The organism is Arthrobacter sp. ISL-72 (genome assembly GCF_018613755.1).
Taxonomy (GTDB): Bacteria; Actinomycetota; Actinomycetes; order Actinomycetales; family Micrococcaceae; genus Arthrobacter.
Window position 1 is genome coordinate 111,196 of record NZ_JAGGPP010000004.1, and the last position, 57,671, is coordinate 168,866.

General features: G+C 66.6%; 45 protein-coding genes (2 of these 45 only partly in view). 12 read left to right on the forward strand and 33 right to left on the reverse strand.

What is annotated here, in order from left to right; translation table 11 throughout:
• Together J7I92_RS03495 and J7I92_RS03500 are read left to right on the forward strand one after the other, a co-directional pair.
• A protein-coding gene (locus J7I92_RS03495) for a family 78 glycoside hydrolase catalytic domain (protein WP_214837394.1) crosses the window boundary here: on the forward strand, nt 1–5,244 show its 3' portion. Its footprint begins 525 nt before the window's first position; the window shows 5,244 of its 5,769 coding nt (coding positions 526–5,769); the start codon falls outside the window, past its left edge; the stop codon is at nt 5,242–5,244.
• Nucleotides 5,241–6,722, forward strand: a complete 1,482-nt coding sequence (locus J7I92_RS03500; RefSeq protein ID WP_214837397.1) for a CAP domain-containing protein — start codon at nt 5,241–5,243, stop codon at nt 6,720–6,722. Before J7I92_RS03495 ends, J7I92_RS03500 begins: the two co-directional genes overlap by 4 nt.
• Nucleotides 6,723–6,732: 10 nt before the next feature.
• Here the strand turns inward: J7I92_RS03500 and J7I92_RS03505 are convergent, their stop codons facing one another.
• The 4 genes from J7I92_RS03505 to galU form a co-directional block, all read right to left on the reverse strand.
• Nucleotides 6,733–7,527 (reverse strand): SDR family oxidoreductase, encoded by a 795-nt coding sequence (locus tag J7I92_RS03505; RefSeq protein WP_214837399.1) that lies wholly within the window; start codon nt 7,525–7,527, stop codon nt 6,733–6,735.
• A 52-nt stretch (nt 7,528–7,579) separates the two neighbouring features.
• Entirely contained in the window at nt 7,580–8,341 is a 762-nt protein-coding gene (locus tag J7I92_RS03510; protein ID WP_311380075.1) for a hypothetical protein, read from the reverse strand.
• Between the two features lie 365 nt (nt 8,342–8,706).
• Nucleotides 8,707–9,324, reverse strand: coding sequence for a GNAT family N-acetyltransferase (locus tag J7I92_RS03515; RefSeq protein WP_214837401.1), 618 nt, complete (start codon nt 9,322–9,324; stop codon nt 8,707–8,709).
• Between the two features lie 6 nt (nt 9,325–9,330).
• Nucleotides 9,331–10,236 carry a UTP--glucose-1-phosphate uridylyltransferase GalU gene (gene galU / locus J7I92_RS03520; RefSeq protein ID WP_214837404.1) on the reverse strand — a complete coding sequence of 302 codons (906 nt, stop codon included), beginning with the start codon at nt 10,234–10,236 and terminating at the stop codon, nt 9,331–9,333.
• 98 nt (nt 10,237–10,334) lie between these two features.
• Between galU and J7I92_RS03525 the strand changes: the two genes are divergently transcribed.
• The 3 genes from J7I92_RS03525 (at nt 10,335) to J7I92_RS03535 (ending at nt 12,154) form a co-directional block, all read left to right on the forward strand.
• Entirely contained in the window at nt 10,335–10,931 is a 597-nt protein-coding gene (locus J7I92_RS03525) for a 5-formyltetrahydrofolate cyclo-ligase (RefSeq protein ID WP_214837407.1), read from the forward strand.
• A gap of 149 nt (nt 10,932–11,080) precedes the next feature.
• Nucleotides 11,081–11,341 (forward strand): FmdB family zinc ribbon protein, encoded by a 261-nt coding sequence (locus tag J7I92_RS03530; RefSeq protein ID WP_214837410.1) that lies wholly within the window; start codon nt 11,081–11,083, stop codon nt 11,339–11,341.
• Between the two features lie 84 nt (nt 11,342–11,425).
• Nucleotides 11,426–12,154, forward strand: coding sequence for an RcpC/CpaB family pilus assembly protein (locus J7I92_RS03535; protein WP_214837413.1), 729 nt, complete (start codon nt 11,426–11,428; stop codon nt 12,152–12,154).
• A 34-nt stretch (nt 12,155–12,188) separates the two neighbouring features.
• Here J7I92_RS03535 and J7I92_RS03540 read toward each other — a convergent pair whose 3' ends face one another.
• The 17 genes from J7I92_RS03540 to J7I92_RS03620 all read right to left on the reverse strand — a co-directional run bounded on the left by J7I92_RS03540 (nt 12,189) and on the right by J7I92_RS03620 (nt 37,399).
• Complete coding sequence (locus tag J7I92_RS03540; RefSeq protein ID WP_214837416.1) at nt 12,189–16,421, reverse strand: AAA family ATPase; 4,233 nt, start codon at nt 16,419–16,421, stop codon at nt 12,189–12,191.
• 130 nt (nt 16,422–16,551) lie between these two features.
• On the reverse strand, nt 16,552–18,141 hold the full coding sequence (gene guaA / locus J7I92_RS03545) for a glutamine-hydrolyzing GMP synthase (protein ID WP_214837419.1): 1,590 nt from the start codon (nt 18,139–18,141) through the stop codon (nt 16,552–16,554).
• A gap of 107 nt (nt 18,142–18,248) precedes the next feature.
• Nucleotides 18,249–18,761 (reverse strand): DUF3817 domain-containing protein, encoded by a 513-nt coding sequence (locus tag J7I92_RS03550; protein WP_214837421.1) that lies wholly within the window; start codon nt 18,759–18,761, stop codon nt 18,249–18,251.
• Complete coding sequence (locus J7I92_RS03555; protein ID WP_214837423.1) at nt 18,758–19,675, reverse strand: SURF1 family protein; 918 nt, start codon at nt 19,673–19,675, stop codon at nt 18,758–18,760. Before J7I92_RS03555 ends, J7I92_RS03550 begins: the two co-directional genes overlap by 4 nt.
• A 48-nt stretch (nt 19,676–19,723) precedes the next feature.
• On the reverse strand, nt 19,724–20,212 hold the full coding sequence (locus tag J7I92_RS03560) for a PTS sugar transporter subunit IIA (RefSeq protein WP_214837425.1): 489 nt from the start codon (nt 20,210–20,212) through the stop codon (nt 19,724–19,726).
• Nucleotides 20,213–20,259: 47 nt separating this feature from the next.
• Complete coding sequence (locus tag J7I92_RS03565) at nt 20,260–22,011, reverse strand: glycerol-3-phosphate dehydrogenase/oxidase (RefSeq protein WP_214837427.1); 1,752 nt, start codon at nt 22,009–22,011, stop codon at nt 20,260–20,262.
• 140 nt (nt 22,012–22,151) lie between these two features.
• Nucleotides 22,152–23,288 carry a GuaB3 family IMP dehydrogenase-related protein gene (locus J7I92_RS03570; RefSeq protein WP_214837429.1) on the reverse strand — a complete coding sequence of 379 codons (1,137 nt, stop codon included), beginning with the start codon at nt 23,286–23,288 and terminating at the stop codon, nt 22,152–22,154.
• Nucleotides 23,289–23,292: 4 nt separating this feature from the next.
• The gene (locus J7I92_RS03575; protein WP_214837431.1) at nt 23,293–25,269 is read right to left on the reverse strand and encodes an ABC transporter ATP-binding protein; all 1,977 of its coding nucleotides are present in this window, start codon (nt 25,267–25,269) and stop codon (nt 23,293–23,295) included.
• 97 nt (nt 25,270–25,366) lie between these two features.
• Entirely contained in the window at nt 25,367–26,878 is a 1,512-nt protein-coding gene (gene guaB / locus J7I92_RS03580; protein WP_214837433.1) for an IMP dehydrogenase, read from the reverse strand.
• 224 nt (nt 26,879–27,102) lie between these two features.
• Nucleotides 27,103–29,160, reverse strand: a complete 2,058-nt coding sequence (locus J7I92_RS03585) for an acyltransferase family protein (RefSeq protein ID WP_214837436.1) — start codon at nt 29,158–29,160, stop codon at nt 27,103–27,105.
• Nucleotides 29,157–31,208: an acyltransferase family protein gene (locus J7I92_RS03590; RefSeq protein WP_214837439.1), complete on the reverse strand. Its 2,052-nt coding sequence runs from the start codon at nt 31,206–31,208 to the stop codon at nt 29,157–29,159. The genes J7I92_RS03585 and J7I92_RS03590 overlap by 4 nt, the downstream gene beginning before the upstream one ends.
• 133 nt (nt 31,209–31,341) lie before the next feature.
• A complete protein-coding gene (locus J7I92_RS03595) occupies nt 31,342–32,430 on the reverse strand; it encodes an NAD(P)/FAD-dependent oxidoreductase (RefSeq protein ID WP_214837442.1) in 1,089 nt (362 codons plus the stop codon).
• Nucleotides 32,427–32,807, reverse strand: a complete 381-nt coding sequence (locus J7I92_RS03600; protein WP_251039409.1) for a hypothetical protein — start codon at nt 32,805–32,807, stop codon at nt 32,427–32,429. Before J7I92_RS03600 ends, J7I92_RS03595 begins: the two co-directional genes overlap by 4 nt.
• 94 nt (nt 32,808–32,901) lie before the next feature.
• Entirely contained in the window at nt 32,902–34,539 is a 1,638-nt protein-coding gene (locus J7I92_RS03605) for a helix-turn-helix transcriptional regulator (protein WP_214837445.1), read from the reverse strand.
• A 277-nt stretch (nt 34,540–34,816) separates the two neighbouring features.
• Nucleotides 34,817–36,427: a chaperonin GroEL gene (gene groL, locus J7I92_RS03610; protein ID WP_214837448.1), complete on the reverse strand. Its 1,611-nt coding sequence runs from the start codon at nt 36,425–36,427 to the stop codon at nt 34,817–34,819.
• A 75-nt stretch (nt 36,428–36,502) separates the two neighbouring features.
• Nucleotides 36,503–36,796, reverse strand: coding sequence for a co-chaperone GroES (gene groES / locus J7I92_RS03615; protein ID WP_214837451.1), 294 nt, complete (start codon nt 36,794–36,796; stop codon nt 36,503–36,505).
• 204 nt (nt 36,797–37,000) lie between these two features.
• Nucleotides 37,001–37,399, reverse strand: a complete 399-nt coding sequence (locus J7I92_RS03620) for a hypothetical protein (protein ID WP_214837454.1) — start codon at nt 37,397–37,399, stop codon at nt 37,001–37,003.
• Between the two features lie 55 nt (nt 37,400–37,454).
• Between J7I92_RS03620 and J7I92_RS03625 the strand changes: the two genes are divergently transcribed.
• Nucleotides 37,455–38,687: a class I SAM-dependent methyltransferase gene (locus J7I92_RS03625; protein WP_214837456.1), complete on the forward strand. Its 1,233-nt coding sequence runs from the start codon at nt 37,455–37,457 to the stop codon at nt 38,685–38,687.
• A gap of 51 nt (nt 38,688–38,738) precedes the next feature.
• Here the strand turns inward: J7I92_RS03625 and J7I92_RS03630 are convergent, their stop codons facing one another.
• Nucleotides 38,739–39,569 carry a shikimate 5-dehydrogenase gene (locus tag J7I92_RS03630; protein ID WP_311380077.1) on the reverse strand — a complete coding sequence of 277 codons (831 nt, stop codon included), beginning with the start codon at nt 39,567–39,569 and terminating at the stop codon, nt 38,739–38,741.
• A gap of 12 nt (nt 39,570–39,581) precedes the next feature.
• Complete coding sequence (locus J7I92_RS03635) at nt 39,582–41,324, reverse strand: glycoside hydrolase family 3 N-terminal domain-containing protein (protein ID WP_311380079.1); 1,743 nt, start codon at nt 41,322–41,324, stop codon at nt 39,582–39,584.
• A gap of 94 nt (nt 41,325–41,418) precedes the next feature.
• Between J7I92_RS03635 and J7I92_RS03640 the strand changes: the two genes are divergently transcribed.
• A complete protein-coding gene (locus J7I92_RS03640) occupies nt 41,419–42,570 on the forward strand; it encodes a glutamate--cysteine ligase (protein WP_214837459.1) in 1,152 nt (383 codons plus the stop codon).
• 82 nt (nt 42,571–42,652) lie between these two features.
• On the opposite strand, the gene tsaD is transcribed toward J7I92_RS03640, so the two are convergent.
• The 6 genes from tsaD to J7I92_RS03670 all read right to left on the reverse strand — a co-directional run bounded on the left by tsaD (nt 42,653) and on the right by J7I92_RS03670 (nt 48,007).
• Nucleotides 42,653–43,759 carry a tRNA (adenosine(37)-N6)-threonylcarbamoyltransferase complex transferase subunit TsaD gene (tsaD, locus tag J7I92_RS03645; protein ID WP_214837461.1) on the reverse strand — a complete coding sequence of 369 codons (1,107 nt, stop codon included), beginning with the start codon at nt 43,757–43,759 and terminating at the stop codon, nt 42,653–42,655.
• Nucleotides 43,756–44,247 (reverse strand): ribosomal protein S18-alanine N-acetyltransferase, encoded by a 492-nt coding sequence (gene rimI, locus J7I92_RS03650; protein ID WP_214838166.1) that lies wholly within the window; start codon nt 44,245–44,247, stop codon nt 43,756–43,758. Before rimI ends, tsaD begins: the two co-directional genes overlap by 4 nt.
• 101 nt (nt 44,248–44,348) lie before the next feature.
• Nucleotides 44,349–45,020, reverse strand: a complete 672-nt coding sequence (gene tsaB, locus J7I92_RS03655) for a tRNA (adenosine(37)-N6)-threonylcarbamoyltransferase complex dimerization subunit type 1 TsaB (protein WP_214837464.1) — start codon at nt 45,018–45,020, stop codon at nt 44,349–44,351.
• Nucleotides 45,020–45,607, reverse strand: coding sequence for a tRNA (adenosine(37)-N6)-threonylcarbamoyltransferase complex ATPase subunit type 1 TsaE (gene tsaE / locus J7I92_RS03660; protein WP_214837467.1), 588 nt, complete (start codon nt 45,605–45,607; stop codon nt 45,020–45,022). The genes tsaB and tsaE overlap by 1 nt, the downstream gene beginning before the upstream one ends.
• Nucleotides 45,604–46,860 (reverse strand): alanine racemase, encoded by a 1,257-nt coding sequence (gene alr / locus J7I92_RS03665; protein ID WP_214837471.1) that lies wholly within the window; start codon nt 46,858–46,860, stop codon nt 45,604–45,606. The genes tsaE and alr overlap by 4 nt, the downstream gene beginning before the upstream one ends.
• A gap of 55 nt (nt 46,861–46,915) precedes the next feature.
• Complete coding sequence (locus J7I92_RS03670) at nt 46,916–48,007, reverse strand: PfkB family carbohydrate kinase (RefSeq protein ID WP_214837474.1); 1,092 nt, start codon at nt 48,005–48,007, stop codon at nt 46,916–46,918.
• Nucleotides 48,008–48,133: 126 nt separating this feature from the next.
• Here J7I92_RS03670 and J7I92_RS03675 point away from each other — a divergent pair, with 126 nt between their 5' ends.
• The 4 genes from J7I92_RS03675 to J7I92_RS03690 all read left to right on the forward strand — a co-directional run bounded on the left by J7I92_RS03675 (nt 48,134) and on the right by J7I92_RS03690 (nt 53,736).
• The gene (locus J7I92_RS03675) at nt 48,134–49,519 is read left to right on the forward strand and encodes a 6-phospho-beta-glucosidase (RefSeq protein ID WP_214837477.1); all 1,386 of its coding nucleotides are present in this window, start codon (nt 48,134–48,136) and stop codon (nt 49,517–49,519) included.
• A 106-nt stretch (nt 49,520–49,625) separates the two neighbouring features.
• On the forward strand, nt 49,626–50,891 hold the full coding sequence (gene mshA / locus J7I92_RS03680; protein ID WP_214837480.1) for a D-inositol-3-phosphate glycosyltransferase: 1,266 nt from the start codon (nt 49,626–49,628) through the stop codon (nt 50,889–50,891).
• A 27-nt stretch (nt 50,892–50,918) separates the two neighbouring features.
• Nucleotides 50,919–52,628: a formate--tetrahydrofolate ligase gene (locus J7I92_RS03685; RefSeq protein WP_214837483.1), complete on the forward strand. Its 1,710-nt coding sequence runs from the start codon at nt 50,919–50,921 to the stop codon at nt 52,626–52,628.
• 148 nt (nt 52,629–52,776) lie between these two features.
• Complete coding sequence (locus J7I92_RS03690) at nt 52,777–53,736, forward strand: DUF559 domain-containing protein (RefSeq protein WP_214837486.1); 960 nt, start codon at nt 52,777–52,779, stop codon at nt 53,734–53,736.
• Nucleotides 53,737–53,791: 55 nt separating this feature from the next.
• Here the strand turns inward: J7I92_RS03690 and J7I92_RS03695 are convergent, their stop codons facing one another.
• Nucleotides 53,792–54,343 carry a DUF2306 domain-containing protein gene (locus J7I92_RS03695; RefSeq protein ID WP_214837488.1) on the reverse strand — a complete coding sequence of 184 codons (552 nt, stop codon included), beginning with the start codon at nt 54,341–54,343 and terminating at the stop codon, nt 53,792–53,794.
• Between the two features lie 100 nt (nt 54,344–54,443).
• Here J7I92_RS03695 and J7I92_RS03700 point away from each other — a divergent pair, with 100 nt between their 5' ends.
• Nucleotides 54,444–55,067 carry a MerR family transcriptional regulator gene (locus J7I92_RS03700; protein ID WP_214837491.1) on the forward strand — a complete coding sequence of 208 codons (624 nt, stop codon included), beginning with the start codon at nt 54,444–54,446 and terminating at the stop codon, nt 55,065–55,067.
• A gap of 68 nt (nt 55,068–55,135) precedes the next feature.
• Here J7I92_RS03700 and J7I92_RS03705 read toward each other — a convergent pair whose 3' ends face one another.
• From J7I92_RS03705 to treZ, 3 genes are all read right to left on the reverse strand, one after another.
• Nucleotides 55,136–56,221, reverse strand: coding sequence for an inositol-3-phosphate synthase (locus tag J7I92_RS03705; RefSeq protein ID WP_214837495.1), 1,086 nt, complete (start codon nt 56,219–56,221; stop codon nt 55,136–55,138).
• 169 nt (nt 56,222–56,390) lie between these two features.
• On the reverse strand, nt 56,391–57,428 hold the full coding sequence (gene mgrA, locus J7I92_RS03710; protein ID WP_214837498.1) for an L-glyceraldehyde 3-phosphate reductase: 1,038 nt from the start codon (nt 57,426–57,428) through the stop codon (nt 56,391–56,393).
• A 135-nt stretch (nt 57,429–57,563) separates the two neighbouring features.
• A protein-coding gene (treZ, locus tag J7I92_RS03715) for a malto-oligosyltrehalose trehalohydrolase (RefSeq protein WP_214837502.1) crosses the window boundary here: on the reverse strand, nt 57,564–57,671 show its 3' portion. Its footprint extends 1,647 nt past the window's final position; the window shows 108 of its 1,755 coding nt (coding positions 1,648–1,755); the start codon falls outside the window, past its right edge — the gene reads right to left on this strand; it ends in the stop codon at nt 57,564–57,566.

A 57,671-nucleotide genomic window follows, 5' to 3' on the forward strand; every position in this document is an offset into this window, starting at 1 on the left:
GGCGACTGGCAAGCCAACTGGATCAGCCCGGCGTCCAGCGCCGCCGGCGGCTCGTACCTGCGAAAATCATTCACCCTGCCCGACAAACCGCTTCGCGCCACGGCCTTCGTTGCCGGCCGCGGAACCTTCGAGCGGCCGGTGGACAACCAAGGGTACTGCTGCCTGCAGACGGCAACCCTTGCCCGCGGCATCTACGAACTGAGCGCCAACGGGAAGAAGGTCGGAGACGCCCAGCTGGAGTCACAGCCGACGGATAGCCGCGTCAGGTCCCTGTACCGGACCTGGGACGTAACGTCCCTCCTCCAGTCCGGGGACAACGCCGTCGGATTCCTCATCGGCGAGGACTCTGACGTCATCCTGCAAATCAATCTTGAATGGGCGTCGGGGCCTCCGACTGTCATCTCCACAGACGGTTCCTGGACCTCCCGGCCCGGCCCGGTCACCCGCGCGCACAGGTTCCATGGCGAGACCTTCGATGCCCGCAAACAGATTGCCGGCTGGGACACAGCCGCAGCCGGCAGCCTGGGGTGGAGCGCGGTGCGGACCAACACCACGCGGGGAACGCTGAGCGCCTCCCCCAATGAGCCCATGCGGGTGGTCAACCGGCTCAACCCGGTCAAGGTGACGCAGCCTGCCCCGGGAGTGTTCGTCGCCGATTTCGGGACGAACATCTCCGGGACGGTTTCGTTGTCGCAGGTGGTCCCGGCAGGAAGAACGGTGACCATCAAGCACGGCGAGCGGCTGCACAACGGACGCGTCAACAACTCCGTCATCCTCGCCGCGCAGACCAGTACGTTCATTGGCGATGGCAAGACCTCCCTGTTCAGCTCCCGGTTCGCCTACGCAGGATTCCGGTGGGCGGAAATCTCCGGCCTCGACGCCGCCCCGGCCAGCGGAGCGATGGTGGCGCAGGAGATCCGCAACGACGTGCGTCCCTCGGGCACCTTCAAGGCCTCGACGCCGCTCTTGAACTCCCTGCACGAAGCCAACAGGCAGACCCAGGTCAACGGCATGCATGGCATCCCGGAGGACACGCCGACCCGTGAGAAGCGTGGCTGGACGGCGGATGCGCACCTCGCAGCCCAGGCAACCATCAACAACTACGACATGGCCGCGTTCTACACCAAGTTCATCCGTGACATGGAAGACGCGCAGGCCCCCTCCGGCTTCGTCCCTGACATCGTGCCCATCGAGCACCACCCCTTCTGGAGCGAGCAGTCCGACCCAGTCTGGTCCGCTGCGACCGTGCTCATCCCGTACTACGTGTGGAAGGCTTACGGCGACGACCGGCTTCTGAGCAGCCACTACAGCTCGATGGACCGCTGGATGAGCTACCTGGGAACGGTCAGCGACGGTTACCTGATCACCCGGCCCAGTGGAACCTGGGGGCAGGACTGGGTCGCCTCCGAAGACACGGACAGCAAGCTCTTCCAGTCCGGTTTCTACTACCTCACGGCCAAACTTATGGCAGAGATGTCGGATGAACTCGGCAAGACCGGCTCCGCCGAAAAGTACCGGGCCCTGGCGCACAAGATCTCCGAAGCCTTCAACTCGCGGTACTTCGACGCCGGCAAGGCAAGCTACGGCAACAGCCAGTTCTCGAACGCGCTGCCGCTGACGCTGGGCATCGTCCCGGAAGGCAGGGCCGGCGACGTCACGCAGACGCTCGTCAACCAGGTCATGGTCACCGGCGGCGGACACGTCCGGGGCGGCCTGCCGGGAGCAAAGTACACCGTCGACGCACTTGAGCTGATGGGCCGTTCGGACATCGTCAACATTGTGGTGTCGCGGACCGACAGCCCCGGCTGGGCGTACATGCTCACCCACGGCCCGGGCTCCATCTGGGAAGAGTGGCAAGGGACCCCGTCCCTGAACCACCCCATGTTCACCTTCATCGACAACTGGCTGTACACGTCGGTGGCCGGTATCTCACCGTCGGGAGACGGCGGCTACCGCGAAATCTCCTTCGATCCGCGCATCACGCCAAGCCTCCCCTCCGCCGCCGGAAGCGTGCACACGCCCTTCGGCGAGGCAAAAATCGACTGGAAGCGGGTCGATGGCAGGGTTGACTACAACGTCACGGTCCCTGTTGGAGCGACCGGGAAGCTGAGGCTCCGCAACGCCAGGCCCGAAGGTGTGGCTGAGTCCGGCCACCGGGCCGCTGTTGGAAACGGCATTATGTCAATCGAGGGTTCCGGCACCGACACAGCGGCCACCCTCGGTTCCGGGACTTTCCAGTTCACCTCCGACCCCGCGTTGGCCCAGCTTGTGGCAGCGGAGACGACGACCGCTGCCATGAAACGGGAAGTGTCCGCGCTGGCACCGTCCACCCCAGGGATCGCCGCGCTGAAGCAGTCATCCGCCGGAACGGAATCCCAAGTCAGCGGCGCCCTCGACGCCTATATGCGGTTTGACGGCCAGGCCACGGACGAGCTGCGCACCGCCATTTCCGCGGCACGGACCTTCACCGACGCAGTGACCCTGGCCCGCAGCGACGGCCTCGACCGATCCACCGCCGACTCGTTGATGCTGCGCACCGCGGCAACGGTCCACCAGCTCTCTGCGGCCGTCGATGCCTCCGACGTGATCGTGACGGCAGCCGCGACAGAACCAAACATCACCGCCGGCGGGAGCACGGACGTCACTGTCACCGTCGAGAACACCGGTGCCGCCGCCCTCGATGGCCTCACCCCCGGTATGGACCTTCCCGAGGGTTGGACTGCACGGCTTACGTCCCGCCTCCCGGAGACCATCCCGGCGGGAGGAGAAGCGCGCGCCGCCTATAGTGTTACCGCGCCGGAGGGCAGCGCTGCGGCCCAGTATCCCGGCAGCGCCTCCGTCACCTTCGTGCGCGGCCAGGACTCCGCAACCAGGAACTCCGGATTCAGCCTCGCAGTCGGCGCCGGCCTTGCCGCTGCCGATGCCAGGGTAACGCCGGGGATCACGGAGCCGGGCGGCAGCGGCTTCGCCGCCGTCACGCTCCGAAACCTGCAAACGTCCACAGACCGCCAGGTCAATGTCAGCGCGGCCTCACTGCCCTCCGGTTGGGAGGGGTCAGCCCACGTCCGGGCTGTCGTTCCTGCCGGCGGCCAGGTCTCCGTAATGGTTCCCGTCACGGCATCACAGGGTGCGCTGAGCGGAACCGTGCAGTTGTCCGTCGCGGACGACACCGGCCGCGTCCTGGCAACCACCCAAGCGACGGCGCACGTGAGGGGAAGTTCCAACTGCTCCTCCGACACCACCGGCGAGGCATGCCTGCCGCCCAGCAGCCTGGTTCTGGCCAACTTCGAAAGCGGCGGCGATTCCGGATGGCATACCGGAACTCAGTCCACCCTCACCGTCGGGGGAATGCCTGCCGGCACCGAATCGGCGCTCGGGACCGGGCGCCTTGAGGTCCAGCCCGCGCAGCCGGTCGCTCCCTCCGCCTGGCGCGAGACCACCCTTTCGCTGCCGAAACCGGTGCCCACAGCCGAGGCCACGGCGCTGCTTGCTTCCCTCCGGCTGCCGGACACCGCGGAGCCATCAGACTACGAGGCAAGGTTCCAGGCGACGGACAGCCGCGGGAACACTACGGAAATCATCCGGCAGCTTGCCCCGGGGTCATGGAACCAGCTGGTGCTCCCCACCGTTGACGACGGTTTGCAGGATGTGGCATCCCTGCGTGTTGGCGTGCGTTCGAAGTCCGCGGCGGATACGGCCGGGTTCTTCCTGGACGCGGTGCAGCTCGACTATGGCCATGGCGGCCGAAACCTGGCAGCAACGGCCAAAGCATCCGCAGCCACCTCGGTTGAAGCCGGGGGCTGGGGTGCCGGGCAGCTGGTGGACTCCGTGGCGTTCAGCACTGCTTCGCATCGCGGCTACCGCAGCGAAGCGGCCGCCAGCCAATGGATCCAGTTGGATCTGGGCGAAACCCGGAGCATCGGAACCGTATACCTTCATCCCGCGACCACACCTGCCGGGGAAGAGCCACTCGCCGGGAAGACCGGGCTGCCTGAAGCTCCGGAGGTGCTGGTCTCCGCCGACGGAACGAAATGGACCGCCGCGGCGGTCAGCGCACGCCGGGCCGGCACTGCCGACGCACCTCTGCGGCTTACCTTCAGCCCCGTTGATGCCAAATTCCTCAGGGTGACGTCCGGAGCGGATTCCAGCCCCGACGAATTCCTGTCCCTGTCGGAAGTTGAGGTTTTCGGGCCTGGAAACACTGTGCCCGGGACGCCGGAGGACCGGACGGTAGACGAGGGTGAACCTGCCCAGTTCGGGTCGGTGGCTCCCGGCCAGCCCGGCCTCCGGCTGCAGTGGCAGCGCAGCGATGATGCGGGAGCCACCTTCCGGGACATTCCCGGCGCCATCGGCACCACACTGACGGTGCCCTCACCGCAGGCCGCGGACGACGGCGACCGGTTCCGGGCCGTCACCATGTCCGGTAGTTCGGAGGTACTGAAGGTTTCTGGCTCTGCCGCACTGTCCGTCAGGACGGAGCCCCTGGCAGTGAACGGCCACCCGGACGATTTGTTCCTGGCAATGCCGGATCACTCGGAAGGCCGGCTCACAGCATCGGTATCCGGTGCCGGGAAGCGGCTCCAATGGCAAAGCAGCACCGACGGAGGCCTGAGCTGGCGGAACGTTGCCGGTGCAGCGGAGAGCGAACTGACAGTTTCCTTCCGCGAAGGATCCGCGCTCCCTTCCGAGCAGTTCCGGCTGACCGCCACGAACCTCCTCGGGGCACGGACTGTCAGCCGCGCCGCAACAGTCAACCTCGGCGTCGCCCCGGAGATTACCGCCGCGGCAATCCATGCCGCTGCCGTCCCCGGTCAAGCGATCGAGCTCAACGTCCAAGCGACCGGCTCGCCCTCCCCTGCCATCACCTGGTTCAGCCAGGCGGCTCCGGGCTCGCCGTGGATCGAGGTCCCCGGAGAATCGGATGCGACCTTGGTCATCAGTCCCGGCGCGGTGGTCAACGGCAGCCGTTACCACGCGGCCGCCGGGAACACGTTTGGCACAGCCACCAGCCAGGACATCACGGTCTCGGTCCTGACGCCGGCGCCGGTTCCACCGGAGCCCCTCGGCCCCGTCGGAGATCTGGGTGCAATCCAGGCTGACCAGCCCATGGCAGACACCGGAGCCAACATCTCACCCCTGCTGCCGGCCGTCATGCTGCTCCTCCTTGGCGGCATCATCATGGCTGTCCAGCGGTTCACGCGCCCGCACGGCGTCCCCGCCGTTTCCCCGAAGGAACACCCTTGAATAATCCGATTGCGCGGAAGATCACCGCGGGATTGCTGGCCACGGCTGCAGCCATGCTGACCCTTTCCGGGGCGGCGTTGGCCACGGTTCCGGAGCCGACCGTCGGGCCTGCCGCATCAGCGGAGCCGGCGCCCGCCGTACCGGCCCCGCCGACCACGGCTCCGCCGTCATCAACCACGGAGCCGACGCCCGTTCCCTCCCCCTCCGTCACGCCAGAGGCGCCAAGCCCGCTCCCTGCGCCGGCGCTTGAAGCCCTGGAACCGGTCTCCAGTGCGGAAAGAGACGCGTTCGTCACCCTCCTGAACGACTACCGCCGGTTGCACGGCGTTCCCGCCGTCGTGCTGGACCCGGCCGTCAGCGCAGCCGCGCAGCAATGGGCGCTGGACCAGCCGGACTTTCCCTCGGCCGTCCCTGTCCCCGAGGATGCGCTGCCGGCAGGAGCTGTCTACGGCCGGCTCGCCGAAACGATCTACTCCGCCTCCGAACCCACGGTTCAGCAGCTCCACAATAAGCTCATCAGCGACTACGGTTCCGCCAACGCTACAGCCATGCGTGACCCGAAATACGGTCGGGTTGGTGTCGCCGCCGTCCGGACGGGGCTGAACCTGTACGTCTACGAAGTCCTGGTTGAAAAGGCCGCCGCGGTTTACCCCACGGACTACGTGAGCTATTCGTGGTCACCGGCCATCTACTCGGTCTCCTACGCTCCGACAGGCATGATCTGGAAGAAGCTCAGCTATGCCGATTGGGCCGCAGCGGGCTTCCCGCGGCCGCGGATTGCCGGCTGGATAGCTGGCACGCGGGTCTTCACCTTTGCTCCGGCGCCGGAAATCTACGCCACCTCCCCGGACGGCGTGACCCATCTGCTGACCTACCGCGAGTGGCAGGACATGGGCTACAGGCAGCCGGAACGCAGTGCAGGAAGCTTCGTCCGGTATCCCTGGTCCGGTTCGATCTATTCGGTCGAGTTCACCAGCCCGGCATGGCAATGGAAAAGACTCAGTTACGCCGACTGGCTCCAGCTGGGACAGCCGGCTCCACGGATCGCCGGCTTCATCCAGGGGACCACCTACTACCAGTACCAATACTCCAACGAAGTCTTCGCCCGCGGCGAAGACGGTGTGCTGCACAAATTGAGCTTTGACGAATGGTTTGCTGCCGGCAGCCCTTCGCCCAGGCGGCTTCTCAGCGGGTACTTCAAGACGTCGTGGATGGGAGTCATCTACTACAACGCCAATGTAAAAGTTGAAGGCAGCCGGCCAATCGGCTTCCCGGAGTGGGCAGGGGCGCAGTTCCCCACACCCGTCGTCGATCAATACGTGCCGTTTTCCTTCTACTGGACGCCGGTGAACTCCGGAAATATCTACTACCGGGCTCCTGACGGTTCGGACATTCACATGAGCTATTCGCAGTGGAAGCAGGCCGGTAGCCCTTGGCCCCGGCCGTACAACTCGACTCCGGCGGCGGGTGAACGCTGAACCGTTCCGTTCATCCGGGCCAGGGCTCGTTTGCCAGCCAGCTCGCGAACGTCTGCCTTCCATACCGCTGTTCCGGAATCAGGTTCCTGCCCTCGCGGAGGTATGTGCCCATGGCACCAGGCAGGGGCAGGCTCACGAGGCGCCCCCGCGACCCGGTTTGGCGTTTCCAGGTTTCTGCCAGTTCCGCCATCCCGTTGATTTCCGGTCCGCCCACCGTCCGCAGCCTGTGAACGTCCTGCGAGGGCCCTTCCAGGGCCGCCTCAAGCAGTGCAGAGGCCACGTCGGCCGGGGCGATGGTCTGGAAGCGGACACCCTTGAATACCGGGAGCAGGCCGATTTTGGAGCCGGCAGCGAATAGCTGAACCAGGAGGCTGTGGAACTGGGTGGTCCGGACCGTCAGGGTCTCGAGCGGGGAACGGGCGTAGACCTGTTCCTTCTCCGCCTTGGACCGGTAGTAGCGAAGCGGCCCCTGGTCGCAGTTGATGATCGAGAGCTGGACGGCCCTGCCCGTCCCGGCCTCGAATGCCGCCTCGAGAAGGCGTGAGCCGCCGTCGGCAAAGGTCCTAAGGGATTTCCCCGCCCTGCCTTCGAGGCAATCGACGACGACGCCGGCACCGGCCAATGCGTCAGCCAGCCCCTCACCCGCGGTGACGTCGCCCTGGAAGTAGCGCGCGCCGTCGTGCCTTTTCGGGTGTGCTGGCGGCCTGCGGCTGATAACGGTGACGTCATGGCCCGCCTGCAGGGCCTGCCGCACCACTTCCGAGCCGACCTGGCCGGTGCCGCCGGCTACGCAAATCCGCGTCATGCTCAGAGGCTACAGGCAGCGGCCAGTGGCGGCCCGGGTTCGGAGCTGAGGGTCACGCGCGGCGGCGCTGCAGGACGTCGTCCAGGTTGCTCAGCGCACTCTGCGCCTTGGTCAGTGGCTTGGCAGCCGGAACACTGCCCGCAGGTGCCGCAGCCGGACCCTGCTTGAGCGACGGCTTGCCCGCTGCCTTCGGAGCCTCGGGCAGGTCGAGCGGCTCAGGCACTGCACGGTCAGCCTTGGCGGCCTCCACATACGTGGGCTTCGGAACTTCGACCGGCTCCCAGCTGGTGTCGCTCGCGACGCCCGAACCTGGCACGGCCGCGGCCTGCAGGGCCAGATCACCTGACGCCTTGGCCTCGGCAAGGGCGGCCTCACGGAGTTCCTGCGCGGTGAGGGGCTTCACCTGGGGCCGGTCGGCCTCGGCGTCAAAAAGAGGACTATCCCGGACCTCCACGGACGGTTCCCGGCTGGGGCGCGGGACAGCCGCACGCATCTGGCGATCGGGTACGGTCATGGCAGCGCGGAAAGCCGCATTCATCCTGACGCGCCGGTCCCGTACCGCCAGCCGCCGGAGCAGTGCCACGGCCGCAAGAGCCGTCAGCAGAGACCCAACGGGAAGCCAGAACGAGCCGACCCCGATTACGAGCAGAACCAAACTCACGATGCCGGTCAGCAGTCCGGCCAACGCCGCAAGCGCGATCGCACACCGTCCATAACGGATCCTGAGTGCACCCGGACGTGCCCTGACGGACCCCGGGCCGGCGGCTGGAGTCCGGGATCCCTGGGCGGATCCGGTGGCCTGCTTGGTTTCCATTGATTTCTCCTGCTGGGCGGCCATTTTCATGACGTTTCCGGCTTGGGGTTCTACTGGTTCTGCGTCACTGACATCGAGCCGGAGCTCGACGGCCGGTTGCAGCTGATGCCGGCCGTTCCGGAGTACATACGGGGCCACCCACACAATCCAGAGCGCGACAGCGACAACAAGGATCACTGAGCTGCTAAGAGGGAAGTCCACATTCAAAACCGTATGAGCAATTTGCCGGCTGCTCTCGCATTAGCTCCGGTGTGTCGCCGGGCAGCTGGCAAATCAATGGATTTATGACAAAAGACACAGGTTGCAGCGGCAGGCGGCGAAGTCAAAGCATCCGCGAAGACGGGCGGCGGAGCGAGCCGAACGGCTCAGGCGGGGCGGCTTCGCAGCCATCTGTTCAGCAGCCCTTCCGGGACCTCCTCCGACGTCAGGGCGAAGGACCGGTGGTCCGCCCATTCCCCGTTGATGTGGAGGAACCGAGGCCGGTAGCCTTCATCCCGGAAACCGAGCTTCTCCACCACCCTGAGGCTGGCCGCGTTCTCAGGCCGGATGTTGATCTCCATCCGGTGCAGCCCGAGGACGCTGAAACAGTGATCGGTGGCCATGGCCACGGCCGTGGGCGCAATCCCACGGCCCGCGCAGGCCTTGTCCACCCAGTAACCCAGCGTGGCCATCATCGCCGAACCCCAGATGATGGATGAGACCGTCAGCTGCCCGACGATCACGGGATCCCGTTGCCCGGGGGCCCGCTCGGTGATCACAAATGGCAGTGCGGTGGCCTGGGCGGCCTGTGCCTTGAGCGAGCGGACCATCTGCCGGTAGTCCGGCAGCGCCCCGCCTGGAGCTGGATTGGAGGCCTCCCAGGGCGCGAGCCATTCCGAGTTGCGGGAACGGACCGCCATCCATTCCTTACGGTCCCTGTACCGGATGGGACGCAGCACAAGATCGCCGCACTCCAGCGTCACCGGCCAGATGCTGCCCCCCATGGGCCGTTACTTGACCAGTGAGGAAGTGAATTCCGGCAGCCATTCGCGCAGCCCGGGGCCGAGGTCGTCGCTGTCGCAGGCGAGCTGGACGCAGGCCTTCAGGTAACTGAGCTTGTCACCGGTGTCATAGCGGCGGCCGCGGAATACGACACCATAGACGCCGTAGCCCTCACCGGTTCCTGCAGACAGTTCCTGCAGGGCATCCGTAAGCTGGATCTCCCCGCCCCTGCCCGGCTCGGTGCGCTCGAGGACGTCGAACACTGCCGGGTGGAGGACGTAACGGCCGATCACGGCCAGATTCGACGGCGCTTCATCGACGTCGGGCTTCTCCACGAGCTTCCGGATCCGAACGAAACCGTCCAAATCGGTTTCCTCGATGTCAGCGCAGCCATAGGCGCTGATCTGGGAAGGCTCGACCTCAATGAGTGCCACGACGGAGCCGCCGGTCTGGGCCTGGACCTTGATCATGGTGCTGAGGAGCTCGTCGCGGGCGTCGATGAGGTCGTCGCCCAGGAGCACGGCGAACGGTTCGTTGCCGACATGCTGCTTCGCCCGCAGCACGGCGTGTCCGAGGCCCATGGGGTCGCCCTGGCGGACGTAGTGGATGTCGCCGAGGTTACTGGCTGCCTGGATGGACTCAAGTTTGGTGGTGTCGCCCTTGGCTTCGAGGGCCGCCTCCAGCGAGGGAACGCGGTCGAAGTGGTCTTCGAGGGCGCGCTTGTTCCGGCCGGTGATCATCAGGATGTCGGAGAGGCCAACACTGACGGCCTCTTCGACGACATACTGGATCGCGGGTTTGTCCACGACCGGCAGCATTTCCTTGGGCATGGCCTTCGTGGCCGGGAGGAACCTCGTGCCGAGACCCGCAGCCGGGATGACAGCCTTGCGGACGGAAGTATTGGTGGTAGTCACTGGACTAATCTAACGTCAGGGACCAAACATTGGGTAATTGCACTAAGCGTCCGTTTTGCCCCGTGCCGGGGCCGCCGGGCAGGGAAGGACAGGCACTGTTGCCATCTAAGGAAGAGATCCGCTCAGCCCATAGAACCGAGCGCGCCGCCGCCTCTCCTGCCGGATTGGAAAGCGCCGGTGAAGGCATCGCACGCCACGGACTCCAGTGGGCCGCCACGGTTTCCGCAGGCAGGAGCAGCACGTTTGCCGCTTACCTGGGAGTGGGTTTTGAACCCCCCACCATGCCGCTCATCAGGGCACTTCACGCGTCCGGCCACCAGGTGCTGCTGCCTGTCTGCCGTCCGACGCTCACCTTGAACTGGGTTTATTGGACGCCGGCCACCGAATTCGTCCGCAGCAGCTACGCCCCGATCGAAGAACCGGTGGGCGATCAGCACGGTGCCGAGGTCATGCGCGAGGTGGCAGGAATCTTCGTCCCCGCCACCGCGGTGGACCTGACGGGCAACAGGATCGGCCAGGGCGGCGGCTACTACGACAAGTTCCTGGCCGGGCTGGACGCGGAGGGACTGCCCGTGCCCTCGGTTGCGGTGGTCTATGACCGTGAAGTCCTGGCGGCCGGGAGCATCCCGGCGGAGTCCTTCGACCGTAAGATACCGGCTGCAGTGACTCCCTCGCGCCTGACGCAGCTGATGTGAAGCCCGGCCGCCGCGGATGATAGAATTGGCACTCAGGCCCTGCGACTGCTAAGGGACGGAACCTGTCGATGCATCAGCAATGCATCATCGGCAGGGTTTCCCGACCGGCAGCACGGGACCTGCTCGTTTGTCCAAGAGGAGGATTTCCAGTGCCCACGTATGCATACGCCTGCAAGGACTGCAGCCACGCCTTCGAGATCGTGCAGTCGTTCACCGACAGCTCCCTCACCTCCTGCCCCGAGTGCGAGGGGACCCTTCGCAAGAAGTTCAACAGCGTCGGTGTCGTCTTCAAGGGTTCCGGCTTCTACCGGACCGACTCCCGCGACTCCAAGGGCAGCAGCGTCTCCCCCGCTCCGGCCGCCGCACCCGCCGCGGCTCCGGCACCGGCCGCCGCCGCAGCTGCCAGCTAAGCGCAAACGCGTGGAAGCCTGACGGTTTTCCACATAGGAAGCTTCCGGCTGTCCGCAGCACCGGGCCCTCCGTAGCCTGACGGTATGCCATCCACCCTGCGCACCAACGGATACCCGTCACGCCGGCAAGGCTTTCGATCCGGCCGCCCTGGCCGTCCCGGCCCCTCGGCCGCACGGCGCCTCTCTTCGTGGCTCAACCGCAACCGGAGGCTCGCCGTCGCGCTCCTGCTGTGCGCAGCTGCCGGCATCGCCGTCCAGCAATTGACACCGGCACCCGCCCACACCGTGACCGCCCTCGCCGCAGCCCGGGACCTTCCCGCCGGCGCGGCGCTGTCGAGCAATGAGGTGATGGCTGTCAGGGTCCCGCCCGGGATGATCCCGGCCGGCGCCTTCACCGACGCCGCCGCCGTTGACGGCAAAAACCTTGCCGCCCCGCTGCGGAAGGGCCAGCTGATCTCCGATACCCAGCTGCTGGGACCGGGCCTCCTGGCGGGGACTGCCCCGGGCTCCGCCGCAGTGCCGCTGAGGATGGCGGATCCTTCATCCATCCAGCTCGTGGCGCCAGGCCAGCTGGTCAACATCGTGATGACCAACGGCACCGACTACGGTCAGTCAGCGGAGTCGACAGTGCTGGCGGACGCTGTGCCGGTCCTGTGGACCTCCGGGCATGGCGGACAAGCCGGGCAATGGCTCGGAACCGGAGAAACCGAGGGGCTCATCGTGGTCGCCGCTGATCCGGACCAGGCCCGCCGACTCGCAGGGTCTTCCACGCAGGGCAAACTCTTTTTCGTGCTCGTGGGTGGACAGGGCTAGCTGCCAGTCAACCGGCCGGGACCCAATGCCCGAGTCAGCCCCAGTGCGGAGGTTTCTGCTCCTGCAGCCAGGCGTCGTGGTCATAGTCCGAGCCGTGATCCCCCCAGCGCTTAGGGTCATCTTCGGATGCCTTGTTCGGCAGGACACCCGAAGGAGCGCCAACACCGGCTGCCTGCCGGGTCCTGGTGCCCGCTGCCTCGTCCGCGTCTTCGTCCGGGGCGCTGGTGCCGCCCGCTGAGCTGGTGTTCGTGTCCATGCCGTTTTCCTTGGTTTCTTCCACCGGTTCGGTTCCGGCGCTGACCGGTTCATCGGGGCCCGCACCGTCCTCTTCCAAGGATACCGGGAGGGCATCAGGCAAAGGCCGGCTCCCGGAGTCGCCGCTTTCGGCTTCCTCCTCTTCGGAGGCCTCGCCTTGGGAGGCACCGCCGCCGCTGTCCGCGGTGTCCAGCGTCAGGTCGTCCACGTCGTCGTCCAAGAACCCGTGCGACGTGGAGGCAAAGCCGCTGACGACGGGCTTTTCCAGGCCCAGGTATCCGCCGATCCGGTCTGCGCACGCGGACGGGTCGGTGAACACCTCGATGGTCCACAGCGGCATGTAGCGCCAGCCCAGGCGTTCCAGCAGTTGGGGGCGGAGCCGGCTGCGTTCGCGGACGCTCATCCGCCGGTATTGCTCCGTGCCGTCAGATTCAATGGCTACCGGCCTGGGGATCTCGGCCTCGTCATGTCCAATGGAATTCACCGGGTCCGCGGCCGCGGCGACGTCAATTACGCCGTCGTACTGGTGCCAGACCCTTGCGCCGCGGGCGCGCAGCCTGTCGCCCAGGTCGGCCACGAGCGGATCAGCTCCCAGGGCCTGTTCGCTTGCTGCTGCCCGGGAAGCCGGCGTCCCAAGATCGGTGTTGCCCGCGATCTCGCGGTCCAGCAGCTCGTAGAAGTCCAGGGCTCCGTGGCTGAGCCTGCTGACGTCCAGGTCTTCCGGCTTGAAGCAGGTGAGGACGTGCAGGGAACGCCGTGCACGGGTCATGGCCAGCGCAAATTTAGCCCTCCCGCCCTCGGCGGACAGGGGCCCGAAATTGTGGAGCGCGCGGCCGTGCGGGGTGCGGCCATAACCCGGGGAGAAGATCACATGGTCGCGGACCAGGCCCTGCGCGCGCTCCAGGTCAACCACACGGAAGGACTCGGGCCCGGCCGTGAAGAAGCTTGCCAGCAGCGGGTAGTTTGGCAGCTGCAGCCGGATGGCTTCACCAATCCGGGCCGCATGGCGGAGGCTTGCCGTGACCACGGCCAGGGAGGTCCGCGGCCGCAGGCGGGCATGTTCGAAGACAAGCGCCACCACGCGGTTGACCTCGGCCACGGCGGATTCCACGCCTTCCTGGTCGGCGCTTGGAAGGCCGGTGCCGTCGGGAAGGTATTCCACCAGCAGGGCCCGGTCCAGTCCCGTCGCAGTCTGTCCCTCGGGCAGCCTGCGGAGGCTGCCGTTGTAGAAGCTCTTGCTCAGCTGCAGGACGAGGTCTTCGTCGACCGCCCGGTAGACAGACGTCAGCCGCCGTGTGGGCAGCACGGCGGACAAGGCCGTGTAGGCGCTCTCGACACTTTGGTGGGCCGGCTCCCCCGCGGCGAGCCGTTCGACGCCCACTGTGAAGGTCCGGGGGCTGGCGATTTTGTCATCCCCGAAAGCGATGACCTGCTTTGCCCGGGCGATGGCGGGAAGCACCGCCTGGAGCGACGTCGCTTCAGCGTCAAGGATGACCACGGCGTCGAACTTCTGCTCGGCCGGGAGCAATCCGGTCATCAGGTAGGGGCTCACGGACCAGACCGGCACCAGCATCGGTACCAGCGCCGGGGCCTGCGCGGTGAGGGCCGCCAAGGTGACCCGGCCATCCTTAAGGAGGCTCCGGAGCAGGTCCGCCTGCCGCGGGTTTTCGGCGATGCCGGCGCGCCACCGTTCCGACAGGGTCCAACGCAGCCGGGCTGCACCGCTGGCGATGTGTGCGTTGTCCGCCAAGCGATACTCTGCTTCCAGCTGCCGGAGGGCGTCGCCGTCGGACATGGCCAGATAATCGTCGCCGCTGATCATTGCTTCGAGCGCCGACTGCCACCAGGCCAGTTCCAGCTCTGAACCGACGGACTCTGCAGGCACTTCGCGGTCTGCCAGGTCTGCGAGCAGTTCCCCGAGCCCGTGTTCGCGCATGTTCTCGATGAGCAGCGTTCGCTCCGGAAGCGTCTTGAGCGTCCGGGTGTCGGCCACCAGCCGTTCCAGGCGTTCCATCAGTTCTTCATACGGAGTGTTCTGCAGGTCCCCGCCGGCCGCGGTGTGCTTCACGGCCGCGCCCAGCTGGCCGAGTTCGCGCTCAAGGCTGCGGTACATCACGTTTACTTCGCCCAGGCCTGACGGCACGGCGGGGTGCCGCTGGGTGGTGGCGTAGTTTGCCCAGCGTGCGCGCTGCTCCTGGACCAGCACCAGCGAACTGTGCAGGTCGGCAATGTGCACGCCCGGCCGGACGTATTCCTTGGCAACGCGGCGCAGCCGGGAGCGCTGCATGGAAGGCATCTCGATGTTCCGTTCACGCCGCCAGGGGGAAGACGCGGTCGCGGAGATCAGGTCGTGCACGGGCCTGTCGAAGATGTCCGGGGTGAATTTGTCCAGGCTCTCCCTGACCGCCATCAGCAGCTCGAGCTGTTCGCCCCACTCGGCAAACGTGGAACCGAGTCGGATCTGGGCGTGCTCGGCAACATCCTTCATGCGGTTGCGAAGCACGGGAAGGTTCTTCTCAACCGCGCGCGCAACATCCTGCGCTTCCTCGGTTTCCTTGCGGGTCAGGAGCCGCGCACCGTGCCAGGGGCTGGCCGTGGAGGCCCGGCTGAAGCTCCCCAGTTCGGCAGCGCGGTGAAGGCGGCCGGCAAGTTCGTCGCGGTCCCGGATGTTGTCCAGGACACTCCGCTTCAGCCGCACCGTGGTGGACGGCGCCGGCTGGATGGAGGTCAGCTCGGCCAGCGACTGCATGGCCTGGTACGGCGAGCAGCCCCAGCGCTGGCGGACGTTGTGCAGCGAGGCTACGTGGTCCATGAGCGCGTGCCGGTGCTCCGCAAGCGTGGTGTGCAGGTTCTCGAGCTGGGGCTGGAGGGACTTCTCATTGCGGACAATGGCCCGCACCAGCTGCCCCTTGAGCTGCAGCGGCGTTGCCGTTCCGGACAGCGCAAACAGGATGGACTCCAGGCCCAGCGTTTCAAGCTGGCCCGCGATCCCGCTGAGGCTGGCCCGGCGGTCACCGACCACCAGGACGGTCTTGCCTTCGTCCACCAGCGCGCCGATGGTGTTGATCGCCGTCTGGGTCTGGCCTGTTCCCGGCGGGCTGCTGACAAGGAGGGAATCCCCCGCGCGAACGGCGTCCACCACATACTGCTGGTCAGCGTCGGCGTCGAGGAGCAGCAGCTCGTCGGCCGGATCCCGCTGGTCAATGTCCTGGAAGCGGTCTTCGGCCAGCTGGGGCACGTCCACGGCCTCGCCGGCTGCGGCCCGGGCTAGGGCGGCAACCAGGGCGTTGTTCTGGTTGATCCACGGGTCGTCGAGGTTCCCGGAAAGGTCGGCGAACGTGGAAACGAGCAGGTTGTGCTCCACTTCGGCGCCGTGGATTGGCTTGATGAGGGTGCCCAGGCGGTCCAGGACAGGCTGGGGATCGAACCGGGCGGTGCTGTAGGCCATTCGGGTCACGGCGTTGACGTCGAAGACGATGCCGTGGATGCTCTTCAGGTGCCGGATGAGCGCCGGGTTGATGTGGGCCTGCTCCGTCAGCTGGAGCTCATAGTCGTCCTCGCCCGGACGGATCGTGAGGGAAATGGCGGTGAGCATGACCGGGGCCGAGACCCGCTGGGGCTTGCCGCCCACAGCCGACGTCCAGGTCACTGTGCCGGCCGAAAAGTACCCTGCATCAATGCCGCGGTCGTTGCCCAGCTCGAAAATCTTGGAGCGAAGGTTGCGCGAAGCCCTCGCCGCGACGACGTACTGATCATGGTCGCGGATCAGGGTGGAAAGGCGGGTGCGCCTGCCGGCCATGAGCTGCGCCAGCCCGGACGGGTGCGCGTGCGTGAGGTCGATGGAGCCTTCCGGCGTTTTGGTGAAGCGCAGCATCGTGTCTGCTCCGGTGACCGGCTTAAGCCCCGACAGCCACTTCCTGAGCTCCTCGGAGCCCTCAGGGAGGCCTTGAACAACTGACACTACTGCCTTCTTTTCTGCGCTTGCACGTGACGCCCTGGACCATACCGGCATACTTTCGAGCGTAGCTCGAATCGGAGCCCAGTGAGAGACCGCAACACTGGGACGGGCATAAATTGCGCCGGATTTAGGGAGAATAAAGCAAAGTGGCCGGCCTCATCGCTGAGACCGGCCACTCATGGTGCTATTCCCACTCGATGGTTCCCGGCGGCTTGCTGGTGACGTCCAGCACCACCCGGTTGACGCCTTCCACCTCGTTGGTGATGCGGTTGGAGATCTTCGCCAGCAGGTCGTACGGAAGCCGTGACCAGTCGGCCGTCATGGCGTCCTCGGACGAAACAGGACGAAGAACAATCGGGTGTCCGTAGGTGCGGCCGTCACCCTGGACGCCGACGCTGCGGACGTCTGCCAGGAGCACAACAGGCATCTGCCATACGTCGTTGTCCAGGCCGGCTGCGGTCAGTTCGGCTCGGGCAATCGCGTCGGCCTTCCGCAGCAGGTCCAGGCGCTCCTTGGTGACTTCGCCGACGATGCGGATCCCGAGGCCGGGGCCGGGGAACGGCTGGCGGCCGACGATTTCCTGCGGCAGTCCCAGCTGGGCGCCGACAGCGCGGACCTCGTCCTTGAACAGAGCGCGAAGCGGCTCGACAAGCTCGAACTGCAGGTCCTCGGGCAGACCGCCCACGTTGTGGTGGCTCTTGATGTTGGCCGCACCTTCGCCGCCGCCGGATTCGACGACGTCCGGGTACAGGGTTCCCTGGACCAGGAACTTGATCTTTTCGCCGTGCGCGGCGGCCTCGGCGATGATCGCCAGTTCGGCTTCTTCGAACGCACGGATGAACTCGCGGCCGATGATCTTGCGCTTGGTCTCGGGGTCGCTGACACCGGCAAGGGCGGCCTGAAAGCGCTCCTGCTCGTTGGCGACGTACAGCTTGACGCCGGTGGCAGCAACGAAGTCGCGTTCGACCTGTTCTGCTTCACCTTCGCGCAGCAGGCCGTGGTCCACGAACACGCAGGTCAGCTGGTCGCCCACTGCGCGCTGGACCAGGGCGGCGGCAACGGCCGAGTCCACGCCGCCGGAGAGGCCGCAGATGACCCTGGCGTCGCCGATCTGCTTGCGGATGCGTTCGACCTGTTCCTCAAGGATGTTGCCCGTGGTCCAGTTCGGCTCGAGCTTGGCGCCCTTGAACAGGAAGTTCTCCAGGACCTGCTGGCCGTGGGCCGAGTGTTTCACCTCGGGGTGCCACTGCACGCCGTAGAGGGACTTCTCTTCGTTGGCGAAAGCCGCGACGGGAGCGCCGGCCGTGGTGGCCAGGACATCAAAGCCCTCCGGGGCCTCGTGAACGGAATCGCCGTGGCTCATCCAGGTGTTCTGGTGGTGCGGCACGCCCTCGAGGATGGACCGGGCCTCCCCTACGGTGGTGGCTTCCGTGGCGCCGTACTCGCGCAGGCCGGTCTGGGCCACGGTGCCGCCCAACGCGTTGGCCATGGCCTGGAAGCCGTAGCAGATGCCGAACACAGGGACCCCGGCTTCAAACAGGTCGGCGCCCACGCTCGGTGCGCCTTCCGCGTACACGCTGGAAGGTCCACCCGAAAGGATGATGGCGGCGGGGTTCTTGGCCAGCAGCTGCTCGGTGCTGTAGGTATGCGGAACCACTTCCGAATACACATTCGCTTCCCGGACGCGGCGGGCAATCAGCTGCGCGTACTGGGCACCGTAGTCAACAACCAGCACCGGCTTCTGGGAAGTCTGGGATGCAGAGGGAGTAGTCACCGTCCTAGACTACTTGGGCGTTTGCCGCGTCGCACCTTGAGACGGCCGCCCCGGGCCCGAATCGGCCCCGGGCGTTAGGGATCTCACACCGCGGGCGGCTGCTTCAGTCAGTAGCGCTTGGACGCCTGCGGATTCGCGGCGAGTTCCGCCTCCACCTCCGCGTGGAACTTCTTCTCCACGATGAAGGACAGGAACGGCACCACACCGCCCAGGGCCAGCAGGATCAGTTTCGCGAACGGCCACCGCATCAGCGACCAGAGGCGGAAGTTGGACATCAGGTACACGACGTACATCCAGCCGTGCACAATCAGCACGGCGACGGACAGGTTCACTCCGCCCAGGACACCCTGCGGCTCGGCGTCGGCGAATCCGAAGCCAAACGGCTGGCCGGTGACCGCGTTGGTTCCGCCTGCGAACAGGTACTGGCCGAAGCCGTACCGCACCACCAGCTCGGCGCAGAGCAGCAGCAGCATTGCGCCTGTCAGGTATGCCATGACTTTGTAGAACTTGAGGGCAGACCGGATCTGGGCTTCCGTCCCGCCGAACCGGCGCTTCTTTACGGTGCCTGACCCGCTGGTCTTGGACGGCTGGGGCTGGATGGCCGGCTTGGGATCGATCATGGCTGTACCTTTTGTTCGGACGGGCTGGATTGCTGTGGCGGGACGGCGGTGTGCTGTTCGGCCTGCGGAGGATCTTCCGTGCTTTCGAGGTTCTCGAGGGGCTCGTCGTGGTCATGGTGGTCGTGGTGCTCGTCGTCGAACTCGTCCTCGAGGTCGCGGCGGTAGTCGTCCTTGACCATCCGCCACCAGATGAACAACGCAAAACCGGCAAACACGATCCACTCCGCGGAGTAGAAGAGGTTGAGCCAGTTCACCTGCTGGGGCGGAGGCTGCGGACCGATGTTCAGGGGCTTGAGTTCGCCGTTGACCGCCGAGGCGCTCACGTCGGTGCCGCCGGCAAGCTCGGATGTTGCCGCCACAAATCCCGGGTAGCTGCTGACTTCCCAGACATTGATCAGTTCCGCCACGGATACAGCGGTAGCACGCCCTGGTTCGGGGGCGGTGTTCGGCACCGGGGCTTCGGACGGCAGGAGCCGTCCCGTCAGTTCAATAGTGCCCGACGGCGGTGCGTCTGCTTCCGCCGGGTCAGCCACCCACCCGCGGGCCACCGGTATCCACGTCCGGGGCGATGCCGCAGCGCCGCTCAGGGCAGGGGCATCCTGCACGGAGAAGGCCGAGACCACCCAGTACCCCGTGGCGCCGCCGTTGAGGCGGCCCGGGACGAGCACCTGCTTGCCGGGGTCATAGGATCCGGTGGCGGTGACCATCTGGTCCGCCACGGAACCGTGAAAGAACTCACCCGGCTGGAGCACCTTGATGAGGGGCTTGACGTCCTCGGTGCCGGTGGAAACCGGCGCTTCAGGCCGGGTCGACCGGCCGAATTGCCACTGGCTCAGCAGCACAAAAACCCCGGAAATGACGATCGCAAACACCAGGCCTGCGATCCAGCGGGGTTTAAGGGCAGTTTTCAACACACATTAACCGTACTTCGTCCTCCTGTAGAACAACGAAACGGGCCAATATTAGTGGTCGAAGAACACCAGGCTGGAGTTGATGAGCTCAGCGATCACCTCGGCGTCGTAGGCCCGGCGCAGGGATTCCCGGAACGATTCCTTTGACAGTGAGCGGGCCAGGGTGGCCAGGACCTCAAGGTGGTCGGAGAAGGAACTTGCCGGCGTCGCAATCAGCAGGATGACCGTTGCCGGCCCGTCTGCCGCCCCGAAATCCAGCGCCTTTCCGTATTTGGTGATCCCCACTGCTATCGAGGTCCGGGACACGAACTCGCTCCGGGCGTGGGGCAGCCCGACTCCCCCGGGCAGGCCGGTGGCGAGCTGGTGTTCACGGGCATTGACGTGCTTGAGGAAGCCATCCAGGTCGGACACCCGTCCCGCTGCGAAGAGCCGTTCCGCAAGCTGCGTTGCCGCGTCCGCTTTGTCCGCGGCATCAAGCTCGAGAATCACCATTTCCGGGGTGGTGAGTTCGGCATCGTACCGATCCAGTGGTTCCGCCAAGAGGTGTCCCTTCAGTGAGGCAGGAGGCGGCGCGCATCAAGCATCCGTCACCGCAGCGGCACAATGTCCTCGACGCCCAGGCGAGCGGCGTCGGCAGATTCATCGTCAGGCTGCTGCTGGCTGAGCCGTTCGGCTTCCACCCGGGCGAGGTAATGCTTGATTTCGCTTTCGCGCTGCGCGTCGCTCCAGCCAAGAATTTCTCCCATCAGCTTAGCGACTACCGGGACGGCGGACACACCGCGGTCCCAGGACTCGATGGAAATGCGGGTCCTGCGCGTCAATACGTCGTGAACATGACGGGCCCCTTCGTGTGTGGCCGCGTACACTGCCTCGGCCTGGAGGTAGTCGTCCGCGCCGGGCAGCGGTTCGGCCAGTGCCGGATTCTCCTTGATCAGCGCCAGGACTTCCGTGGCCATGGATCCGTACCGGTTGAGCAGGTGTTCAATCCGGGCGACGTGGACGCCGGTCTCCTCCGCCGTCCTGTTGCGTCGGTTCCAGGCCGCCTTGAACCCGTTGGCCCCGAGCAGCGGGATGGAATCGGTGCAGCTGGGCGGGACGCGTTCGTCCATGCTCCGGGTCGCCTCATCCACCGCGTCCTTGGCCATGACGCGGTAGGTGGTCCATTTTCCGCCGGCCACCACCACGAGGCCGGGCACCGGGTGGGCCACCACATGTTCGCGGGAAAGCTTGGCCGTGGAGTCATTCTCCCCCGCCAGGAGCGGACGCAGGCCGGCGTAGACGCCTTCCACGTCCTCCCTGGTCAGCGGCCGCTTGAGCACCTTGTTGACGTGTTCGAGGATGTAGTCAATGTCCTTGCTGGACGCCGCCGGGTGGGCCTTGTCCAGGTGCCAGTCAGTGTCGGTGGTTCCGATGATCCAGTGCCGGCCCCACGGAATAACGAACAGCACGGATTTCTCGGTCCGCAGGATCAGGCCGACGGTCGACTGGAACCGGTCGCGCGGCACCACAAGGTGGATGCCCTTGGATGCACGGACTTTCAGCTGTCCGCGCTCCGTCACCATGGCCTGGGTTTCGTCGGTCCACACGCCGGTGGCGTTGATGACCTGCTTGGCCCTGATGCTGAAGGTGGAGCCGTCCTCACGGTTGACCACCTTGGCGCCCACCACCCGCTCGCCCTCGCGCAGGAAGTCGACCACCGCCGTCTGGTTCACGGCGTGGGCCCCGTAATAGGCGGCCGTCCGGACCAGGTTCGCCACGTACTTCGCGTCGTCAACCTGGCCGTCGTAGTACCGGATGGATCCGACGAACGCGTCATCCTTCAGGCTGGGCGCGGCGCGCAAGGTGCCGCGGCGGGTCAGGTGCTTGTGGAAGGGAACCCCCCGCTTGTGGCCGCCGGAGATCGACATGGCGTCGTAGAGCGCAATTCCCGCACCGACATAGGGCCGTTCCAGGAAGGGCCGGGTCAGGGGGTAGAGGAAGGGTACGGGCCGGGCGAGGTGCGGGGCGATCTCCGAGAGGAGCAGGCCGCGTTCATGGAGCGCTTCCTTGACCAGGCCGAAGTCCAGCATTTCAAGGTAGCGCAGCCCGCCGTGAATCAGTTTGGAGGAGCGCGACGACGTCCCTGCAGCCCAGTCGCTGGCCTCAACGATTCCCACACTCAGCCCCCGTGTCACGGCGTCGAGTGCGGCACCGGTGCCCACGATGCCGCCGCCGACGATGAGGATGTCGAGTTCCTTGCCCGGCTCCATCGTTGCCTTGAGCGCTGCAAGCGATGCTTCCCTGGCGGCCGGGCCGAGGGCCCCCTGGGGAAAGGACGGGTTACCGGAAGAACTGTTCATTGTCATGCCTCCATCCGCTTCAAACCTCGTAGTTCACCAGACTACTTGCTGGGCATGCGGATGGGCAGGGCCCGCCTGCGCTCAGCGGCGCCGGTCCCGGCGGGTGCGCCGGGGCGTCAATCTCCGGGACCGGCCCAGCCTCAGATTCCGGAGTACGGGGATACGACGACGTCGACCCGCTGGAATTCCTTCAGGTCCGAATAGCCCGTGGTAGCCATGGAGCGGCGCAGGGCGCCGATCAGGTTGGACGTGCCGTTGGTGTGGTGGCCGGGTCCGAAGAGGACCTCCTCAAGCGGGCCGACGGTGCCGACGTTGACCCTGTCGCCGCGCGGCAGTTCCAGGTGGTGGGCTTCCTGCCCCCAGTGCCAGCCCTTGCCGGGCGCTTCTTCAGCCCTGGCCAGCGCGCTGCCGAGCATGACGGCGTCGGCGCCCATGGCGATGGCCTTGACGATGTCACCTGAAGAGCCCATGCCGCCGTCGGCGATGACGTGGACGTACCGTCCGCCCGACTCGTCCATGTAGTCGCGCCGGGCCGCGGCGACGTCGGAAATCGCCGATGCCATGGGCGAGTGGATGCCGAGGGCGCGGCGGGTGGTGGTTGTTGCGCCGCCACCGAAGCCCACCAGCACGCCGGCGGCGCCGGTGCGCATAAGGTGCAGGGCCGGGGTGTAGCCGGCGGCGCCTCCGACGATCACAGGGACGTCGAGCTCATAGATGAACTGCTTGAGGTTCAGCGGTTCATGGTCCTTGGAGACGTGCTCGGCGGAGACGGTGGTTCCCCGGATGACGAAGATGTCGACGCCGGCCGCCACGACGGTCTTGTAGTGCTCCTGCGTGCGCTGCGGGGTGAGCGAGCCGGCAACGGTCACGCCTGCGGCGCGCATCTCGGCCAGGCGGGACGTGATAAGTTCCGGCTGGATCGGGGCCTGGTACAGCTCCTGCATCCGGCGGGTGACGGTCGGGCTATTGGTCTCGTCCTCCAGCGCCCCGATCTGGTCAAGCACGGACTGCGGGTCCTCATACCGGGTCCAGAGCCCTTCGAGGTCCAGCACGCCGAGCCCGCCGAGGCGGCCCAGGGCAATGGCGGTCTCGGGCGACATCGCCGAGTCCATGGGCGCGGCAATAACAGGCATGTCGAACTTGTAGGCATCTATCTGCCACGAGACCGAAACGTCCTTCGGATCACGCGTACGACGGTTGGGGACGATCGCGATGTCATCCAGGGAGTAGGCACGACGCCCACGCTTGCCACGGCCAATCTCAATCTCATAAGTCACCGCTCTAGGTTATCCCAGTGTCCCCATCGTCTGGGCCCACGCCGGGCCCACGCCAGCCGGGTTCCCTGGCCGAGCTTGCGAGGTTAGGGGGCTGGTGGGGCGGGTTCCCTGGCCGAGCTTGCGTGGCTAGGGGGCTGGTGGGGACGGTCAGCTGGGATTCGAACATCCGGAAGTACCGTCCGCGCAGCGCAACCAGCTCCCGGTGGGTGCCCTGTTCCACGATTCGCCCGTCCTCCAGCATGTAGACGACGTCCGCTTTCTCGATGGTGGCGAGTCGGTGGCTGATCGCGATGATGGTGCTGCTGCGGTCAGCGAAGAGCCGGGAGAAGATCCGGTGTTCGGCGAGGGCGTCGATGGCCGACGTCGGCTCGTCCATGACCATGAAGGTGGCGTTGCGGTAGAAGTTCCTGGCCATCGCGAGCCTCTGCCACTGGCCGCCGCTCAGTCCGCTCCCCTTGCGGCCCCGGGGATCCTCCATCCAGTTGCTGACGTGGTTGTCCAGCCCGTTGGGCAGCTTGTTGATGAATTCCAGGGCTTCGGCGTCGGCTGCCGACCGCCGGATCCGCTCATCGTCCCGCGGCGAATCGACGTCGCCGAAGAGAATGTTCTCCGCCGCGGTGGCGAACTCGTACTTGAGGAATTCCTGGCTCAGCACCGCCAGGTGACGGTGCCAGGACTTGACGTCGACGGCGGCGAGGTCGACGTCGTCGAGCATCACCTGTCCTGAATCGGGGCGGTAGAGGCCGGCCAGGATTCGGATCAGGGTGGACTTGCCGGCACCGTTCTCACCCACGATGGCGATGTGCTGGCCCTCGCGGATGGTCAGGCTGATGCCGCGGATCACCTCGATGTCGCTGCCTGTATAGGTGAAGCGGATGTCCCGCAGGGCCACCGTACGGGGAGCCTGCAGCAGCGGCCGGGAGTGGTCGGAGTGCACCGGAAGGGCCATGAACAGCTCGTAGTCCTTGAGGTTGGCCAGGTCCTCGTCGATGGAGCTGAGCGAGGATACGAGGTTGTTCGCCGTCGACAGCGCCCTGCTGACAATCTGCTGGACGTAAAGGAACTGGCCCACCGGCTGGGCGCGGGCGATGATCTGGCCGACCACCCAAATGAGCGAGACGACCTCGGCGCCGTACTGCAGCGCATCAGCCGCCAGTTGCTTGGGGATGTACCGCTTCTGGAAATCCAGCCGGCGCTTCTCGTCGGCATCCCGGAGCCGGGAGCGCAGGTCCATGAGGTACCCGACGATCCCGTACAGGCGCATCTCGGCGATGTGCTGCGGACGCAGCAAATTCGTTTCGATCATCCTCCGCTGGCGCCGCGAATCCACCTGGGTGTTCCAGTGGGCGATCTGTTCGCGGGAAAGCTTGAACTGCAGGTACACGCTGGGGACAATGGCCACCAGCACGATCACCGCGATCCACCAGCTCACCAGCAGGAGCGCCCCGACGGCCAGGACCACCGAAACCAGCTGGGTGAAGATCGCGGCGATCCTGTCCAGGACCCGGGCATAGGAATCGGAAAACCGCTTCGCGCGGTCGTACAGGTCCACCGTTTCCTTGTCGTCGTACCGCCAGAACTCGAGCGCCAGGAAACGCTCGTACATGAGGTCTCCTACGATGGCGCCCACCCTGAAGCTCATGAGCTGCTGGATGTACCGGTCCACGCTGCTGAAGCCGCCCCAGAACAGGCCCAGCGCGGCCGTGATGATCACATAGGCGATGGCCTGCTGGCCCGCGGCGGCGTCACCGGCGTAGGCGGCCGCCAGGGCGGTGGTGGTGAGGGCCGCGAAGTAGGTGGTGACCAGGGGCAGCAGGGCCGAGATCAGCGAACCCACCACCTTCATGACCACGGCCACCGGTGAGGCACGGAAACTCACCCGCAGCACCTGCGCCACTGCCCGGGCATAAGGCCGCAGGGCCAGCCTCCGCTGAGGGTCCCGTTTCGGGTTCAGCTCGGCGGGATGGCGTGGTTGGGACATAGCTACAGCCTAGTTCCGTGCACAGACACAAACAGACCGTGGGGACAATTCCCCACGGCCTGTTGGGACACGTTCTGAGTGCAGAAAACCCGGACGCTTAACGCGAACCGTAGTTCGGAGCCTCCACGGTCATCTGGATGTCGTGCGGGTGCGATTCCTTGAGGCCTGCAGGCGTGATGCGGACGAACTTGCCCCGCGCCTTCAGCTCGGCCACGGTGGGCGCGCCGGTGTAGAACATGGTCTGGCGGAGCCCGCCCACCAGCTGGTAAGCCACGGACGCCAGCGGGCCGCGGTAGGCCACCCGGCCTTCGATGCCTTCCGGGATCAGCTTGTCGTCACCGGACACATCTGCCTGGAAATAACGGTCTTTGGAGTACGACGTGTTCTTGCCGCGCGTCTGCATGGCCCCGAGGGATCCCATGCCGCGGTAGCTCTTGAACTGCTTGCCGTTCACGAAGATCAGCTCGCCCGGCGATTCGTCACAGCCGGCCAGCAGCGAGCCGAGCATCACAGTGTCCGCGCCGGCAACCAGCGCCTTGCCGATGTCGCCCGAGTACTGCAGGCCGCCGTCGGCGATCAGCGGCACACCGGCCGGGATGGCCGCCTTCGCGGACTCGTAAATGGCGGTGATCTGCGGAACGCCCACACCGGCCACCACGCGGGTGGTGCAGATGGAGCCCGGACCCACGCCCACCTTGATGCCGTCGGCACCGGCGTCGATGAGTGCCTGCGCGCCTTCGCGGGTGGCAGCCTGGCCGCCGATGATGTCCACGTGCGCGGCGACAGGATCGGACTTCAGGCGGGTGATCATGTCCAGCACGCCCTGGGAGTGTCCGTTGGCGGTGTCAACGAACAGGGCGTCCACGCCGGCGTCGATGAGGGTCATGGCACGTTCCCAGCCGTCGCCGAAGAAACCGATGGCGGCACCGACTCGCAGGCGGCCTTCATCGTCCTTCGTGGCCAGCGGGTACTGCTCGGCCTTGGTGAAGTCCTTGGTGGTGATGAGGCCCTTGAGGCGGCCCTGATCGTCAACCAGGGGGAGCTTTTCGATCTTGTTCGTGGCCAGCTTGTGCGAGGCTTCGTCGCGGCTGATGCCGACGTGCCCGGTAACGAGGGGCATCTTGGTCATGACGTCGCTGACGAGGCGGATCGGGAAATCCGCTTCCGGCACGAAGCGGGTGTCGCGGTTGGTGACGATGCCCAGCAGCCGCATGCCCTCGTCCACCACCGGCAGCCCGGAGACCCGGTAGTGCGAGCAGATCTCGTCCAGTTCGGCCAGTGTTGCTTCCGGGCCGATGGTCAGCGGGTTGGTGATCATCCCGGATTCGCTGCGCTTCACCCGGTCCACCTGGTCGGCCTGGTCCTGGATGGAGAGGTTGCGGTGGACCACGCCGAGGCCGCCCTGGCGGGCCATGGCGATGGCCATCCGGGACTCGGTAACGGTGTCCATGGCCGCGGAGAGCAGCGGAGTCTGGACGGTGATGCGCTTGGAAATGCGCGAGGAGGTGTCGGCCTCTGACGGGATGACGTCGGTGTGCCCCGGCAGGAGCAGGACATCGTCGTAGGTCAGGCCGATAAAGCCGAACGGGTTGTGTTCGGGCTGGGTCATGAGTGCGCCTCTTACCTTAATTCCGGGGTTCACGGGTAGGGGTTGCAGCTGATGACCAGCCCGTCATTACGGGACTGGCCTGTGCAGATGGTGATGCAGGGCGGGGTGCCTTGATGCGGAAGTATTGAATAAATTCTAGAACCTTGGCGGCGATCCCCATATTCCGGAGCGGTAATGTGAGGAACCGCACGCGCGGCTGAAACACCGGGCGGACGTACGCCCGGTCAGACCCAGCCGGTGGCGGCCAGCAGCCGCTTCTCGAACATCGGAATCATGCTCTGCACATAGGTCTTGGTCAGGTGGTTGTCGTCCTTATAGACGTACACGTTTCCCACCACTGCCGGACAGATCCCGTCCGCGCAGATGAAGTCGCTGAGGTCCATCAGGTGCAGGCCCTCCACCTTGCCGCGGTAGGCGTCCAGGGGCGAGGAGGCGGCAAGCGATTCGCTTAATGGCCGGTTGCATTCGGCCGCGTCAGCGCCCTTCCTTTGCACGCACTCCGGAATATTGAATCCGAACCGCGGGTTGTCCCGGACGCCGATGACGTCCATTCCGGCGTCGGTGAAGGGCTTGATGCCCTCGAGGTAGCCGGGAACTTCCGTCTCGAACGGCGCTTCTTTATGCGTCAGGGACGCAACGGTGAATACGGCATCAGGCTTGTGTTCGAGCACATATTGCGCACTGGCCTTGTTGAAGGCGTTGCATTCTTCGTTGCGTTCGGCCGACTCGGCCCCGAAGCGGCAGTTCCCCTTCAGCAGGGTGACCACTTCCCAGCCGTGTTCCTTGGCGATCGGCCCCAGCGCTGCCATGTACTGCTGCGCATGGGAATCGCCCAGCACCACGATCCGCTTGGTGACGGTTTCCGGTTTGGTGTTCTGCAGGCAGCCGGACAGCAGCGGATCGGCGGGCACGTTGGCGTCGGTGCAGAGGCCGTCGATGTCCGCCCATTCATGTTCCATGGCGGCCGGCGCCGGGATGATCCTCGCTTCCGGCGTCGGTTTTCCCACGTTTTCCGGAGTGAGGGCGGCGGCACCCGGGGTCAGTTCCCTGGGCTGCGCCGCGGCGGCTGCTTCGTCCGCGGTCAGTTGGGTCTGCCAGAGGGACACCGGCCCTGCCAGCAGCGCTCCGCAGGCGGCGATGACGACGGCGTTCCGCCAGACCCGCCGCTGGGGCCAGTGCCAGTCGCGCAGCGGCTTTTCCACGAAGCGGGTTGTGAGGACAGCCATGACTACGGAAGCGGTCACGATCGCGAGTCCCTGGACCAGGTTTGGCGAGACAATGCCTGTGCCGGCGAGGGCAAGCACCAGCAGCGGCCAGTGCCACAGATACAGCGCATAGGAATTGTCGCCGAGGGAAACGAGGGGCTTCCAGCTCAGCAGCCGGTCGGCACCGAAGCGGCTGCCGCTTTGGCCGGCCACGATGATGGCCGCAGCGGCCAGTGTGGGCCACAGCGCCACGAACCCGGGAAAGGACCGGTCCACGGTCAGCAGCAGGCCGCAGGACACCATGGCCGCCACGCCGGTCCAGCCGAGGATGACGCGAAGGATTTTCCCCGGCTTCAGGTACGGAAGGGCGAGCGCCAGGAGGGAGCCCAGCGCGAACTCCCACAGCCTGGTGCGGGTGTCAAAGTAGGCGTAGGCCTGGTTGGTGGCGGTCTGGTCGATGGAGTACGCCAGCGACACCGCGAAGATCGCACCGAAGGCAAGGGCCAGCAGCATCCGGTAGCTGACGGCAGGCCGGCGCAGCACCCGGTGCAGCACTGCTGCTCCCGCAAACACCAGTGGCCACAGAATAAAGACCTGCCCCTGGATGGACAGCGACCAGAAGTGCTGGAGGGGGCTGGCCCCCGAGTGGTCCTGGGCGTAGTAGTCAACGGCCGAGTCCGCGAGCAGCCAGTTCTGCCGGTAGAGCAGGGAGGCCCAGGCCTGCTCCAGCACGTCGGGCCAGCGGCTTTGGGGAAGGATGGCCCAGGTTCCTACCAGGACACCGAGAATAACGACGACGGCGGCCGGCAGAAGCCGCTTGAAGAGGTGCAGCCAGTGGCTGACGAGCTTAAGGGGATGGCCGCTTTCCACCTTGCGCACGAACGACAGGGTGAGCAGGAACGCGGAGATCAACAGGAAGATGTCCACACCGCCGGATACCCGGCCCAGCCAGACGTGGTAGGTGACCACCATCAGGACGGCGAGTGCCCGGAGGCCCTGGACCTCGGGGCGGTACCCTTTCCTGGCTGCCTTGTTTCCGCTGCTTGTTTTGGCTCCGTTGCGTGTTTCCGTCGTCATTGGTCCTTCCAGCCCGTCGCCTCCATGAACCGTTCCTCGAATATCGGAGTGAGGGTCTTCATGTAGGTCGCGGTTGGGTGGTTGTCGTCAAGGTAGGCGATGACGTTTCCGATCACCGCCGGGCAGGTGTCCGTGTCCCCCGGGCAAAAGTAATCCGAGAAATCCAGGTTCTTCACACTGGGGTAGGCGTTGGCCGGAGACTCCCCGGCGTAGGCATTGGTGCGCGGGACAGCGCAGGCGGCTTCGTCGTCGGCATGCTGGGCCAGGCATTCGGGCACGGAGCCGGGGAAACGCGGGGTGTCCCGGACCGAGACCACGGGAATACTGTTTCCGGCGACGCTTTGGAGCATGTCCGCCCAGCCCGGATCCATGTATTCAGTTCCGCCTTCGCCGTGGCCCACGCGCGTGCTGGTGGTGAAAATAAGGTCGGGCTGGATCTTGGCGATTTCCGCTGAGACTGCTTTGTTGAAGTCCACGCAATTCCCGGGAACTTCCGCGTCCTCACCCTGGGTGACCGGGCACAGGGCCTTAACGTAGGTCACCACCGACCAGTGGTGCCGCTTGGCCAGTTCCATCACCGGCGTGGCCCAGACGCCGGCATGGGAACTTCCCCACACCACGATCGTCTTCACGGGCGACTCCACCTCACCGTTGGTGCAGCGGATGCCGTCCGGGTCATGGAAGCCCTGGCATCCGCCGGGGAAATCCGCCCAGTCGCTGCCCGCATCAGCCAGGTCCGGCAGGAGGACTGCGTCTGCCGCCGCCTTCCCTGAATAACCGGGCATCAGGCTCCTGGCGCCGGGATTGTTGTATTCAGCCTGGGCCATGGCGGCGTCCGCCTGCATTTGGATCCCTTGCCTGGCACCCGCGAGCGAGCCTGCCGCGAGCGCGGCCACCATGGCGATCGAAATGAACGCACGGCGACGGTTGACCTCCGGCCAGCTCCATTCGCGCCATGGCTTCTCGATGAACCGGGTGGTGACGTACGCGAGCGCCAACGAAACGACAATGATGACCGTGCCGGAAATGGGCCCGGCGTGGTCCTTGCCCGTGGCGGCAAGGGCGATGACCAGGACGGGCCAGTGCCAGAGGTACAGGGCGTACGAGTTGTCCCCCAGCCGGACCAATAGTGCGGCGCTGAGGATCCGGTCGGCCCCGATCCGGCTGCCGGTTTGCCCGGCGACAATGACGCAGGCCGCGGCGAGGGTGGGCCACAGCGCGGCCACACCGGGAAACGCGGCCTGGACATTGAGCAGGATTCCGCAGCTGAGCATGGCCACCACACCCAGCCATCCAAGGAGGATCCGGCCGGTCCGGGGAATCCGGAAGCCGGGGAGGATCAGTGCCACGAGTGTGCCCAGGGCGAATTCCCACAGGCGTGCGCCGGTATCAAAGTAGGCCTGTGCCTGGTTGGTGAGGGTGAAGACAATCGAGAAGACCAGGGACGCCAGGAAAATGGCGGCGAAGATGTAGCAGAGCAGGATCCGGTAATGCAGCCGGTACCGCCTGGCAATGAGGGCAGCGCCGGCAAAGATCAGCGGCCACAGGATGAAGACCTGCCCTTGGATGGACAGGGACCAGAAATGCTGGAACGGGCTGGCGATGCTGTGGTCCGTGGCGTAGTAGTCCGTTGCCTGCGACTGCAACAGCCGGTTTTCGGCGTAGAACAGCGAGGCCCAGCCTTCGGAGATGATTCCGAGCCAGCGGGTGCGGGGCAGGAACAGATAGCTCGCTACGAGGACGGCGATGATCACGGTTACGGCCGCCGGCAGCAGGCGCCGGAACAGGTGCAGCCAGTGCTTGATCAGGGCCATCGGCCTGCCCTGTTCGTACCGGCCCACAAACTGCAGGGTCATGAGGAATGCCGAGATCAGCAGGAACACGTCAACGCCGCCGGATACGCGTCCGAACCAGATGTGGTACGTGACCACCATGAGGACGGCCAAGGACCGAAGGCCCTGGATTTCGGGCCGGAACTTCGATTGCCGGTTCGCTTCCGCGCCAGAGCCGCTACGGCGCGGCGAGGCCAGGGCTCTCGCTACAGACATAGAAAAACCCCTCAGGCGGACAACCAAAGCATCCATGTTATCGAATCGTAATTTTCAACGCGAATCGCCGGCGCCGGCGAACATGTCCCCCGCCTCCCATTAATGCACTGCAAGCTGGGAGTTTCCAGAACCGCTAAGCCGGCGACGCGGCAGGAATCCTTCCGGCCAGGTACCGTGCGTCGCGGCACGAGCCCGGCAGGGTTGCCGATGCCGCCGCGTACATGAATTCCTCGCCCAGGAAGAACAATCCGGGCATGTCGGTGGAAACGCCGCGGTGTTGCCGGGGGCGCCCGTTGCCGTCGAATACCTGCGGTTCGATCCAGTCAAAGGATTCGCGATAGCCGGTGCACCAGATCACGTTGGACACTTCGAGAGGGGTGCCCGCGACCACCGGTTTTCCGTCCTGAACGCCGGTCACGCGCGGAACGAACTCGACGCCGGCGGCAGCCAGGTCTTTTTGCTTCGTACGGATCAGCGGGTGGGCATGGGCCAGCATGTGCGGCGCCGCTTTTCTTCCCAGCGGATTGTCCACGGTAAGGACATGCAGACCCAGGAAGCGCACGACTGGCAGGACAAAGCGCGCCGCCGTCCGTCCGTGACGCACGGGAAGCTCACCGCCGGGTTTGCCGGCCACCAGCGTGGAGTGGGTGCCGCTCACTTCCAGGGCAATTTCCGCTCCTGAGTTCCCCAGGCCTACCACGAGCACCGGGCCAGGCTGCAGTTGCCCTGGATTCCGGTAACGGCTGGAATGGAGCTGGGTGATGGAGGGCGAAAGGCCTGAGGCAAAGTCCGGAAACCTGGGTGCCTGCGTGGAACCGGTGGCCACCACGACATTGCGGGCTACCCACCGGCGGCCGTCCGAGGAGGCAACGAAGCGTCCCTCCTCGTGCCGCAGCTTTTCGACCCTGACGCCGGTCCGGACCGGAAGGTCGAACCTGGCGGCATAGGCTTCAAGGTAGTTAGCGAGCTCGTCCTTGGCCGGAAATGACAACCCGTCTCCCGGGAACGGCAGCCCGGGGAGGCCATCATACTTCGCCGGGGTGAACAGCCGGAGGGTGTCCCAGCGCAGCCGCCACGCGTCCCCGATCCGCGGGTTGGCATCCAGGATCAGGAATCCCCTGCCCTGTCCCTTGAGGTAGTGACCCATGGCCAGGCCGGCCTGTCCCCCTCCGATCACCAGTGTGTCGAGGACTTCTGCCGCGGGGTCGTTCATGCCGTTCATTGTGGTGCCTCCTTCTCAGGTGTGTGCTGATTCATAGGCTGAACCTTGGACCCCGCTGGGTGAGCCAGCACCGCGTGATCCAGCACCGCGTGAGCCAGGGCCGGGCCCTCACCGGGCGATGCGGACCTGAACCGAAGCCACCAGAAGAGCATGAGTGCGGACGCGAGCACGTACACCACGTGGAGCAGCCAGATTGGACCCGCCGGCAAGTGGAACACGTACACGGAGTGGACCGCGTTGGCCACATTGCTGAGGACCAGGCTGCCCAGGCTGTAGGACGCAAGATCCTTCGTCCGTGCGGCCTTGTACAGCATGGGCAGCATTCCTAGGGCAAACAGCACTGTGGAGAAGGTGCCGGCCAGGACGGGAAGGTTCATGCTTCGACAGTAGGGCCGCGGCCACGGCGGCCGCGTCGGCAGAAATATGCATCTTTCCCGCCGCCTGAGTGGGTGGTTCTATGCAGTCCGGAGATCAGCCGGCGAGGCCGTGCTCGTAGGCGTACCGGGTGGCCGCGGCCCTCGATTGCAGCCCGAGCTTGAGGTAGATGTTGCTGATATGGCGGGCCACGGTCTTCTCACTCAGGTAGAGGTCGCCGGCGATGACGCGGTTGGCTTTTCCGGCAGCAACCAGCCGGAGCACTTGCAGTTCTCTCGGTGTCAGCGGTCCTGCATCGGCCTTTCCCGCCGGCCGCTGGAGGGACGCCGCCCATGCAGCAGCCGGGCCTGCTCCCAGCTCAACGAATTCGGCATACGCGGCTTCGAAGTCCATGGCCGCCGACACGCCGTCGCCCATTGCGCGGCAGGCCAGCCCCAAAAGGGCGCGACAGCGCGCGGCCTCATACGGAACGCCCAGTTCGCGCCACAGCGTCCACGCCCGCCGGAGGACCGGGAGTGCCTGGCCGGGCGCATCTTCGGCGAGCAGCACAGCCCCGTCCGCCTGGCAGGAGGCGGCCTGGGCCATCGGCATTCCACAGTCCCGGGCAACGGAGGCAAGCTCGTCAGCGGCCCGTCGGGCCGCCGCCCCATCCCCTGCGGCCAGTTCGATCTCTGCTAGGGCAGGCAGGAGGTGACGGCGGGTGGCGAGGTCGGTGGCGTCGGCTGCCCCTCGAATCACCGCCTGCGCCTGCAAGGCATCGCCGCGGGCCAGGTGCAGCAGGGCCAGCCCGGGCTGCGGCTCGTACCCGCTGCGGCCTGCGAGCCGGTACGATTCATCGGCCGCATCCAGTTCACCGGTCAGCCGCTGCACTTCGCCCAACTGGTAGTGCCCGCCAAAAAGGGCCATGTAGTCCCCGGAGGCGGACAAGCCCTGGGCAGCCTTCGCTGCAGCGGCGGCCTCGGACCATGCCCCGTGCAGGCGGTACAGTTCGGCCCGGTGCGCCTGGCACTGGCCGGTAAAGAGAACCATGTCCGGCCGTTCCCCGCACCAGTGGTCCAGGGCGGCCGTCCATTCCAGCGCTCGGCGCAGGTCGAAGGCCAGATGGCAGTTGCCGACAACTGCGCAGTAGATGATCCCTGAAGGGACGGGTGAAAGTTCCCCGGCGGTGACCGCAACCATGGCTTCATCAAAGAGCCGGAGGCCCGCGCTGATGTCGCCCAACATGAGGGTGGCCTGGCCCGTGCCCAGCAGCGACAGCGAGATGAGGTCCCGGTCCTGAAACTTTTCGCCGATGGCCTGGGATTCGCCGAAGACGCGGAGGGCACCGGCGGGGTTGCCGCGGTACAGCATGCCCAGGGCCACGGGAACCAGCACCAAGCCCTCCGCCGGACAGGGCTCGTCGAGCTCATCCACAAGCCTTTGTGTCCGGGCGAACCAGCCCTGGCTGCGGGCCATTTCGCCGTTGTTCATGAGATACATGCCAAGCCAGGCCCCGCAGCGTGCGGCGCTGGCAACATCACCGACCACGAGGTACTCCTCGTGCGCACGGGTGAGGGCGTCCACGCTGGCAGTTACCTTGCCTATCAGGTTTTCCACGGTGGAAAGACGTTCCAGGTCAGCCGTCGGCAGGCCCCCCGTGCGGTCGACGTCGACGAATTGCTCGAAGGCCTCCGACCAGCGATGCTCCGTGAACGCGGAACGGCCCCGGTCAAGGTCCGCTTCAGACGATGCCATTGTGCCTCCCCGGATCAGCCCGGGTCCTGCCGGCCCGGTCCGCGTCCATTCTCCAACCGCCACGTCCTCGCGCGCCATGTCTTTGGCGGCCCGTCGTTAAGCGTCACCGTACGCCCGGCCGGCCATGGGCACAAGCTCCGGCAGCGGGGCGCGGCGGGCCGCGGCGGGCCTCGGCGGGCCGCGGCGGGCCGCGGGCGGGACCAACAGGGGGCACGAAAAAGCCGGCCCGGCGGAGAGGCCGGGCCGGCCTTTTCAGCGATTTATTTCAGCAGACAGCCTAGTGGCTGTGGCCTGCGTGCTCGTCCTCTTCGGCCGGCTTTTCAACAACGAGGGTCTCGGTGGTGAGAACCAGCGCTGCGATGGAAGCGGCGTTGCGGAGGGCTGCGCGTGTCACCTTGACGGGGTCGATGACGCCGGCAGCGATGAGGTCTTCGTAGTCGCCGGTCTTGGCGTTGAAGCCCTGGTTGACTTCGGCCTCGGCAACCTTGGCCGCGACGACATAGCCGTCGAAGCCTGCGTTCTGGGCGATCCAGCGCAACGGCTGGACCAGTGCGCGGCGGACGATGCCAACGGCAGCAGCCGCGTCACCTTCGAGTGCCGTGACGGCCGGGTCCTCGTCGAGTGCCTTCAGCGCGTGGATCAGTGCGGAACCGCCACCGGCCACGATGCCTTCTTCGAGGGCAGCGCGGGTGGAGGACACGGCATCTTCGATGCGATGCTTCTTTTCCTTCAGCTCAACCTCGGTGGCTGCGCCGACCTTGATCACGCCGATGCCGCCGGCCAGCTTGGCCAGGCGCTCCTGGAGCTTTTCCTTGTCCCAGTCGGAGTCGGTGCGGGTAACCTCGGCGCGCAGCTGGGCAACCCGTGCCGCAACGTCCTCGGCGGTGCCTGCACCGTCAACAATGGTGGTGTTGTCCTTGGTGACCGTGATGCGGCGGGCGGTACCCAGCACCTCAAGGCCGACGGAGTCCAGGCTGAGGCCCAGTTCCGGGGAGACAACCTGTGCACCGGTGAGGGTGGCGATGTCCTGCAGCATGGCCTTGCGGCGGTCGCCGAAGCCGGGAGCCTTGACGGCAACAACGTTCAGGGTGCCGCGGATGCGGTTGACGATCAGCGTGGACAGAGCCTCCCCGTCGACGTCTTCGGCAATGATGAACAGCGGCTTGGAGCTCTGCAGTGCCTTCTCCAGCAGCGGCAGGAATTCCTGCACCGAGGAGATCTTGCCCTGGTTGATCAGGATCAGGGCGTCTTCCAGGACTGCTTCCTGGCGTTCGGCGTCCGTGACGAAGTACGGGGACAGGTAGCCCTTGTCGAACTGCATGCCCTCGGTGAGGACCAGTTCGGTCTGCGTGGTGGAGGATTCCTCGATGGTGATCACACCATCCTTGCCGACCTTGCCGAATGCCTCGGCGAGGAGCTCGCCAACCTCGTCGCTCTGCGCCGAGATGGCAGCAACGTTGGCAACCTGGGTGCCTTCGACCGGGCGGGCGTTCTCGAGCAGGCGAGCTGCAACGGCCTCGACCGAAACCTCGATGCCGCGCTTGATCTGGCCGGGGGCGGCGCCGGCAGCAACGTTGCGCAGGCCTTCCTTGACCAGTGCCTGTGCCAGCACGGTGGCGGTGGTGGTGCCGTCACCGGCAACATCGTTGGTCTTGGTGGCGACTTCCTTGGCCAGCTGTGCGCCAAGGTTTTCGTAGGGGTCGTCCAGTTCGATTTCACGGGCGATAGTCACGCCGTCGTTCGTGATGGTGGGAGCGCCCCACTTCTTGTCCAGCACGACGTTGCGGCCGCGCGGGCCGAGCGTCACCTTGACCGTGTTGGCGAGCTTGTCGATGCCGGCTTCAAGCGACCGGCGGGCAGCGTCGTTAAACGCAAGCTGCTTTGCCATGGTTTTGTCCTTTCAAGACAGAAACCCCGCGCGCTGTCCCGGCCTGAGGCGGAACAGCGTGCGGGGGTCCAAGAGTTACTTTACGACGATCGCCAGAACGTCGCGGGCGGACAGCACGAGGTACTCTTCGCCGCCGGTCTTCACTTCAGTTCCGCCGTACTTGGAGTAGATGACGACGTCGCCGATGGCTACGTCGACCGGAACGCGGTTGCCGTCCTCAAAGCGGCCGGGGCCTACTGCAACAACTTCGCCTTCCTGCGGCTTCTCCTGTGCGGAGTCCGGGATGACCAGGCCGGAAGCCGTGGTCTGCTCGGCTTCGAGCGGGCGGACAACAATACGATCCTCAAGAGGCTTAATAGAGACCGACACTCGGACCTCTCCTTTTCGTCAAAATTCATGGACAGTAAAAACTGTTGCGCCGTGGCGGCAAACCGTCGTCGCGGTGCCGGCAGCAGCCAGGCTGGCAGCTCTTCGTGTGTTAGCACCCTCCTAGGGAGAGTGCTAATGACGACTCTATGTAAGTGGTTAGCACTCGGTCAAGGCGAGTGCCAGAATTTCGTCTCGGGTGAACAGCTATTGGCCGGCCAGGTCCTCGAAGTCGACGTCGTCGCCGTCGTCCGTGTCGCCGTCGCCCTTAACGTTGCGGTTCCGGTAAAGCACGACGGCGGCGGCCAGTGCGGTGGCCAGCGAGGCAATGAGGAACACGAGGCCGCCCGTGCGGACCGCCGAGTAGGACTCGCGGATTTGGCGTGCTTCCTCGGTGGCGTCCTGGATGTTCTTGCCGCCCACCGAATACACCGTGGCGTTGAACGAATCCAGGAAGAAGATGATGACCAGGAGCGCGAGGCACACCACGGCGATGGCGGCAGCCGCGATCAGCGCGGGCCTGGCGTACTTGGCAAGGCCGGTGTGTTCGTGGCGGTCAATGTTCCGGTCATCGGCTGGTGGCTGGGGCCCTGCACTGTCTTCCATGCCTTCAACCCTATCGGCACCGCGCGTGTCGGGCTCCTCGATTAGGCTTGATGCCATGGCTGACGCACCGCAGGACCTGATCGCTCCCCTCCTGACCAGCGAAGGCTGGGAGCTGCTGGCGTCCCTCGGCCCGTACCGCGAGGATGAGGCGTTCCGGCTGAACGACTCGCTCCGGAAGGCCGGCCACTCCCCCGCGCTGGTGTCCGCCGTGCTGACTCAGTCCAGGCTGCGAACCAAGGCCGAGGCCAAATTCGGCGAATTCGCCCGGCAGATGATCTTCACGGCCGCCGGGCTGGAACAGGCCACCCGCCTCAACGTCGCGGCCCGGCACGCGGAGCGGTTCGCGACCGCCGGGATCGAGCATGTGGCAGACCTCGGCTGCGGGCTGGGCGCCGACGCCATGGCCCTGGCGTCCATGGACATCAAGGTCACCGCAGTGGAGATGGACGAGACCACCGCCGCCTGCGCCACCATGAACCTGATTCCGTTCCCGCACGCCAGCGTGGTCCACTCCGATGCCACTTCAGTCCCACTCGACGGCGTGGGCGGGGTCTGGCTGGATCCGGCCCGCCGCACCACGTCGACCTCCGGCACAAAGCGCATCTGGGATCCGGAGGAATTCTCCCCGCCACTGTCCTTCGTGGAGTCCCTCGCAGCGTCCGGGCGGGCCGTGGGCGTGAAGATGGGGCCCGGAATCCCCCATGGTTCAGTTCCCGCCGGCTGCGAGGCCCAGTGGGTTTCGGTGGGCGGCGACGTCACCGAGGTCACCCTGTGGTTCAACGAGGTCAGCCGGCCCGGCATCCGGCGGGCGGCGCTGCTGCTCGGACCGCAGGGCGCGGCGGAAATCACCAGCGCAGAGGAGTTCGACGCCGGACCCGTGGCACCCGTCGGCCCGGTGGAGGGCTACCTGTACGAGCCCGACGGCGCCGTCATCCGTGCCGGGCTCGTGGCGGACGTCGCGGCGCGCCTGGGCGGCCACCTCGTGGACGAACACATTGCCTACATCTGCGCCCCCGAACTGGTGGACACACCGTTTGCCCGGGCCTACAAGGTCCTGGAAGTCATGCCGTTCCACGTCAAGTCCCTGAAGGCCTGGGTGAAGCAGAACAACATCGGCGTGCTGGACATCAAGAAGCGCGGCACCTCGGTCACGCCGGAGGAGCTCCGCAAGCAGCTGCTCGCCGGAGCGAAGGGCTCGAAGGGCAAAAAGACAGCCACCCTGGTCCTCACCAGGATCGGCGAGGACCGGGTGGCCATCTCGGTGGAGCCGGTGCAGGCTCGGGCTTAGGCTGCTGCCCGCAGCGGCCGGGGCCGGCAGCCGGGTCCACCGGGCCGGCAGCTACTGCGCCCGGGTGAACTCTTCGGCCGCGCGGACCTGCTCGTCGGTGGGCCGGATGCCGGTGTACAGCACGAACTGCTCCAGCGCCTGGATGGTGGCCACTTCCGCGCCCGTGATTACGGTCTTTCCCGCCGCGCGGCCCGCCTTAATGAGCGGAGTCTCTGCGGGCAGCGCCACGACGTCGAACACCACCTGCGCGGCCTCCACCGCCTCCTGCGGGAAGGACAGCGAGTCGGCGTCCGGGCCGCCGGCCATGCCCACGGGCGTGACATTGATGATCATGTCCGCCCGGCCTCCCGCGTCCGCAGCGGGCAGTTCGGAGCTCCATTTGAAGCCGTAGAGATCCGCCAGTTCCTGCCCGGATGCCTCGTTGCGGGCCACGATCGTGACGTCCGTGAAGCCGGCGTCGCGGAGGGCGGCTGCGGTGGCCTTGGCCATGCCGCCGGAGCCCCTGAGCAGCACGGAGTAGTGCGTGGGGACGGCGTTCCGTTGCAGCAGCTGCTCGATCGCCGTGTAGTCCGTGTTGTAGGCCGTGAGCCGGCCGCCGTCGTTGACGATCGTGTTGACCGAGTCGATGGCCTTGGCCGAGGGGTCCATAACGTCAACCAGGGCAATGACGTCCTCCTTGTACGGCATGGACACCGCACAGCCGCGGATGCCCAGGCCCCTGACCCCGGCGATGGCCTGCGCCAGGTCCGTCGGCGCGAAGGCCTTGTAGATCCAGTTCAGGCCCAGCTGCTCATAAAGGTGGTTGTGGAAGCGGGTCCCGTTGTTGCTCGGCCTGGCCGAGAGGGAAATGCACAGGGTCATGTCTTTATTCAGAATTGGCACGGGTCCATTCTGTCAGCAGCCGGTTCCGGGTGCGTGGGCTCCCACGCCGACGGGCAGCTTTCCGGGGGCCGGTGCCTTGCCTGCCAGCACGGCGGCCAGGACATTGAAGGCTTCCTGGCTGCGCCCGTACAGCGCCACCTTTGCCGGCGCTGCAGATCCTGCCAGCGGCCACGGGGCGTCAAGTGCCACCACGACGTCGGCTTTTGCCGCCGGCTCTTCGTAGCCGATCAGCGTCACGAGCGGTCCGCTGCCAAGGGTGATACCCGCTGCCTGGGCTGCTTTGGCAAAACGTGCCCGGTCCAGTTCACTCCCGCCTGCCAGCCGGATGCGGCCGGGCACTATCGGGCCGCGGCATGGTCCGGCCAGGACGGTGACGGCGGCCGCGGAAACACGCTGCGAGAGGGCGGTGCCGCTGCCGGGTGCCGCGCCGGGCGCAACGGGGGTCCTGGCGCGCCACATCATCATGGTGACCACCCGCTGCGCCGCCTCGTCCAGGCGCGATGCCGGCACGGTTCCGGCCTTCACTGCGCTCACCACTGCCGCGTGCGCGGCTGCCACGTCCCCTGGCATCAGGAGCAGGTCCGCTCCCGCTGCCAGCGCCCGCGGTGCGGCGGATTCCCCGGGGAACTGCTTCTGCACAGCACCCATGTTGAGCGCATCGGTCACGGCCACGCCTTTGAAGCCCATGCTTCGGAGCGTGGCGTAGCTCGCTGTCGACAACGACGCCGGAACGCCCGGTTCCAGCGCGGGCACGGAAATGTGGCCGGTCATGATTATCGGCAGGCCGGCGTCGATGGCGGCTTGGAAGGGCTTCCAGTCCTTCGCCCTGAGTTCCTCCACGGTCGCTTTCTGCACGGGCAGGTTCTCGTGTGAATCGACGGTTACCGTGCCGTGCCCGGGGAAGTGCTTGGCGGAGGGCAGGACCCCGGCGGCCAGCATCCCTTCGGCAAAACCGACGCCCAGCCGTGCCGCGGCGTCCGGGCTGCCGGACATGGCCCGGGCACCGATGGTGGGATCCTGCGGACCTGCCGTGATATCCATGTCCGGCGCAAAGTCGGCGGTGAAGCCGAGCCCGGCCAGCTCGGAGGCAAGCGCTGTGCCGGCTTCGGCGGCCAAACCGTCGTCGCCGGCGGCGCCGTAGCTCATGGGGGCGGGCCATTCCGTCAACGGGGCGCGCAGCCTGGCGACCATCCCGCCCTCCTGGTCCACACCGATCACTGCCGGCCACGTGCGGCCGTCCGCCCTGACAGCTTTCTGGAGGCGGCCAATGCCGGCGGCCATTGCGGCGGTGTCCACGGTGCCGTCGGCGGAGCTCGGCACGTTGTCACCCATGACAATTGATCCGCCCAGGTGCAGCCGTTCGACCGTTGCCGCCTGGGCCGCAAAGTCGGTTCCGGCGAAGAACGGCATCAGCACCTGTCCGGCCTTCTGTTCCACGCTCATTTTTGCGACTGCGGCGCGGGCCGCGTCTTCGTCACGCTGCTGCGGGCCCCAGCCCAGTTGGCGCTCGCCAGGGGACGGCGTGGGAGTCCGGGGTGCGGCCGGGCTGCCGGTGGTGCCGGGGCCGGAGCGGGTGGGGCTGGCCGACGGCGCCGGTGCTTCTGTTCCGGCGGAAGTTCCGGATCCGGACGGCGTTCCGGAACGCGTGGGAGCGGGCACCGCAGTGCAGGCGGCGGAGGCGAGCATGGCCGCAGCCACCGTCAAAGTTGCCGCTGTCTTGTGAAAACTGTCACTGCGTCGTTGAAACCAAGCCATCAACTCGATGCTACCCCTGCACTAGACTTGAACCACCCGTTGCCCGCCCCTAGGCGGCTTCGGCAACGGACGGCGGAACAGTAAAGGGACCACATTGAAGATTGATTTCGCTTCATCCAGGCAATCAACTCTCGGTGTGGAATGGGAGCTGGCCCTGGTGAACGCGCAGACCGGCGAACTGGCCTCCGTGGCCAACGAGGTGCTCCGCGGCGTGGCGGCCAATCACCCTGAGCTCAATGAAAATGACGAACACCCCCACATTAAGCAGGAACTCCTGCTGAACACCGTGGAGCTGGTCACCGGCATCTGCGAAACCGTGGCCCAGGCGAAGGCGGACCTCAGCAGTTCACTCGCCGCCGTCCGGGAAGTCACCGACTCCATGGGCGTGGAGGTATTCTGCGCCGGAAGCCATCCTTTCAGCCCGCCCCAGCTGCAGCCGGTCACGGACAAGGAACGCTACGCCAAGCTCATCGACCGCACCCAGTGGTGGGGCCGCCAAATGGTGATTTACGGCGTCCACGTGCATGTCGGCCTGGACCGCCGCGACAAGGTGCTGCCGGTACTGGACGGCCTGGTGAACTATTTCCCGCACTTCCAGGCGCTGTCCGCGTCGAGTCCCTTCTGGGGCGGCGAGGACACCGGCTACGCGTCCCAGCGTGCGCTGATGTTCCAGCAACTGCCCACCGCCGGGCTGCCGTTCCAGTTCTCCACCTGGGAAGAGTACGAGTCCTACGTCCAGGACATGTTCACCACCGGAGTGATCGACACGCTCTCGGAAATCCGGTGGGACATCCGCCCGGTTCCCAACCTTGGCACCATCGAGATGCGGATCTGCGACGGCCTGGCCACCCTGGAGGAGGTCGGTGCCATCGCTGCCCTGACCCAGTGCCTGGTGGACGAGTTCTCCACCACCCTGGACAACGGCGGGACCATTCCCACCATGCAGCCCTGGCACGTCCAGGAGAACAAATGGCGGGCGGCCCGGTATGGCCTCGACGCGATCATCATCCTCGATGCGCAGGGCAACGAGCAGCTGGTCACCGAAAATCTGCTCGAAACCCTGAACCGGCTGGAGCCTGTGGCCGCGAAACTGGGCTGCTCGGACGAGCTTGCCGACGTCGAAAAAATCATCAGCCGCGGGGCCGGATACCAGCGGCAGCGCCGGGTGGCCGCGGAGCACGGCGGCGACCTCCAGGCTGTGGTGCTGGACCTCGTCCGGCAGATGCGGAACGGCCCCACCGCCTGAGCTTCCAGCGGCGCCACTGCGGCACTGCTGCACTGCTGCACTGCTGGTAGGCAGTACCGCCTGACCTGGACCGAAACGGGGACTACGCCGAAACCGTGGTGACCGGCATGGACGAATCCGGGGCGAACCCGATTCCGCTGGCGTCAACGCCGGCCATGACCAGCTGGGCGCCGAGGGCGGCCACCATGGCGCCGTTGTCCGTGCACAGCTCGAGCGGCGGAACAGTGAGCCGGATCCCGGCCGCGCTGCACCGCTGTTCGGTCAGCTGGCGAAGCCGCGAGTTTGCTGCCACGCCGCCGCCGAGCAGCAGTTCGGTGATTCCGTTTTCCCTGCAGGCGAGCACCGCCTTGGACGTGATCACGTCCACCACCGCTTCCTGGAAGGCGGCCGCAATGTCCGCCACCGGCACCTCTTCGCCGCGGGCTTCGAACTGTTCGACGCAACGGGCGACGGCGGTCTTCAGTCCGCTGAATGACCAGTCGTAGCGGTGCGGGCCGGGTTCGTCCGCGGTGCCCATGTACTTTGGCTGCGTCAGTCCGCGCGGGAACCGGATGGCTTTCGCGTTGCCGGTCCGGGCGAGTTTGTCGATGGCCGGGCCGCCCGGGTAGCCGAGCCCCAGGAGCCGTGCCACCTTGTCATAGGCTTCCCCGGCGGCGTCGTCGATGGTGGAGCCCAGCAGCTCGACGTCATCGGTGATGTTCCTGATCCGGAGGATTTCGGTGTGGCCGCCGGAGACCAGCAGGGCCCCCAGGTTGTCCGGCAGGGCCCCCTGGTTGTCCGGCAGGGCCGGGTGCTGGCCGCCGTCGTCCCTCTGCAGCAGGCCAACGCCGACGTGGGCCACCAGGTGGTTGATGGCGTACAGCGGTTTGCCGGTGGCAACCGCCAGCGCCTTCGCAGCGCACACCCCCACCATCAGCGCCCCTGCCAGCCCCGGCCCGGAGGTGACAGCGATCGCATCGACGTCGCCGAGCTTCACGCCCGCCTCCGCCAGCGCCTCCTGCAGTGTGGGGACGAAGGCGTCCAGGTGCGCGCGGGACGCGATCTCGGGGATGACCCCGCCAAAGCGTACGTGCTCCTCCATGGAGGAGGACACCGTGTTGCTGAGCAGTGCCGTTCCGCGGACGATTCCCACGCCTGTCTCGTCGCAGGAGGATTCGATGCCCAGGACAAGGGGCTGGCTACGGTTCATGGGGTGTCTGCCTCCGTTGACGGCATGGGATCTGTGCTGGGCGGCCTTGCCACAAGGCTGGAATCCTGCAGCTGGAGCCTCATGATCAGGGCATCGACTCCGTCCCGGTAATACCTCGGCCGGACATGGATCTGCTCGAAGCCGAACCGGCGGTAGAGCTCCTGGGCACGCGGATTGTCCGCACGTACCTCCAACAGCACGTCGCCCGCGCGGCGCCGGCGGCTTTCCGCTATGAGTTCGGTCAACAGTGCGGAACCGATGCCCCGGCCTTCGCATTCGGGGACGACGGCGATGGTCTGCACGTCGGCAATCGGTTCAATGCACATCAGCCCGGCATAGCCCACGACCTCCCCGCCGATCTCGGCCACGAGGTAATGCCGGGTCTCTGTCTGCGCCAGTTCGTCATGGAACATTTGCAGCGGCCAGGCGTCCACCGGGAACAACCGGCATTCGAGTGTGTGCACGGCAGGTATGTCCGCCCCGTCCATGCTGCGCAGCGTCACGCGGTCGGGAGTTGTGCCGCCTGGAGTTGCGCCGCCGGGAACAAAGCCGCCGGCGCCGCCGCCTGAGCCGCCGCCCGCCGGGGCGCTCACAGGGCACGCTTCCGGGGTCCGGGCACCTGGGCATCGGATTCACGCAGGTACAGCGGGGTGGAGTCCAAAAGCTGCTCCCCCGCCGCCAGCCGGGCCAGGGCGAACTGGCCCAGGAACAGGGCATCGGGCTGCTCGGAACTGAAGTCGGGGTCGGCGCGAAGGACATCTTCGTAAAGGCCGGCACCGGCGCCGTAGGCGGGGAGGCCGGGCAGGTCCGCGGCGAACCCCACGTGCGGCCCGTCAACCAGCCGGGGCAGCTGGCCATCAGCCAGCGTGTACCGGGCCCAGTACACCTCTTTGCGCCTGGCATCCGTTGCCACCAGGAATTCCGGCACTGCGGCGGTGGATTCGGCCACTTCCAGTGCCATGGCGTCCAGGCTCATTAAACCGTGCAGGGGCTTGCCCCACACGTAGGACAGGGTGCGGGCGGTGGCGATCCCCGACCGCAGGCCTGTGAAGGGGCCAGGGCCCACGCCGGTCACAATCGCATCGATGTCCGCACCGGTGACCCCGGCGTCGGCGAGCATCGCGTCGATGCCCGGGGCCAGCACTTCGGCGTGGCTGCGGGTGTCCTCGGTGGAGAAATTCGCCAGCACTCCCTCCGGCGCATCGTCCGAGACCAGCGCCGCACTGGCCACGGCGGAGGTGTCGATGGCAAGGATGAGCATCAGGAGTTCCCTTTCAAGGCGGCAGGCAGCGGGGGCTGCCCGACCCAGCGCGGACCGAAGCCGCGGATCACGATGGTGCGGGGTTCGTCGTCGTCGTCCGTGTCGAAGTCCATCACAACGCCGGGATCGGAAGCATCCGGTGCGGGGGCACCGGTCAGGGGGCCGCCAAGCGGCCGGTGGAGTTCGACGTCGAGCACGCTCTCACTGAGGTGTTCCACGCGTCCCCGTCCCCACTCCACCACCGTCACGGTGCTGTCCATGGTGTTTTCGAGGTCGATGTCATCGATCTCGGCGGCGGATTCCAGCCGGTAGGCATCCACATGGACCAGGTCGGGGCCGCCCGGCCGGGACCCGTCCGGCAGGTTGGGATGGATGCGGACCAACACGAACGTGGGGGAAATGATGCCCGCCCGGACCCCCAGCCCCTCGCCCAGTCCCTGCGTGAACGTGGTTTTACCGGCACCGAGCTCGCCCGTGAGGATGACCAGGTCGCCCGCCTCCAGTACTCCGCCGAGGGCCGCCGCGAGGGCATGGGTTTCCTCGGCGCTCTGCACTGTGAGGGACAGTTCCCACAGCGGCTCGCTCATCGTGCGTCCCCCTGGCCCTTACTGGTGGCGCCGCCGTCGGAATACTCCTCGTTGACGTACCGCCGCGGCACGCGCGGGCTGATCCGCGTGACAATTTCATAGTTGATGGTGCCGGCAGCGCGGGCCCAGTCGTCAGCCGTCGGCCCGCCATCGGTGCCGTCGCCGAAAAGGACCGCTTCGGCCCCCAGCGCGCTGGCTCCGCCGGACGCCACCCCGCGGGGTCCGAGGTCAATCACCATCTGGTCCATGGCGATCCTGCCCACCACCGGGTAGTTCCGGCCTTCCACACGGACGGGGCCGCCGGTGGCAACGCGCGGCACGCCGTCCGCGTAGCCGAGCGGGATCAGCGCCAGGGTGCTGGCGCCGGCGGTGTGGTAATTGAGGCCGTAGGAAACGCCCTGCCCGTCAGGGACGTCCTTGCAGTGCGCCACCTTGGTGCGGACGGTCATGGCAGGGCGGAGCCCCAGTTCGGCCGGCGTCTGGCCATCGAAGGGTGAGAGCCCGTAGATGCCAAGGCCCACGCGGACCAGGTCGAAGTGGGTGTCCGGGCGGGAAAGCGTGCCGGGGGTGTTGGCCAGGTGCCGCACCTCGGGGTCCACGCCGGCGTCCTCGGCGATGGCCAGGACTTCGCGGAAGGCCTGCAGCTGCTGGTCTGTTTCCGGGCGGTTGGGTTCGTCGGCCACGGCAAGATGGGAGAAAATGCCGACGACGCGGAGGAGGCCCGCGTCCTGGTATTCCATCGCTTCACCGACCAGGCCGTCCCAGGCGTCCAGAGTTGCACCGTTTCGGCCCAGGCCGGTGTCCACTTTCAGGTGGATGCGTGCGGGGCGTTCCTGCTCACGGGCCGCCAGGACGATTTTTTCCAGCTCCCAGCCGGAGCAGCCGATGTCGATTCCGGCAGCGACGGCGGCGCCGAAGTTGCTCTCCGGGGTGTGCAGCCAGGCCAGCAGCGGCGCGTCGATGCCCGCAGCACGCAAGGCGAGCGCTTCGGAAATATGCGCCACGCCAAGCCAGCGCGCCCCTCCCTCGAGCGCGGCTCGGGCAACGGGAACGGCACCGTGCCCGTAGGCATCCGCCTTCACCACGGCCATGACCTTGGCCGGTGAAGCAACGGCCGCCAGGTGGCGGACGTTATGCCGGATGGCCTCCAGGTCGATCACGGCGGAACGTTCGTTGGCGGGACGTTCACTGGCGGGGCCAGACGTTGCATCCCGGAGGGGCCGGAAGTCGCCGGTTGCTGCTGGGTAAGTCACCCTAGTGATTCTAGTGGCGCGGCGGCCGGTGGCTAATCCGGCCGGGAGCCGCGTACTAGGCGTCGGAGAGATGGGCGATGGTGGCGGTGGCCCGGCGCATCGCCTGCGGGGGAACATCGCGCACGATTTCCTCGAGGAAACTGAAGCGCCGCAGCCACTGGCTGCTTTGCCGTTCGGGCCGTGCGTTGGCCCGCTTCCACCAGTCGGCTATATCGCCCCAGCCCGGTGCGGCCAGGGATCCGCCCACTTCCTGGACCGCAAGGGAGGCGCACAGGTTGGCGAACCGGAGCCGGTCCGCCAGCGGCCAGCGGGCTAGGCTGCCCACAATGAACGCCGCCCCGAAGCAGTCGCCGGCCCCGGTGGGGTCGAAGGCGGTGACAGGCAGGGAGGGCACCCACTCCTCCTCGCCCGTTTCGGAGTCCACGGCCATGGCCCCCTGCGGTCCCAGGGTCACCACCGCCACGGGAACCCGGTCGGCGAGCGCATACAGCGCCGCCCACGGGGTGTCCCTGCCGGTGAAGGCCATGGCTTCGCGCTGGTTGGGCATAAAGGCGTGGAAGTACTGCAGGTTGTCCAGCCGTGTGGAGGACCACTGTCCGGTGGCGTCCCAGCCGACGTCGCCAAAGAGTTTGACCCCGGCACTGAAGGCGGCAACGGCCCACGGTGCCAGCTCCTCGTCCAAGTCGGCGACGGCGGCGAGCGCTGTGGGCGGGGCGCCGATCAGTTCCGATGAGGTGACCGGGGCGGGATGGCCGTGGGTCACCATGGAGCGGTCGTGCTGCACGCTGAGGGAAACCGTGACGGGCGAGTGCCAGCCGGGAATCCGTTTGGAGAGCGAGAGGTCCACGTGCTCCTGGCCAGCGAGGATCTTCCAGTTGTAGTCCCCGTACCCGTCATCGCCGAAGGCCGCCGCCAGCCCGGTCCGCAGTCCCAGTCGGGCCGCCGCAATGGCCTGGTTGGCCACCCCTCCCGGGCAGCTTCCCATGCCTTCGCTCCAGATCTCCGTGCCCGGCTCCGGGGCGTGGGGAAGGCCGGTAAAGATGATGTCCTGGAAAACCGTCCCGGTCAGGAGCAGGTCGAAGCCCCCGTCCGTGGGCGTGCGGACGTGGGAGAGCGGGTCGAACCGGCGCCCTGGTATCGCGTCCATGTTCGGCAGACTACGCCCTCCCGCCACCCCTGCAAAGTGCCGCGCCGCTGCTCGCCGGGGGCGGGAGCATGCCCGGGTGCAGGCCGTCACGGGCCGGGGTGCGTGCCGCCGGAATAGACTGCGGGTATGCGGCTCATGATTGCCGGCGGCGGCGGGTTCCGTGTCCCGCTGGTGTACCGGGCGCTCTCTTCCGGCCAGTTCGCTGGGCTGGTGCGCGAGCTTGTCCTGTTCGACGTCGATCCCCTGCGGCTGGCCGCTATCTCCGCCGTCCTGTCATCGATGCGCCCCTCCGACGGCGGGCCCGCCCCGGCCGTCAGCACCACCACATCCCTCGCCGAAGGGCTCAGGGGCACGGACATGGTTTTCGCGGCCATCCGTCCGGGCGGAACACCGGGCCGGACCGCCGATGAACGCGTGGCCCTCGACCTTGGCCTGCTGGGCCAGGAAACCACCGGCGCCGGCGGAATCTCCTATGCCCTGCGGTCCATCCCCGGGATGCTGGAGCTGGCGCGGGAGATGCAGCGGCACTGCCCGGAGGCGTGGCTGGTCAATTTCACCAACCCGGCCGGCATGGTCACCGAGGCGCTGGTGCCCGTGCTGGGAAACAGGGTGATCGGCATCTGCGACTCAGCGGGTGCGCTGGTCCAGCGGGCGGCCCGCGCGGCCGGTGCCCCGTTGCCGGAAGGAAGGCTCGACGGCGTGGGCTACTACGGGCTGAACCACCTGGGCTGGCTTTACCGGCTCGAATCGGACGGGAAGGATCTGCTGCCCGGGCTCCTGGCGGATGCTCAGGCGTTGTCCGGCTTCGAGGAGGGCCGGCTCTTTCCCCAGCCGTTCCTCCAGTCCCTGGGCTGCCTGCCCAACGAGTACCTGTACTACTACTACGAAACCGAGCATGCAGTTGGCGCCATCCGGGCCATGCGGCAGACCCGCGGCGAGTCCATCCACGAACAGCAGTCCGGACTGTACCCCGCACTGGCCGCGGCTGGCCCCCGCGCCTACGAACTCTGGGACGCCGCCCGCCGTTCGCGCGAGGAAGGCTACCTGGCCGAGGCGCGCACCGCCGGCGAACAGCGGGACGAGGACGACCTCGCCGGCGGCGGCTACGAGCGCGTTGCTTTGGGCGTCATGCGCGCGCTCGCCGACGGCGCCACGGATTTGGGCAGCAGCCCAGGCACCGGTGCCCAGCTCATTCTCAACACTCCCAACGCCGGTGCGGTTCCCGGACTGCCGGCGGACGCCGTCGTCGAGGTTCCCTGCGTGGTGACGCCCGACGGCGCGGTGCCCCTGCCGCAGGACCGCCCGGCCGGCGCCCAGCTGGCCCTCATGCAGCGAGTCAAGGAGGTGGAGCGGCTGACGGTCGCCGCGGCGGCGCACGGGCGGCGGGACGACGCCGTCCGGGCCTTCGCCCTCCATCCGCTCATCGATTCGGAGGAACTCGCCGTCGAACTCCTGGCCGGGTACGAGGCGGCCTTCCCTGCCCTCAAACGGCTGTGGCGCGGCGGGGACTGATGCGGGGCCGGCAGGAGTGTTTCCGGTGCGCGGAAGGCTGTGAAGGCGGCGTTACTTCAGGAGTAATGTTTTATCGGATGCAGTTCCGCCAGTTGAAGGGAGAGCCGTGACTCTGATCCGCCGTGTCGCGTTCCTGTCCCTGCACACCTCGCCGATGGAACAGCCGGGTTCCGGCGACGCCGGCGGCATGAACGTCTACGTGCGGGCCCTGGCCTCTGCGCTGGCCGCCAGCGGGGTGGAAGTGGAGATCTTCACGCGGTCCACATCGCCGAACCAGCCCGCCGTCGAGCACCCGGATCCGGGTGTATGCGTCCACAACGTGATCTCCGGGCCGCCGCGGAAGCTGCCCAAAGAGGAACTTCCGGAACTGCTGCACAGCATGGTGGCCGAGATTGAGCGTATCCGCCAGCGGCAGCCGCACGGCCGGTACGACGTCATCCATTCGCATTACTGGGTCTCCGGGGTGGCCGGGCTGGAGCTTTCCCGGCTGTGGGGAGTGCCGCTGGTGCACACCATGCACACCATGGCCAAGGTCAAGAACCTCCTCCTGCACTCGGGCGAGAAGCCCGAACCGCGGCGCCGGGAGGACGGCGAACACCGGATTGTGGACGGCGCGGCACGGCTGATTGCCAACACGCCGGCCGAAGCCGCCGAGCTCGTGTCGCACTACAACGCCGACTTCGACAACATCGACGTCGCTCCCCCGGGCGTGGACCTGACCGTGTTCACCCCTGCGTTCCGGAGCCGTTCCCGTGCCCGGCTCGGAGTGCCCGCCGGCAAGTTCCACCTGCTGTTCGCGGGCCGGATCCAGCGGCTCAAAGGTCCGCAGATCCTCATCAAGGCAGCGGCCCTGCTCCGCGCGCGCCGCCCGGACATCGACCTGCAGGTAACCATCCTGGGCGCCCTCAGCGGAGCCAAGGACTTCGACCTGAAGTCGCTGATCCACGCCGCCGGAATGGACGACGTCGTCACGCACCATCCGCCGGTGAACGCACCGGAGCTGGCCGGCTGGTTCCGTTCGGCCGACGTTGTGGTGATGCCGTCCTTCAGTGAATCGTTCGGCCTGGTGGCGCTGGAAGCACAGGCCTGCGGGACGCCGGTGGTTGCCACCCGGGTGGGCGGACTGTCCCGCGCCCTTTTCGACGGCCGGACCGGTCTGCTGGTGGACGGGCACAAAGCCGCGGACTGGGCGGACGTCTTCGAAGACCTTTACGACGACCCCGCAACCCGGGAGGACATGGGGCGGGCCGCTGCGCTGCACGCTTTGGAATTCGGTTGGACACGCACGGCGGCGATCACGCTGGAGAGCTACCACGCCGCCGTCGACCAGTACATTGGGAGCCACAGGATTCCGGTGGGCCACGGGCCGTAGGCCGGAGCCCCGAACTGAAGGACGACGATGTCTGACACCAACGCTTTGAGTGACCTGGAAATCGCCCAGCGCGCAGTCATGCGGCCCATCACGGAAATCGCCGCGGCTGCCGGGATCAACGCTGACGCCGTCGAACTCTACGGCAGGTACAAGGCAAAGATCGATCCGGCGAAGCTCACGGTTCCGGCCGGCCCTTCGGGCCCGGTGCCGCGCCGGACTCCGGGCCGGGTGGTGCTCGTCTCGGCCATGTCCCCCACGCCGGCCGGCGAAGGGAAGTCCACCACAACGGTGGGGCTGGCGGATTCGTTGGCCCGGGCCGGGCAGAAGGTGATGATTGCATTGCGCGAGCCGTCCCTGGGGCCGGTTCTCGGCATGAAGGGCGGAGCCACGGGCGGGGGCTATTCCCAGGTGCTGCCCATGGAGGAAATCAACCTGCACTTCACAGGCGATTTCCATGCCATCACCTCGGCGAACAACGCCCTGATGGCCCTGGTGGACAACCACATATTTCAAGGCAATGAGCTCAACATTGATCCGCGCCGGATGACGTTCAAGCGGGTGCTGGACATGAACGACCGCTCACTGCGTGAAGTGGTCATCGGGCTGGGCGGACCCCTGCAGGGCGTTCCGCGGCAGGACGGGTTCGACATCACCGTGGCGTCCGAGATCATGGCGGTCTTCTGCCTGGCCACCGGCATCGCCGATCTGCGGGCCAGGCTGGGCCGCATCACCTTCGGCTACACGTATGACCGTGAACCCGTCACCGTGGCGGACCTCGGCGTGCAGGGTGCACTGACCATGCTGCTCCGGGATGCGGTCAAGCCCAACCTCGTGCAGACCATCGCCGGGACGCCTGCCCTCGTGCACGGCGGACCGTTCGCCAACATCGCACACGGCTGCAACTCCCTGATCGCCACCCAGACCGCCCGCCGCCTGGCGGACATCGTGGTCACCGAAGCCGGCTTCGGCGCGGACCTCGGGGCCGAAAAGTACATGGACATCAAAGCGCGGGTCGCAGACGTGGCGCCGTCCGCCGTCGTGCTCGTGGCCACCGTGCGGGCGCTGAAGATGCACGGCGGGGTGGCCAAGGACCTGCTCAAGGAACCCAATCCGGAGGCCCTGGCCGCCGGCGTGGCCAACCTCCGGCGGCACATCCGCAACGTGGAAAAGTTCGGGATCATCCCGGTGGTGGCCGTCAACAAGTTCGCCACCGATACCCCCGAAGAGCTCGCCTGGCTGCTCGAATGGTGCGCCGGGGAGGGCGTGCCGGCTGCAGTGGCCGACGTATGGGGCCGCGGCGGCGGAGGGGACGGCGGCGACGAGCTCGCGGCCAAGGTGCTTGCCGCGCTCGACGCTCCGCACAGCTTCCGGCACCTGTATCCGCTGGATCTGTCTGTGGAGGACAAGATCCGGACCATCGTGCAGGAGATGTACGGAGCCGACGGCGTGGACTTCTCCGTCCCGGCCCTGCGGCGGCTCGCGGAGATCGAGAAGTACGGCTGGGCCGGCCTGCCGGTGTGCATGGCCAAGACCCAGTACTCGTTCAGCGACGAGGCCACGAAACTGGGCGCCCCGAAAGGCTTCACGGTGCACGTCCGCGACCTCATCCCGAAGACGGGGGCCGGATTCATCGTGGCGCTGACGGGCGCGGTGATGACCATGCCGGGCCTGCCCAAGGTTCCGGCGGCCATGCGGATGGACGTGGACGACACCGGCAAACCCACGGGCCTCTTCTAGACGCTCTCTCACTACCCGCCGCCCTTCCCCCGACGCTCTCTCACTACCCGCCGCCCTTCCCTAGACGCTCTCTCACTACCTAACGCGCCCGGCGGCCGCCTGTGGATAACTTCTGCAGCGGGACGACCTTTCACGCCACAATGCCAGCATGCAAAAGCCCAACAATCTGCCCGGCCCACTGGCGGTAGCTCCATTTACCATCGACATGGCGAGGGCCTCCGGCGTCACGATCGGCCGGCTGCGGCGACAGGACGTGGTCCACGTCAGCCGCGGACTCTACCGTCCCTCGGACTGGAACTTTGAGTTGGAAGCCGCCGCACGGGCATTATCTGCCGTGTCCCCCGGGGCGTGGATCTCCCACGTGACTGCAGCACGGCTGCGGTGCCAACTGTTGCCGCCATGGCTGGCGGACTCGACTGAGCTTCACCTGAGCAAGCCGCGGGCGTTGCCCTCAGTACGCCGTAAGGGCACCCTCGGCCACACAGTTCTGGCTGCGGAGGATGAGATTGAATCCACCGACGGCATCCGGATCAGCACACGATCGCGAACATGGCTGGACCTGTCCCGGCGGCTCTCGGTCAGGGAGTTGGTGTGCATGGGTGATCAGTTGATTCGTATTCCGCGGGTCGACTTCGAGGGCCGGACGGAGCCCTACGACACCGTGGAGGGGTTGCGGACCTTGGTGGCGCGCCATCCAAACTTGCAGGGCATTGTCCGAGCCCGGCAAGCGCTGGATCTGATGCGCGTCGGATCGGACTCCGCACCCGAATCCCTGCTCCGCCTGGCCATGGCCGACGCCGGCCTCCCGGAACCCGGTCTCCAAGTGGCGCTGCGGGCCGACGATGCCACGTCTCCATCCGCCGATCTGGGGTATCGCCACAGGCGCCTGGCCGTCCAGTACGACGGCGGACATCACCTTGGCGACGCCCAGGTCCTGATCGACAGGCGTCGCGACAAGGCTTTCGAATCGGCAGGCTGGACAGTCCTGGTAGTCAACAAGGACGACCTTGCCGATGAATTCCAACGGACGATAGGAAAGATCAAACGAGCACTGCGCACGGGCTGGGTAGACCATTCGTTCGCCTCCGGCTTTGCCGACGCCGGGTAAGAGAGCGTCCGCCGGAAACCGACCGGAAGTGAGAGAGCGTCGGCCGGAACCGGGGTCAGGAGTTGATGCGGCCGGCAGGTTCAGTTTCTGCCGGCTGGGCTCCTCGCCGGACGGCCAGCACCGCAGGGCTCCGCGAAACGCGTGATGAGCCCACACCGACGCCGCGTTTGAGTGAGACGAATACCACCACCACGCTCAGCACCACCAGCCCTTCAACGAACACAGCGGTGGACGGGTCTGCGGCAAGGAGCTGCGGGATGGCCCGTCCGGGCACCGCAACGGCAAAGACGAACGCCACGGCAATGCCGATATAGCTGCCGATCATGTTTCCCAGGTGCGAGGGGATGTTGTGGCGGATTGCGCTGACCAGGCCGAGGGTGACCGTCACGATGGTGAAGGCGGACAATCCGTGCAGCCAGGTGAAGTGGCCCGCGGTCACTATCCAGAAACTGCTGAAGCAGACGTAGTACATGGCCGCGACCCACAGGTAGCCCATGGTGCGGTGGATGCGGTCACGGCGCCGGCGAAAAATCTGGAAAGGGCCGATCGCGAGGACGAACAGCGCGGCAATCACGTGGCTGACAAGCAGTACATTCCAGTGGTCCATAGCCTTAGGATAGAGCTACTATCCAATGCGTGTACATCAGGATAGCTGGCGCTGGATCCGCTATCCAATAGATCCAGGCCCTCGCAGGAGGAAGGCGCACATGCAGCTCAAGGAACTGAGCCGGCAGTCAGGAGTTTCAGCCGCCAGCATCAAGTACTACCTGCGCGAGGGCCTGCTGCCAGCGGGCGAGACCGTCCACGCGACCCGCGCCCAATACTCAGCAAGGCACGTCGAGCGTCTCGAGTTGATCCAGGCCCTCCGCCGGATAGTCGGGCTGACCATTGAGCAGATCGGAGGCCTCCTCAGAATGGCCGACGACGGCGTCCCGCGGCTTGCGCTGTTGGCAGCGGTTCAGCGGGTGGTGCTGAATCTGGACTCCCGGGCCACAGCGGGCGGCGGGCCGGGCACGCCGGCGGCTGACGCCGTCGTACGCCTGAGAAGCTGGCCCGATTCCCCCAGTGACGCCCGAAACGCACTGAACGCTCATCTCGAACTGATGGAAAGCCTCAACATCCCGGTGTCCGGCGAGCTCCTGGACACCTACAGCAAGGCAATGAACGACGTCGCCGGGCTCGACATCGCGGCCACGACCGCCCCCGAGAGCGTGGACCGGCTGATTCTGACGGCCGCCGTCGGCATGCACATGCACAGCCAGCTGCTGCTCAAGCTGCTCGCCCTTGCCCAGGCGAGCCATGCCATCCGGCGCTACGAACGGGACGCTTAAAGCGCGATGCTCCCCCACCGGAAAGTGAGAGAGCGTCGCGCCGAAAGCGGGCGGAAATGAGAGACGGCTTAGCGCTCCAGGTCTCCGCGGATGAAGGCCTCAACCTTTTCACGGGCGAGGTCGTCGTTGAACTGCTCCGGCGGGGACTTCATGAAGTAGCTCGAGGCCGAGAGCAGCGGGCCGCCGATGCCGCGGTCCAGGCCGATCTTGGCGGCGCGGACAGCGTCGATGATCACGCCGGCGGAGTTGGGCGAGTCCCAGACCTCCAGCTTGTATTCGAGCGACACCGGGGCGTCGCCGAAGTTGCGGCCTTCGAGGCGGACGAAGGCCCACTTGCGGTCATCGAGCCACTGGACGTAGTCGGACGGGCCGATGTGGACGTCCTTGGCGGCCAGTTCGGCTTCGACGTTGGAGGTGACGGCCTGGGTCTTGGAGATCTTCTTGGACTCGAGGCGGTCGCGCTCGAGCATATTCTTGAAGTCCATGTTGCCGCCGACGTTGAGCTGGTATGTGCGGTCCAGGGTGACGCCGCGGTCTTCGAAGAGCTTGGCCATGACGCGGTGCGTGATGGTGGCGCCGATCTGGCTCTTGATGTCGTCGCCCACGATCGGCACGCCGGCGGCGGTGAACCTGTCCGCCCACTCCTTGGTGCCGGCGATGAACACCGGGAGGGCGTTGACGAAGGCCACGCCGGCGTCGATGGCGCACTGGGCGTAGAACTCTGCGGCTTCCTGCGATCCGACGGGCAGGTAGCAGACCATCACGTCGACCTTGGCGTCCTTCAGGGCCTGGACAACGTCGACCGGCTTTGCGGGGGACTGCTCGATGGTCTCGAGGTAGTACTTGCCGAGGCCGTCCAGGGTGTGGCCGCGCTGGACGGTGACACCGGTGGGCGGGACGTCGGCGATCTTGATGGTGTTGTTTTCGCTGGCCAGGATGGCGTCGGCCAGGTCAACGCCGACCTTTTTGCCGTCAACATCAAAGGCGGCGACAAACTGGACGTCACTCACATGGTACTTGCCGAACTCCACGTGCATCAGACCGGGAATCGTGGCCTTGGGGTCGGCATCCCGGTAGTAGTGGACACCCTGGACCAGGGAGGCGGCGCAGTTGCCCACGCCGACGATGGCAACACGAATCGGATTTGAAGACACGTAACTCCTTTGAGAACAAACTTCAGTGCCCGGCGCGGCCGCGCCGTGATGGGCGGCGGCTGATGGGCACGGCGCCATTGGGCGCCCTTTGCATTCTAACCAACACTGCCGGAGCCGGGAATGTTCCCGGCTCCGGCAAGCTGCCAGGGACCGTTCTGTTACGCGCCGGCTACTTCTGCACCCAGAGGTTGATGTCGGATTCGACGGCGAACTCGTCGATCGCGGTCAGTTCCTCTTCCGTGAAGGCCAGGTTGTTGATGGCGGCCAGGCTGTCCTCCAGCTGCCTGACGCTGGACGCGCCGATGAGGGCGGACGTGACCGGTGAACCCTTGGGCTGGTCACGGAGGATCCAGGCGATGGCCATCTGGGCGAGCGACTGCCCGCGGCCGGCGGCGATCTTGTTGAGTCCGCGGACCCGGTCCAGTTTGTCCTCGGTGAGTGCGGACTCGGACAGGAACCGCTCCTTGGCCGCACGGGAATCGGACGGGACGCCGTTCAGGTAGCGGTCTGTCAGCATGCCCTGCGCAAGCGGAGAGAACGCGATGGAACCGGCGCCCACCTCATCCAGCGCTTCATAAAGGTTGGGCGCCCCGTTCTCCGTCCAGCGGTTCAGCATGGAGTAGCTGGGCTGGTGGATCAGCAGCGGGGTGCCGAGTTCCTTAAGGATCCGGGCGGCCTCGAGGGTCTGTTCCGGGGTATAGGAGGAGATGCCCGCATACAGGGCCTTGCCCGAGCGCACGGCGTAATCCAGGGCGCCCATGGTTTCCTCCATGGGCGTTTCCGGGTCCGGGCGGTGGCTGTAGAAGATGTCCACGTAGTCCAGGCCCATGCGCTGCAGCGACTGGTCCAGGCTCGAGATCAGGTACTTGCGGGAACCCCACTCGCCGTACGGGCCGGGCCACATGTAGTAGCCGGCCTTGGTGGAGATGACCAGCTCGTCACGGTACGGCTTGAAGTCGTCCTGCAGGTGGCGGCCGAAGTTGGTTTCGGCGGAGCCGTCCGGCGGGCCATAGTTGTTGGCCAGGTCAAAGTGGTTGACGCCCAGGTCGAAGGCGCGGCGGAGGATGGCGCGCTGCTCGTCGAAGCGCTTGTCGTCGCCGAAGTTGTGCCAGAGGCCCAGGGAGATGGCCGGAAGCTTGAGTCCGCTGCGTCCGACGCGGCGGTAGGGCATGGATTCATAGCGGCTGTCCGCTGCCGAATAAGTCATACCTGTAATCCTGCCAGCTGTGACGCAGGCTACAGAGTTCTTTCCTGTTGTTACGCCGCGGGCTGACAAAACAGCCCGCGGCGCAGCACCCGCCACCAACAGGACAACCGCGGCAAACAGGGCAACCGCCTGCGGCTAACCCTTCAGGATGGCCGCACTCCAGGGCGCCAGCACCAGGGAGCTGCCGTCCGCCCGTGTTGCCTCATCGGTGGAGAGGAGCACGCTACCGTCGGCGGCCTCGAG

Excerpts from the sequence above, each read along its gene's own strand:
- J7I92_RS03625 (WP_214837456.1), top strand. The coding sequence starts at position 37,455 with ATGGCTGACGCACCGCAGGACCTGATCGCTCCCCTCCTGACCAGCGAA.
- J7I92_RS03595 (WP_214837442.1), bottom strand. The coding sequence starts at position 32,430 with ATGAACGGCATGAACGACCCCGCGGCAGAAGTCCTCGACACACTGGTG.
- J7I92_RS03695 (WP_214837488.1), bottom strand. The coding sequence starts at position 54,343 with ATGGACCACTGGAATGTACTGCTTGTCAGCCACGTGATTGCCGCGCTG.
- J7I92_RS03635 (WP_311380079.1), bottom strand. The coding sequence starts at position 41,324 with ATGGCTTGGTTTCAACGACGCAGTGACAGTTTTCACAAGACAGCGGCA.
- J7I92_RS03550 (WP_214837421.1), bottom strand. The coding sequence starts at position 18,761 with ATGATCGATCCCAAGCCGGCCATCCAGCCCCAGCCGTCCAAGACCAGC.
- J7I92_RS03510 (WP_311380075.1), bottom strand. The coding sequence starts at position 8,341 with ATGGAAACCAAGCAGGCCACCGGATCCGCCCAGGGATCCCGGACTCCA.
- J7I92_RS03700 (WP_214837491.1), top strand. The coding sequence starts at position 54,444 with ATGCAGCTCAAGGAACTGAGCCGGCAGTCAGGAGTTTCAGCCGCCAGC.
- tsaE (WP_214837467.1), bottom strand. The coding sequence starts at position 45,607 with ATGAGCGAGCCGCTGTGGGAACTGTCCCTCACAGTGCAGAGCGCCGAG.
- J7I92_RS03690 (WP_214837486.1), top strand. The coding sequence starts at position 52,777 with ATGCAAAAGCCCAACAATCTGCCCGGCCCACTGGCGGTAGCTCCATTT.
- J7I92_RS03535 (WP_214837413.1), top strand. The coding sequence starts at position 11,426 with ATGCCATCCACCCTGCGCACCAACGGATACCCGTCACGCCGGCAAGGC.
- J7I92_RS03620 (WP_214837454.1), bottom strand. The coding sequence starts at position 37,399 with ATGGAAGACAGTGCAGGGCCCCAGCCACCAGCCGATGACCGGAACATT.
- J7I92_RS03575 (WP_214837431.1), bottom strand. The coding sequence starts at position 25,269 with ATGTCCCAACCACGCCATCCCGCCGAGCTGAACCCGAAACGGGACCCT.
- J7I92_RS03600 (WP_251039409.1), bottom strand. The coding sequence starts at position 32,807 with ATGAACCTTCCCGTCCTGGCCGGCACCTTCTCCACAGTGCTGTTTGCC.
- J7I92_RS03685 (WP_214837483.1), top strand. The coding sequence starts at position 50,919 with ATGTCTGACACCAACGCTTTGAGTGACCTGGAAATCGCCCAGCGCGCA.
- groL (WP_214837448.1), bottom strand. The coding sequence starts at position 36,427 with ATGGCAAAGCAGCTTGCGTTTAACGACGCTGCCCGCCGGTCGCTTGAA.
- J7I92_RS03675 (WP_214837477.1), top strand. The coding sequence starts at position 48,134 with ATGCGGCTCATGATTGCCGGCGGCGGCGGGTTCCGTGTCCCGCTGGTG.
- tsaB (WP_214837464.1), bottom strand. The coding sequence starts at position 45,020 with ATGCTCATCCTTGCCATCGACACCTCCGCCGTGGCCAGTGCGGCGCTG.
- J7I92_RS03670 (WP_214837474.1), bottom strand. The coding sequence starts at position 48,007 with ATGGACGCGATACCAGGGCGCCGGTTCGACCCGCTCTCCCACGTCCGC.
- rimI (WP_214838166.1), bottom strand. The coding sequence starts at position 44,247 with ATGGACGGGGCGGACATACCTGCCGTGCACACACTCGAATGCCGGTTG.
- J7I92_RS03605 (WP_214837445.1), bottom strand. The coding sequence starts at position 34,539 with ATGGCATCGTCTGAAGCGGACCTTGACCGGGGCCGTTCCGCGTTCACG.
- mgrA (WP_214837498.1), bottom strand. The coding sequence starts at position 57,428 with ATGACTTATTCGGCAGCGGACAGCCGCTATGAATCCATGCCCTACCGC.
- J7I92_RS03585 (WP_214837436.1), bottom strand. The coding sequence starts at position 29,160 with ATGACGACGGAAACACGCAACGGAGCCAAAACAAGCAGCGGAAACAAG.
- J7I92_RS03505 (WP_214837399.1), bottom strand. The coding sequence starts at position 7,527 with ATGACGCGGATTTGCGTAGCCGGCGGCACCGGCCAGGTCGGCTCGGAA.
- J7I92_RS03540 (WP_214837416.1), bottom strand. The coding sequence starts at position 16,421 with ATGCCGGTATGGTCCAGGGCGTCACGTGCAAGCGCAGAAAAGAAGGCA.
- J7I92_RS03565 (WP_214837427.1), bottom strand. The coding sequence starts at position 22,011 with ATGAACAGTTCTTCCGGTAACCCGTCCTTTCCCCAGGGGGCCCTCGGC.
- tsaD (WP_214837461.1), bottom strand. The coding sequence starts at position 43,759 with ATGAACCGTAGCCAGCCCCTTGTCCTGGGCATCGAATCCTCCTGCGAC.
- J7I92_RS03590 (WP_214837439.1), bottom strand. The coding sequence starts at position 31,208 with ATGTCTGTAGCGAGAGCCCTGGCCTCGCCGCGCCGTAGCGGCTCTGGC.
- J7I92_RS03515 (WP_214837401.1), bottom strand. The coding sequence starts at position 9,324 with ATGGGGGGCAGCATCTGGCCGGTGACGCTGGAGTGCGGCGATCTTGTG.
- guaB (WP_214837433.1), bottom strand. The coding sequence starts at position 26,878 with ATGACCCAGCCCGAACACAACCCGTTCGGCTTTATCGGCCTGACCTAC.